Origin of the sequence: Streptomyces sp. NRRL S-646, assembly GCF_000720765.1 — a bacterium.
In the GTDB taxonomy this organism is placed as follows: Bacteria; Actinomycetota; Actinomycetes; order Streptomycetales; family Streptomycetaceae; genus Streptomyces.
This window is the reverse complement of record NZ_JODC01000031.1, coordinates 1-56,040: the sequence shown is the minus strand read 5'-3', so window position 1 is coordinate 56,040 and position 56,040 is coordinate 1. Positions and strand designations below refer to the sequence as shown.

Sequence of the window (56,040 nt, the reverse complement as noted above, 5' to 3'; positions counted from 1 at the left end):
TCGGCATCCTGGCGGGCGACCATCTGAAGGCGGCCAGCGACCTCGGCGTACCCCTGGTCGGCGTGGGACTGCTCTACCGGCACGGCTACTTCCGCCAGTCGCTGTCCCGGGACGGCTGGCAGCAGGAGCACTACCCCGTCCTGGACCCCCACGAGCTGCCCGTGGCCCTCCTCGAGGAACCCGGCGGCACCCCCGCCCAGGTCTCCCTCGCCCTGCCCGGCGGCAGGCAGCTGCACGCCCGCATCTGGCTCGTCCAGGTCGGCCGCGTCCCCCTGCTGATGCTCGACTCGGACGTCGAGGACAACAACTTCGGCGAGCGCGGGGTGACCGACCGGCTCTACGGCGGCGGCAGCGAGCACCGGCTGCTGCAGGAGATGCTGCTCGGCATAGGGGGTGTGCGGGCCGTACGGACCTACTGTCGGCTGACCGGCCATCCCGAGCCGGAGGTCTTCCACACCAACGAGGGCCACGCCGGCTTCCTGGGCCTGGAGCGGATCGCCGAACTCTGCGACGGCGGCCTTGACTTCGACTCCGCCCTGGAAGCGGTCCGCGCGGGGACCGTCTTCACCACCCACACCCCGGTCCCCGCCGGTATCGACCGTTTCGACCGCGAGCTGGTCGCTCACCACTTCGGCCCCGACGCCGAACTCCCGCGCATCGACGTCGAACGCATCCTGCGCCTGGGCATGGAGACCTATCCCGGCGGCGAACCGAACCTCTTCAACATGGCCGTGATGGGCCTGCGCCTGGGCCAGCGCGCCAACGGCGTCTCCCTTCTGCACGGTCACGTCAGCCGCGAGATGTTCTCCGGACTGTGGCCGGGATTCGACCCCGACGAGGTGCCGATCACCTCCGTGACCAACGGCGTGCACGCACCCACCTGGGTCGCCCCCGAGGTCTTCCGGCTCGGCGCCCGGCAGATCGGCGCCCAGCGCACCGAGGACGCGCTGACCGTCGGCGGCTCGGACCGCTGGGACGCCGTCGGGGACATCCCCGACCAGGACATCTGGGAGCTCAGGCGGAATCTGCGCGAGCAGCTGGTGGACGAGGTACGGGTGCGGCTGCGCGCCTCCTGGCGTCAACGCGGCGCGGGAACAGCGGAGTTGGGATGGATCGACGGAGTCCTCGACCCGGACGTCCTCACCATCGGCTTCGCGCGCCGCGTCCCCTCGTACAAGCGCCTGACCCTGATGCTGCGCGACCGCGACCGCCTCATGGACCTGCTCCTGCACCCGGAGCGCCCGATCCAGATCGTGGTCGCGGGCAAGGCCCACCCGGCGGACGACGGCGGAAAGCGCCTGGTCCAGGAGCTGGTCCGGTTCGCCGACGACCCGCGGGTGCGCCACCGCATCGTCTTCCTCCCCGACTACGGCATGGCGATGGCGCAGAAGCTCTACCCGGGCTGCGACATCTGGCTCAACAACCCGCTGCGCCCCCTGGAGGCCTGCGGCACGTCCGGCATGAAGGCCGCGCTGAACGGCTGCCTCAACCTCTCCGTCCTGGACGGCTGGTGGGACGAGTGGTTCCAGCCCGACTTCGGCTGGGCGATCCCCACGGCCGACGGCGCGGGCACCGACCCCGACCACCGCGACGCCATAGAGGCCGACGCGCTCTACGACCTGCTGGAACAGCGAGTCGCCCCGCGTTTCTACGAGCGCGGGCAGCACGGCCTGCCCGACCGGTGGATCGAGATGGTCCGCCAGACCCTGACCCTGCTCGGCCCGAAGGTGCTGGCCGGCCGCATGGTCCGTGAGTACGTCGAGCGCCTCTACGCCCCCGCCGCCCACGCACACCGAGCCATGGACCCCGGCTCCGCCCGCGAACTCGCCGCCTGGAAGGCAAGGGTGCGGGCGGCCTGGCACGGCGTCACCGTCGACCACGTGGAGACGTCCGCCGCCACGGCCACCGCGGAACTCGGCAGCACGCTCGGACTACGGGTGCGCGTGGGCCTCGGCGAGCTCGGCCCCGACGACGTGGAGGTCCAGGTCGTGTCGGGCCGTGTCGACCCCGAGGACCGCATCGCGGACGCGACGACCGTCCCCCTGAAACCGGCGGGCGGCCCCGACGCCGAAGGCAGGTGGTTCTACGAGGGCCCCCTCTCCCTCGACCGCACCGGCCCCTACGGCTACACGGTCCGCATCCTGCCGGCCCATCGACTGCTGGCGTCCGGCGTGGAACTGGGTCTGGTGGCGGTGCCTTCGGAGGAGATGGGGGAGGAGGCGGGTGTGCTGATGCGGTGAGCCGTTTCAGCCCGGGGGGAGCAGCTTCAGTCCCGGCCCGGGGCTTGATCTTTCGGCTTCAGTCCCGGCCCGGGGCTTGATCTTTCAGCTTCAGTCCCGGCCGGGGTTTGATCTTTTCAGCCCGTCCGGCGTTTGAGGACGAGGCCGTTCAGGCCGAAAGCGGGGGCCTGGGGGCGGCAGCCCCCAGACGGCCACCCCGACCCCCGCTCACCCCTCGGAGAGCGGCGCACACAACTGCTGCAAAACCTTGCCGCACCGCCGTGCATACGCATGCTGAAGGCCGCGCGTCGCGGGTCCACCCGCCCGGGCGTACCACTTCGCCGCGCGGCTGAACGCATCCACGGTCAGCCACACCGTGCCGTCACCGGTGCGGTCCACGACGAACGCCTCCTCGCCGCACTCCGGGTGACCGGTCAGCGTGCCGTACGCCCAGCCGGCGCGACGGGGTTCGTCCACCGTGTAGATGATCCGGCACGGCGCCTTGATCATCCCGGCGAGAGTGACCGTGACGTCGACGCCGGGCGCCGCCCGGTCCGCGCTCGCGTCGATGCCGACACCCAACTCCCGGTGCATCTCCCAGGTCAGGATCGCCTCGGCGGCTCGGCGGAAGACCTTTTCGCCCTCGCCGATGCGCGTGCGCACATGCATCGGGCGGAAGCCCGGCGGGCAGAAACCGACGCGGCGGGTGCCGCCGACGTCGTCGTAGGTGAAGTCCTCCAGGCGCATGGGACACAAGAGTAGGGCGGCACCCGGGAATGCCTTCGTCCCGGGTACCGCCCGCCAACCCCCCCTCGGGTCAGCTCACGTTGACCGCGGACCAGGCCGCGGCTACCGCCTTGTACTCGGTGCTGCTGGACCCGTACAGGCTCGCCGCCGCCGCCAGCGTGCCCGTGCGGGCCGCCTTGTAGTTGGTGGTCGAGGTGAACTGCTCGGTCAGCGCCTTGTACCAGATCTGCAGCGCCTTGTCCCGGCCGATGCCGGTGACCGTGGAGCCGTTGGACGTCGGCGAGTTGTAGCTGACGCCGTTGATCGTCTTCGCGCCGCTGCCCTCGGACAGCAGGTAGAAGAAGTGGTTCGCGACACCGGACGAGTAGTGGACGTCCAGGTTGCCGACGGAGGAGGACCAGGAGTCCGCCGAGCCGCCGTCCTTGCTGGGCTTGTCCATGTAGCGCAGCGGGCTGCCGTCGCCGTTGATGTCGATCTTCTCGCCGATGAGGTAGTCGCCCTTGTCGGACGAGTTGTTGGCGTAGAACTCGACACCGGTGCCGAAGATGTCCGAGGTGGCCTCGTTCAGACCGCCGGACTCGCCCGAGTAGTTCAGGCCCGCGGTGTTGGCCGTGACGCCGTGGCTCATCTCGTGGCCGGCCACGTCCAGCGAGGTCAGCGGGTGCGTGTTGCTGTCACCGTCGCCGTACGTCATGCAGAAGCAGTCGTCGTCCCAGAACGCGTTCACGTACGAGCTGCCGTAGTGGACGCGCGAGTAGGCGCCGACACCGTCGTTCTTGATGCCGCTGCGCCCGAAGGTGGACTTGTAGAAGTCCCAGGTCTCCTGCGCGCCGTAGGCGGCGTCGGCGGCCGCCGTCTGGTCGGTGGTGGAGCTGGAGGCGGCGCCGGTGCCCCACACGTTGTCCGTGTCGGTGAACAGGGTGCCGGTGCCGGAACTCGTGGTGTGCTTCAGGTTGTACGTCTTGTGGCCGCCGCGCGAGGCGTCGGTCAGCGTGTACGACGAGCCCGACCCGGACGTGGTGAGGCTGACCGAGCCGGAGTACAGCGTCTTGCCGGTGCCGGTCGCGTTCTCGATGGCCTGGTACTCGTAGAGCTTCTTGCCGGTGGCCGCGTCGGTGATGACGTGCAGCGCGTTCGGGGTGCCGTCGTCCTGGAGGCCGCCGACGACGGTCTCGATGGCGAGGACGGGCTTGCCGGAGCCGGCCCAGATGACCTTGCGGGCCTTGTCCGCGGAGGTCTTGGCGGAGCCCGCGGCCTTCGCGGCGGTCAGCGCCTGCTTCTCGGCCTTGGCCGTGGTGATCTGCGGCTTGAGCGAGGCCACCTTGATGGCCGCCTTCGTCGCCTTGGTGACGCTCTCGGTCTTGCCGGCCTTCGTCGCGACGACCAGGTCGCCGCCGAGGACGGGCAGGCCCGCGTAGGTGCGCTCGTATCTGGTGTGGACCGTGCCGTCGGCGTCCTTGACGACGTCCTTGACGACGTCCTTGACGACCAGCTTCTCCTTGGTGCCGAGGCCTATCTTCTGCGCCGTGTCGGCGACGTCGGCCTGGGCCTGGCTGATGAGGGAGGTGCGGGTCGCGGCCGACAGCGCGGCGGGGGAGCCGGCGGTGCGAGCCGTGGCCGTGGAGTCCGCCGGGGTCTGGGCGGCGGCCGAACCGGTGGTCAGACCGGTGGTGAGCAGGGCTCCGGCGGCAACGGCGGTTGCGATGGCCAGAGTCGAGCGCTTGTGACGCGCGTAGAGGGGGGTCACACAAGCTCCTTGTGGTGGGGGAGTCCGGCACGGCGTGGGGCGCCCGGCCGGGGTTGCAGTGAAGTTGTGCGGCGGTTGTGGAGAAGAGTGACATCAGGGCGCGTACATGTCATGACCCCGAAGTGATGTTGGCTGAAAACCGACTGTCCGGTTAACGTTTCAGGAATGTAAACGGGCGCCGCCCCGGGAGTCGCACTCCGGGACGGCGCCCTGTTTCCGATGCCGCTACGTGCGGTCTACGGGAATGTCACCTTCCAGCTGTTGAGTGTGCCGACGTCCTGCGCAGCCTGGTCCTGAACCTTCAGTTTCCAGGTGCCATTGGCTGTTTCGCTCGACGCGTTGACCGTGTACGTCGCCTGGATGTTGTCGGCCGAGTCCGAGGAACTGAAGTTCTTCAGGCGGTACGCGGTGCCCGACGGGCCGAGCAGATCGATCACCAGGTCGCCCCGCCAGGTGTGGGTGATGTCGACGCTCACCTGGAGGTTGCTTGGCGCGTTTCCGCTCCTGCCGGAGACGGTGATCGACGAGCTGACGGCAGGCCCGTTGTCCGGGATCGACAGCGGGGTCGTGTTCTCGTACGACGTCCCGCCCCCGCCGCCCCCGCCGGAGCGCGAGCCGACCGCGACGGCCGCCCACGCGTCCTGCACGGCCTTGTACTCGGTGGAGGTGGTGCCGTACAGCTCCCCGGCGGCCGCGAGCGTGCCGGTGCGTGCGCTCGCGTAGTTGGTCGTGGACGTCCACTTGGTGGTCAGTGCCCGGTACCAGATCGCCAGGGCCTTGTCCCGGCCGATGCCGGTGACCGGAAGGCCGTCCGAGGTGGGCGAGTTGTAGCTGACGCCGTTGATGACCTTGGCGCCGCTGCCCTCGCTCAGCAGGTAGAAGAAGTGGTTGGCGACGCCCGAGGAGTAGTGCACGTCGAGGTTGCCGACGCCCGAGTACCAGGAGTCGGCGGAGCCGCCGTCCTTGCTGGGCTTGTCCATGTAGCGCAGCGGGGTGCCGTCGCCGTTGATGTCGATCTTCTCGCCGATGAGGTAGTCACCCGGGTCGGACGAGTTGTTGGCGTAGAACTCCACGCCGACGCCGCCGAGGATGTCGGAGGTCGCCTCGTTGAGGCCGCCGGACTCGCCGCTGTAGTTGAGGCCCGCGGTGTTGGAGGTGACGCCGTGGGTCATCTCGTGGCCCGCCACGTCCAGCGAGGTCAGCGGGTCCGCGTTGCCGGAGCCGTCGCCGTACGTCATGCAGAAGCAGCCGTCGTCCCAGAACGCGTTCACGTACGAGTTGCCGTAGTGCACGCGCGAGTAGGCGCCGACGCCGTTGTTCTTGATGCCGCTGCGACCGAAGGTGTTCTTGTAGAAGTCCCAGGTCTCCGCGGCGCCGTAGTGCGCGTCCGCACCCGCGGTCCCGGCGTTCGACGTCGTGCCGTTGCCCCATGTGTTGCTGGTCTGCGAGAACAGCGTGCCGGTGCCGGACGTGCCGTGGTTCAGGTTGTACGTCTTGTGGCCGCCGCGGTCGCCGTCGGTCAGGTTGTAGTTCGAGCCCGACTGGGTCGTCGTCAGCGAGACCGTGCCGCTGTACTGCGTGTTGCCGGTACCGGTCGCGTTGTCGATGCCCTGGTACTCGTAGAGCTTCTTGCCGGTGGTGGCGTCCGTGATGACGTGCAGCTGGTTCGGCGTGCCGTCGTCCTGGAAGCCGCCGATGACCGTCTCGTACGCCAGGACCGGCTTGCCGCTCGCCGCCCAGATCACCTTGCGGGCGCTGTCGGCGGTCGACTTGGTGGAGCCGAGGGCCTTCGCGCGCTTCACGGCCTGCTGTTCGGCGGCCGCCCTGGTGATGTCCGGGGTGACGTCGGAGACCTTGATGGCGGCGTTCGTCGCCTTGATGACGCCCTTGGTGGCGCCCGACTTGGCGGTGTCCACGACCAGGTCGCCGCCAAGGACCGGAAGGCCTTCGTAGGTGCGCTCGTAACGGGTGTGCAGGGTGCCGTCGGCGTCCTTGACGACGTCACGGGCGACGAGCTTCTCCTTCGCGCCCAGGCCTATGTCCTTGGCCGTCTGCGCGCGGGCGCTGTCGGCGTCGCGTATCAGCTCGGCGCGCTGGGAGGGGGAGAGCTTGACGGCCGTGTGCGCCTTGTTCAGGGACGAGGCGTGGGCCGGCGCGGCGGACGCGGCGCCCGACTGGACGGCCGCGGCGAGCAGTGCGGTGACGCCGGCGACGGCGACGATGTGGGAGGTGCGTCTGCGAGAGGAACTGCTTCTCAACACTGACTCCTTCTGCGTGGCCGCGGGTTGCGCGGCCAGGGACATCCGGACGGTGGGTCGACCGTCCGGGCAGAACTGGGGTGGAGCTTGTGGGGTTGCTGTGTTGAAGCTGTGGGAAGGGTGGCAGGAGATTCCGGCCCTGTCAGGAGCGCGTCACAAAGTTGGCCGGAATTGGTTCGTTGTCCGGTTGTTCATGTTCGGTATACGGACTGGATGTTGGATCGTGAGCGGAAAGTGCGTCCTACGACGGCTTGCCGTGCCAGGTGTGCCAGAGCGCTGCGTACGCCCCCTCGGACGCCACGAGTTCTTCGTGTGTGCCCAGTTCGGTGAGCCGGCCGTCCTCCATCACGGCCACGCGGTCCGCGTCGTGGGCGGTGTGAAGGCGGTGGGCGATGGCGATGACCGTGCGGCCCTCGAGTACGGCGGCCAGGGCGCGCTCGGTGTGGCGGGCGGTGGTCGGGTCGAGGAGCGCGGTGGCCTCGTCGAGGATGAGAGTGTGCGGGTCGGCGAGGACCACGCGGGCCAGGGCGAGCTGCTGGGCCTGGGAGCCGTCGGTGCGGGTGCCGCCGTCCCCGAGCGGGGTGTTCAGTCCGTCCGGCAGTTCGCGCACCCAGTCGTCGGCACCCACCGCCGTGAGTGCCGCCCACAACTCCTCGTCCGTGGCGGCCGGTTCGGCGATGAGCAGGTTGTCGCGGACAGAGCCGAGAAAGACGTGGTGCTCCTGCGTCACCAGGACGACCTGGCGGCGCAGCTGCTCGGGGCCGAGGTCGACGACGGGCACCCCGCCGACGGTCACCGTGCCCTCGGTGGGTGCGTCGACGCCTGCCAGCAGCCTGCTCAGTGTGGTCTTTCCGGCGCCCGAGGGGCCCACGACCGCCAGCCGCTCGCCGGGCCGTACGGTCAGGTCGACGCCGTGCAGGACCTCGCCGCCGCGGTCGTAGGCGTACCGCACCCCGGCCACGTCGAACCGGTCGTCCGCCGAGGCGGGCGCTGCGGCCTCCTGCACGCGCGGTGCCCGGGCCAGGCCCTCCACACGGGCGAAGGAGGCGCTGCTGTTCTGCAGCTGCTCGACCCGCATCAGGATCTCGTCCAGGGGGCCGCTCAGCCGCTGCAGATACAGGGCCGCCGTCACGACCGCGCCGAGGCTCAGCGTGCCGCGTGCGTGCAGCACCCCGCCGACCAGCAGGACCGCGGAAACCGGCACCAGGTAGGAGACCTCCACCGCGGGGAAGAACACGCTGCGCAGGAACAGCGTGTACAGCCGGGTGCGCCGGGACGTCTCCAGCGCGTCCCGGCTCGCGGCGATCCGCCGCCGCTCCAGCCGCAGCGCCTCGACCGCGCGGGCGCCGGACGCGGTCGCCGAGAGGATCTCGGCGACGTCGGAGGTGGCGGCGCCCTCGGCGAGGTAGCCCTCGCGGGCCCGCCGCAGATACCAGCGCAGCGCACCCCAGATGCCGACCAGACCGAGCAGGCCGCACCCGCCGAGCAGCGGGTTCAGCCAGAACACCGCGCCGAGCAGGAACAGCGCCTGCACGGTGTTGATGAGCAGCTCGGGCCCGACGTCACGCAGCGTGGTGCCGACCGTGGCCACGTCGGCCGTCCCGCGCGCCGTCAGATCGCCGGTGCCGGCCCGCTCCACGACCGCCGCGGGCAGCGCCAGCGCCCGGTCGACGAACTCCTCGCGCACGCGGGCCAGCGTCCGCTCCCCGAACCGGTGTCCCACATACCGGGCCCAGCGGGCGAGTACCAGTTGCGCCAGCGAACAGAGCAGGATCCACAGCGCCAGCCGGTCGACGGCGCCGACGCCGTGTCCGGCCCGCACCTCGTCGATGATCCGGCCGACCAGCCAGGGTCCCGCGAGTCCGGCCCCGGCCGCCAGCGCGTTGAGTGCGAGTACGGCGACGAAGGCGCGGGCGTCGGCCCGTACGAGGCGCACCATGGCGCGGCGCACGTCCGGCCGCTCGGCCACGGGGAGGTGGCCCGAGGCCGCCGTCATCGGATCGCCTCCTCGGGTGTGGGCTCTTCGGCGTCCCGTGCCACCAGTGCGCGGTAGCCCGGCTCGCTGTTCAGTAGTTCGCGGTGGCCGCCGGTGGCCGCGACCTTGCCGTCCACCAGGTAGTACACGGTGTCCGCGCGGTCCAGTACGAGCGGTGAGGTGGCGGTGACCAGGGTCGTACGGCCCCGGCGTGCGGCGCGCAGGCGCTCGGCCACCCGGGCCTCGGTGTGGGCGTCCAGGGCTGATGTCGGCTCGACGGCCAGCAGGATCTCGGGGTCGGCGGCGAGTGCCCTTGCCAGGCGGATGCGTTGTCTTTGGCCGCCGGAGAGGTTGCGGGCCTGGGGATCGATGGCTGAGTCCAGGCCCTCGGGGAGGCCCTGGACTATGTCGTCTGCGACGGCTGCGTTTATTGCTTTGAGCAGGTGCGCCTCTTCGTCTGCCTCGGCAGGTCGTTTGGCGGGTGCGGTTTCGTTGTGGCTGATCGCGCAGTTCCCCGCGCCCCTGAAGGAACCTGCCGAACCGCCTAGTACGTCGCGCAGTGGGCCTGCGAACAGGTCTGCCTCGTGGTCCGCGACCAGGATGTGCTGTCTGACCTGGGGCAACGCAATTTCGTCCAGCTGTATGTCGCCCCAGGTTGCCCTTGACGGTATGTAGCGCCCCAGTCGGTCCACGATCTCCGCCGCGTCCGCCGGGCGAGCGCCGGCCAGGGCGGTCAGCCGCCCGGGTCGTACCCGTACCCCCGACTCGGGGTCGTGCAGTACCGCCGGTTCCGCGGGTGCGTCCCTCGTGCCCGTGTCGGGCAGTGGCTCCAGTTGCAGGAAGCGGACGACCCGGCGTGCCGACACCAGGCCGCGGCTGATCTGGTAGCCGCACTCCACCCAGAACGCCACCGGGCCGACCAGCACCGCCACATAGCCGTACACCGACACCAACTCGCCGATGGTGATGGCCCCTTGGGCCGCGAGCCGGGCCGCCAGCCAGGTGACCACTGCCAGGAAGAGGGTGGGCAGTCCGATGCCCAGTGCCTGGACCCAGCTGGTGACCGCACCGACCCGGTAGCCCTGGCGGCGCAACCGTTGCGAGTCGTGGTGGAAGGCCTCCGCGAACAGGCCCTTGCCGCCGAGGCCGTTGAGGACGCGCAGGCCGCCCGCGAGGTCGGCGATCCGGGCCGTGAGCACGCCCTGCCGGTTGCGGTACTCGGTCTCCGCGCCTTGCAGACGGGCCAGCAGCGGCCCGACGAGGACGACGATCACGGGGATGCCGAGGAGTACGACCGCGGCGATCAAGGGCGAGACCGAGAGCAGAACAGCCGCGACCACCAGGTAGGCGACCACCGCCCCGACCCCGGGCCCGACCACCGTCAGCGACTGGCTGATCGTCTGCACGTCGCCGACCCCGATGGTGACGACCTCCCCGGCCCCCACCCGGCGCGGCAGCGCGGCGCCCAGCCGGACCGCCTGGCCGACGATCACCTTGACCGTACGGAAGTTGGCATCCATCCGCACCCGCGTCATCGTGCGGTGCCGCATGATGCTCAGCCAGGCGTTGAACACCCCGACCGCGAAGAGCGCCGCGGTCCAGCCGGCCAGCGCCGGGTAGTCACCGGGCTCCAGTCCGTCGTCGATCGCCCGGGAGAGGAGATACGGCGTCGCCGCCAGCAGCACCATCCACACGCTGCCCAGCACCGCCCCGGCGAGCGACCGGCCGGGCTGGCAGCGCACCAGCCACAGCAGATAGCGGGCGCCCCCGCGGCAGTCGGGCTCGCCCGGATCCTCGTACGCGTCGATCATGCTCCCCCGATCCCTGCTGATCCCTGCCGTTCCCTACGCCAGACTGTCCCGCCACGCCCGGTGCAGATCCGCGAACCGCCCGGTGCCCGCGACGAGTTCGGCCGGGCTGCCGTCCTCCACGATCTTCCCGTGCTCCATGACCAGTACCCGGTCCGCGATCTCGACCGTCGACAGCCGGTGCGCGATGACGACCGCCGTACGGCCGCGCAGGACCGTCAGCATCGCCCGCTGCACCGCTCGTTCGCCCGGGATGTCCAGCGAGCTGGTCGCCTCGTCGAGGATCAGCACGGCCGGGTCGGCGAGCAGCGCCCGGGCGAAGGCCACGAGCTGGCGCTGGCCCGCGGAGATACGGCCGCCTCGTTTCCGTACGTCCGTGTCGTACCCGTCGGGCAGTGCGCTGATGAACTCGTGCGCACCGATCGCCTTCGCCGCCTGCTCGATCTGCTCACGGGTCGCGTCCGGGCGGCCGATGGCGATGTTCTCGGCGACCGTGCCGGAGAACAGGAACGCCTCCTGCGTCACCATCACCACCCCGCGCCGCAGTTCGGGCACGGCCAGTTCGCGCAGGTCGACGCCGTCCAGCAGGACCCGGCCCGCGGAAGGGTCGTAGAAGCGGGCGAGCAGCTTGGCGAGCGTCGACTTGCCGGCGCCCGTGGAGCCGACGACCGCGACCGTCTGCCCGGCGGGGATCGTCAGATCGAAGACCGGCAGCACCTCGCCGCCGGTGCGGTAACCGAAGCGGACGCCGTCGAAGACGACCTCGCGGCCCGGGTGCTCGCTCTCAAGTACCGGAAGCTCCACGGGCGTCGACGGCTCCGGCACGGACGGTGTCTGGGCGAGCAGCCCGGCGATCTTCTCCAGGGAGGCCGCCGCCGACTGGTACGAGTTCAGGAACATGCCGAGGCGGTCGATGGGGTCGTACAGGCGGCGGAGGTACAGGACCGCGGCCGCCAGCACGCCCAGCTCCAGCGAGCCGCCGGCCACCCGGTAGGCGCCCCACAGCACGATCACCGCGACGGCCGTGTTGGCGACCAGCCGGGAGCCGACGACATAGCGGGCCATCTCCAGCATGGCGTCGCCGTTGACCCGTTCGTGCCGCCGGTTCAGTGCCAGGAAGTCGGCGTCGTTGGCGGCCTCGCGGCGGAACGCGCGCACCGGCCGGATCCCGTTCATGGTCTCGACGAACTTGACGATGACGGCCGCGATGGCGGTGGACCGCACCCGGTACACCCGTACCGCGCGCCGCTGGTAGACCCGTACCAGCAGGTACAACGGCACGAAGGAGGCCACCGCGACGGCGCCGAGCCCCAGGTCCAGCCAGAGCAGCATCGCCGAGATGTAGACGAAGGACAGGATGACCGTGATGAGTTCCTGAAGCCCCTCGTTGAGCAGTTCCCGCAGCGACTCCACGTCCGCCGTGGACCGGGAGATCAGGCGACCGCTCGTGTATCGCTCGTGGAAGTCGATGCTCAGCGCCTGTGCATGCCGGAAGATACGGCCGCGCAGATCGAGCAGCACGTCCTGGTTGACCCGGGCGGAGGCGATGATGAACGCGTACTGCAGTCCGCCGGAGACCAGCGCGCACAGGAGATAGCCCGCGGCCACCGCGATCAGCGGGCCGTGGTCGTGGTCCCGGAACGCCGGTACGGCCTTGTCGATCGCGTACGCCACCAGCAGCGGGCCGGCCTGCACTGCCGCCTGCTGGAGCAGCAGCAGGAGCGTGGTGACGGCGACGCGGGCCTTCATGGGGGCCAGCAGGGAGCGCAGCAGGCCGGCGGTGGCGCCCGGGGGTGTGGGCAGGACGTCCCGGTCGAAGGCGTCGCCGGCGTCCTTGGGGCGGGGGAGGTCCGGCTCGTCGTCCGCCGTGGGGACGGATGTGGTGGGGGCCGTCATCGCTCGTCCTCCGCTTCTGAGGTCCCGGACATCAGATGGGCGTACTCGGCGTTCGTGCGCAGCAGTTCGTGATGCGTGCCCACGGCGGTGATCCGGCCGCCGGAGAGCAGCGCGACCCGGTCGGCGAGCAGGACCGTGGACGGGCGGTGCGCCACGATGAGCGCCGTGGTGTCCGCGAGGACGTCCCGCAGGGCGGCCTCGACCGCGGCCTCGGTGTGCACGTCGAGGGCGGACAGGGGGTCGTCCAGGACGAGGAACCTGGGTCTGCCCACGACGGCCCGCGCGAGCGCCAGCCGCTGCCGCTGCCCGCCGGAGAGACTGAGCCCCTGCTCGCCGACCTGGGTGTCCGTCCCCTGGGGCAGCGCGTGCGCGAACTCGGCCTGCGCGACGGAGAGCGCACGGTTCAGCTCGGCGGCGCCTGCACTGTCGGCCGCCCCCATCAGCACGTTGTCCCCGACGCTCGCCGAGAAGAGGGTGGGTTCCTCGAAGGCGACGGCGACGAGAGCGCGCAGTTCTTCGCGGGACATGGCGGTGATGTCCTCGCCGTCCAGCGTGATGCGACCGGATGTCACCTCGTGGAGACGGGGTACGAGAGCGGTCAGCGTCGTCTTGCCGCTCCCGGTTGCGCCCACCAGGGCCATGGACTCGCCGGGACGGATGTGGAGGTCGACGCGGTCGAGGACGGGAGGGGAGTCGGGGGGCGCGTCGGGATAGCGGAACCGGACACCGTCGAAGCGAAGTCCCCCCGTAGCTGCGGGCAGTCGTGCCTCCCCCAGTGCCTCAAGGGCCTGGGGGGACCCCCAGGCGGCTCCCGCCCCACTGAGAGCGGCACCTCGTAGCGCCGAGTTGCGCACCCCACCCTCCGGCACCTCATCCATCACCTCGAAGTACCGCTCCGTGGCAGTCGCCGCCTCCTGACTCATCGCAAGCAGAAACCCGATGGAATCCACCGGCCACCGCAACGCCAGTGCTGTCGAGAGAAACGCGACCAAAGTCCCCGCCGACAGACCGCCGGAGGCAACCTGCACAGTGCCGAGCACCAGCGCCGCCCCGATCGCCACCTCCGGCAGCGTCACGATGACGCCCCAGATCGTGGCGAGCAGCCCCGCCTTCCGCAGCTCCGTCCCCCGCAGCGTCCGGGTCAGCTCGCGGAACGCCCGCGCCTGGCTGCGGTGCCGCCCGAACCCCTTGATGATCCGGATGCCGAGCACGCTCTCCTCGACGACGGTCGTCAGATCGCCGACCTGGTCCTGCGCGAGCCGCGCCACATCGGCGTACCGCTTCTCGAAGATCACGCACGTGACCATCACGGGGACGGCCGGCCCCAGGATCACCAGCCCGAGCGTCCAGTCCTGCAGCAGCATGATCACCACGCCGACGAGAATCGTCACCCCGTTGACCAGCAGGAACGTCATCGGAAAGGCGAGGAACATGCGCAGCAGCATCAGATCCGTCGTGCCGCGCGACAGCAACTGGCCCGAGGCCCAGCGGTCGTGGAAGGCGACCGGCAGCCGCTGCAGATGCCGGTACAGATCCGCCCGCATCCCCGCCTCGATGCCGGAGAGCGGCCGTGCCACCAGCCACCGCCGCAGCCCGAACAGCAGCGCCTCCCCGAGCCCGAGGAGCAGCAGGTACAGCGCGCCGAGCCACACCCCGGCCGGGTCCCGGTCGGCAACCGGCCCGTCCACCATCCACTTCAGCACGAGCGGGATCACGAGGCCCGTGCACGAGGCGAGCACGGCGACGAACGCGGCGGTGAACAGCCGCGCCCGCACGGGCCGTACGTACGGCCACAGGCGCAGCAGCGTGCGTACGGCGGATCGGTCGCCGGGTTGCGTGGGGTCCTTGGTGGTTGCACGTGTAGAGGGCATCGTCTGTGAGCCTACGGATCGGCACTGACAACGCCCACCGAGTTTTGGCCGGACCCGAATCGGCCGCTGGTCCTACGACCTGCGCGTTCGAGGGGTCGTACAAGGGATCCGGAGGGGTCGTACCCCCGCATCAACCGATCGGTTGATGCGCCTTCGAGCGCGACGGCCGATGTGGCGGTGGGGCGGTTCCCGCGAACCTGATGCCATGTCCGTCATCGAAGTCACCGAACTGCGCAAGTCCTACGGCGGCCGGGCCGTCGTCGACGGCGTCTCCTTCGCCGTCGAGGAGGGCGAGATCTTCGGGATCCTCGGCCCGAACGGCGCCGGCAAGACCACCACCGTCGAGTGCGTCGAGGGACTGCGCGTCCCCGACGCGGGCCGGGTCCGCGTCACCGGCCTCGACCCCGTCGCCGACCACGCGCGCGTGGCCCGCGTACTGGGCGCCCAGCTGCAGCAGAGCGAGCTGCAGCCCAAACTCACCGTCCGCGAGGCGCTGGAGCTGTACGCCTCCTTCTACCCGGACCCGCTCGACTGGGCGCCGCTCGCCGAACGCCTCGGCCTGACCGCGAAGCTGACCAGCCGGTTCGGCAAGCTCTCCGGCGGCCAGAAGCAGCGCCTGTTCATCGCGCTCGCCCTGATCGGCAACCCGCGGGTGGTCGTCCTGGACGAGCTGACGACCGGTCTGGACCCGCGGGCCCGCCGGGACACCTGGGCGCTGATCGAGGACGTCCGGAACAGCGGAGTGACGGTCCTGCTCGTCACCCACTTCATGGAGGAGGCGCAGCGCCTGTGCGACCGGATCGCCGTGATCGACAAGGGCAGGGTGGCCGCACTGGACACCCCGGCCGGTCTCATCCGGCGCTCGGCGGGGGCCACCGTCATCAGCTTCACTCCGTCCGCCCCGCTCGACGAGCGTGATCTCGCCGCACTCCCCGCGCTCGCGTCCGTCGAGCACAAGGATGGCCGCATCACCCTCTCCGGCACGGACGAGACGGTCAACGCCGTCATCACCCTCCTCGCCCGCCACCGCATCACCGCCCACCAGCTCCGCGTCGTGGACGCCACGCTCGACGACGCGTTCCTCGACCTGACGAAGGCCGACGACGCCGACACCAAGGAGGCAGCGGCATGAGCACCGCCGTACTGAAGACCGAGGTCCGCCTCTTCCGCCGCGAACCCGGCGCCATCTTCTGGATCCTCCTCTTCCCGACCCTGCTGCTGGTGATCCTCGGCTCCATCCCGTCCTTCCGGGACCACCAGGCCGACCTCGGCGGCCTGCGCACCATCGACGTCTACGTCCCGGTCGCCGTGCTGCTCGGCATGATCGTCGGCGGCCTGCAGTCGATGCCGCAGACCCTCACCGGCTACCGGGAGCGCGGCATCCTGCGCCGGATGGCCACCACACCGGTCCGGCCGAGCGCCCTGCTGTCCGCGCAGATGGTGGTGTACGGCGGTGCCGCGCTGGCGTCCGCGCTGCTCGCCCTCGCGGTCGGGCGCCTCGGCTTCGACGTACGACTGCCGAAACAGCCCCTCGGATACGTCCTCGCCCTGCTGCTGGCCGTCCTGGCCGCCCTCGCTCTCGGATCGGTGGTGTCGGCCCTGTCCCGTACGACGAAGATCGCGGGTGCGATCGGTTCGGCCGTCTTCTTCCCGTCGATGTTCTGCGTGGGGGTGTGGCTGCCGACGCAGTCCATGCCGGACCTGATGGCCCGGATCGTCGGGTACACGCCCTTCGGAGCGGCCGCGCAGGCGCTGAACCGGGCGGCGGCCGGGCACTGGCCGGGCTGGGGGCACCTGGGTGTGCTGGCGATGTGGATCCTGCTGCTCACGGGTGCGGCGAGCCGCTGGTTCCGCTGGGAGTAGGAGCGGTGCCGTGCAGACTGGGGACATGACCGCGGTGGACACGCAGATCGAGCGGCGCTGGAACCGGTTCCACACCTGGGGGCCGTACGCGCTCCTCGGCATCGGCCTGGTCCCCGCGCTCGCGACGGCCGACCCCCACGCCTCCCCGGCCAGGTGGCACACCGCCTGGGCTCTGTTCGGCGCCGCGGTGGTGCTCCAGCTGTGGTGGCACAGCACCCGTCCCGGCGGGCCCGACCGCCGCCGGACGCCGTCCCGGGCCGGGGCCGTGTACTACGTCGTCCGCTGGGCCCTCGCCTTCGCCCTCACCTGGATCAACCCGTTCTTCGCGTTCTACGCCGCCGCGGGCTACATGGACGCCGACGAGACGATCCCGGGCAGGCGGTGGCAGCGGCTCGGGCTGCTCGCGAGCGCCGTCACCGTGGCCGGCGCGCAGGCCGGCGGGATGCCGTTCGGGAGCGCGGTGCAGTGGGCCGTCTTCGCCGCGCTCCTGCTCGCCAACTCGGGCCTGCAGATGGTGGTCGCCCATCTCACCGAGCAGGAGACGCTGCGGGCCCGCGAACGCACCGCGACCATCGCCGAACTCGAACGCACCAACGCGGCCCTGCAGCAGGCCCTCGACGAGAACGCCGCCCTTCACGCCCAACTCCTCGTCCAGGCACGGGAAGCCGGGGTCGCGGACGAGCGGCGGCGGCTCGCCGCCGAGATCCACGACACCATCGCCCAGGGCCTGACCGGCATCATCGCCCAGCTCCAGGTCGTCTCCAACACGCCCGGCCCGGAGCCGGCCCGCGAACACCTGGCCCGGGCCATGGACCTGGCCCGGCACAGCCTCGGCGAGGCCCGCCGCTCCGTGCACAACCTGGCCCCGGTGGAGCTGGCGGACGCCGGACTGCCCGAGGCGCTGAAGAAGACCGTCGCCGAATGGGGCGAACGGACGGGCGTACGGGCCGAGTTCACGGTCACCGGCACGGCGGAACAGCTCCACGAGGAGGTCTCGGCCACCCTCCTGCGCATCGCCCAGGAGGCCCTGTCCAACGCGGCCCGCCACGCCCGCGCCTCACGGCTCGGCGTCACCCTCTCCTTCCTGGGCGACGAGGTGATCCTCGACATCCGCGACGACGGCGCCGGCTTCGACCCCCTCGCGCTCCCGGCCCGCACCGGCTCCGGCGGCTTCGGCCTCGACGGCATGCGCGCCCGCGCCGAACGCATCGCGGGCTCGCTGACCGTCGAGACGGAACCGGGCCACGGCACGGCACTGTCGGCTCGCGTACCGTTGGTCCGCCATGAGTGACGAGCCGTTGATCTCCCTGCTGATCGTCGACGACCATCCCGTCGTACGGGACGGTCTGCGCGGCATGTTCGAGTCCGCGCCGGGCTTCCGGGTCCTCGGCGAGGCGGCGAACGGCGTGGAGGCCGTCAGCCGCGCGGAGGCTCTCGACCCGGACGTGATCCTGATGGACCTGCGCATGCCCGGCGGCGGGGGAGTGGACGCCATCCGCGAACTCGCCCGGCGCCGTGTCCGCGCCAAGGTGCTCGTCCTGACGACGTACGACACCGACTCCGACACTCTCCCCGCGATCGAGGCGGGCGCGACCGGCTACCTGCTCAAGGACGCCCCGCGCGACGAGCTCTTCACCGCCGTCCGCGCGGCGGCGGACGGCCGCACGGTGCTGTCCCCGGCGGTCGCCTCCCGCCTGGTCTCGGCGGTCCGCACCCCGGGGTCGGGCGGCAACGAGCCCCTGTCCACCCGCGAACGCGAGGTCCTCGCCCTGGTGGCCAGGGGCACGTCCAACCGTGAGATCGCCCGCGAACTGTTCATCAGCGAGGCCACCGTGAAGACCCATCTCACCCACCTGTACGCCAAGTTGGGTGTCAACGACCGCGCGGCGGCGGTCGCGACGGCGTATCAGCGGGGGATCCTCGGCTGATCAGGCCGTCGGCTCAAGTGATGTGCGGCGCGGCATGTCACCCCACCACCCGCAACAACAGAACGGCCCGCGCCGGTACCGTGATCGCCGCCCCCGCGCGGTGCACCACCCCGGGTGCCTCCTCCTGCGCCTCCCTCGACGTGTCGACGACCACCTCGTACTGCCCGGCCCACGGCGGACCCGGCAGTATGAAGCTCACCGGGCGGTCCCCGGCGTGCAGGACGGCGAGGAAGCTGTCGTCGAGGATCGGGTCGCCGTGCTCGTCGCGGCCCGGTATGTCCCGACCGGACAGATACATGCCGAGCGTGGCGGCGGGCGCGTACCAGTCCCGTTCCGTCATCTCCGTGCCGCGCGCCGTGAACCAGGCGAGGTCCCGCAGACCGTCCACGGAGTGCGCCCGCCCCGAGAAGAAGGCCCGGCGGCGCAGTACGGGGTGCCGGTGCCGCAGCTCGATGAGCCGGGCCGTGAGGTCGAACAGGGCCTTCCAGCCCGGTTCTTCCAGCAGCGACCAGTCCAGCCAGCTGATCTCGTTGTCCTGGCAGTACGCGTTGTTGTTGCCGCGCTGGGTGCGCCCGAGTTCGTCGCCGGCCACCAGCATCGGCACGCCCGTCGACAGCAGCAGTGTGGTCAGCAGGTTCCTCAGCTGCCGACGCCGCAGACCCCGTACCCGCTCGTCGGCCGTCTCCCCCTCCGCCCCGCCGTTCCACGACCGGTTGTCGTTCGAACCGTCCCGGTTGCCCTCACCGTTGGCCTCGTTGTGCTTGCGTTCGTACGACACCAGGTCGCGCAGGGTGAAGCCGTCGTGCGCGGTGATGAAGTTGACCGACGCGTACGGCCGGCGACCGCCCCACGCGTACAGGTCGCTCGACCCCGAAAGCCGGTACCCCAGATCCCGTACGTCCGGCAGCGCGCCCCGCCAGAAGTCCCGTACGGCGTTGCGGTACCGGTCGTTCCACTCCGTCCACAGCGGTGGGAAGGACCCCACCTGATAGCCGCCGGACCCGACGTCCCACGGTTCGGCGATCAGCTTCACCCGCCGCAGCACCGGGTCCTGCGCGATGACCGCGAGGAACGGCGACAGCATGTCCACGTCGTGCATGGACCGGGCGAGGGCGGCGGCCAGGTCGAAGCGGAAGCCGTCGACGCCCATCTCCGTCACCCAGTAGCGCAGGGAGTCGGTGATGAGGCGCAGGACGTGGGGCTGGACGACGTGCAGGGTGTTGCCGCAGCCTGTGTAGTCGGCATACCTGCGGGCGTCGGACTGGAGCCGGTAGTACCCCCGGTTGTCGATCCCCTTCAACGACAGTGTCGGGCCGAGCTCGCCCGCCTCCGCCGTGTGGTTGTAGACCACGTCGAGGATGACCTCGATGCCGGCCGCGTGCAGCGCGCGCACCATGCGTTTGAACTCGCCGACCTGCTGGCCCGTCGTACCGGATGCGGCGTACGCGGCGTGCGGGGCGAAGTAGCCGATGGAGTTGTAGCCCCAGTAGTTCTTCAGGCCGCGGCGCAGCAGATGGTCCTCGTGCGCGAACTGGTGGACGGGGAGCAGTTCGACGGCCGTGACGCCCAGCCCGACGAGGTGTTCGACGGCGGCAGGGTGCGCCAACCCCGCGTAGGTGCCGCGCAGTTCCTCCGGGATCCCCGGATGCAGCCGGGTGAACCCCCGGACATGCAGTTCGTAGATGACCGAGTCCGCCCACGGCGTCTTCGGGCGGCGGTCGTCGGCCCAGTCGTCGTCATCGTGGACCACGACACCCTTGGGGACGTACGGCGCCGAGTCCCGGTCGTCGCGCACGGTGTCCGCGACCTGCTGCTGCGGCCAGTCGCGCACATGCCCGTACACCTCGGGCGGCAGGCTGAAGTCGCCGTCCACCGCGCGCGCGTACGGGTCCAGGAGCAGCTTCGCCGGGTTCCAGCGGCCGCCGGTCCACGGGTCCCAGCGGCCGTGCACCCGGTAGCCGTACCGCTGCCCGGGCATCACACCCGGCACGAAGCCGTGCCAGATCTCGTGCGTCAGCTCGGTCAGCCGGGCGCGGGTCTCCTTGCCGGCCTCGTCGAACAGGCACAGCTCCACCGCCTCCGCCCCGCCCGCCCACAGCGCGAAGTTGGTGCCCGCCACCCCGTCCGGTCCGACCCGGAACCTGGCCCCCAGCGGCATCGGCGCACCCGGCCGCACGGGCACGCCCGGCACCTTGCGGGGCGCGCCGTTGACCACGCCGGCCGGGCGTTCGCCCTCCTCGGCGCGCCCCTCGGCCACCGCCTCCTGCTCGGCTGCGCTGGACACCAGTCCGCCTCCCACGGCTCACGGAACGACATTGAAGCAGCGCACAGCGTCCCGGCCGCGGCTCCCCTTTGCGTCGTCCTCCCCACTGTTCTGCCCAGAGCTTGGCTCGCACTCACGTTTCCCAGGGGTGGGCCCGGTCGTTGGGAAGCTCGTGAGGCATGGACAAGGGCGCGCACGGCGCGCGGGGGCCGCGCTGGCCGCCGTACTGACATGGGCAGGACTGCTGGCCGGAGCCGCCGGCTGCACTTCGGACCCGGCGGACCGCAGCGACATCGGTGAGGCGTTCGGCAAGGCTCCGGCACCCGAGGACGTCATCCGGATCTCCCCGGACGACGGCAGCAAGGGTGTCCGCCCCGGCCGCAGGCTACAGGTGGGGGTGCCGAGCGGCCGTCTGGAGTCCGTGAAGGTCGTCAAGTCACAGGACGCACAGGACTCCGAGGTGCATGGCCGTATCTCCGAGGACGGCCTGCGCTGGGAACCCGACGAGCCCCGGCTCGCGCTGGCCGCCAAGTACACCGTCGACGCGGTGGCCCTGGACGGCCACGGGCGCAGGTCCGCACGGCACACCACGTTCACCACGTTCGTCCCCGACGAGCGCTTCATCGGCTACGTCACCCCGGAGAACCGCTCCACGGTCGGCACCGGAATGATCGTCTCCCTGGAGTTCAACCGGGAGATCGAGCACCGCGCGGCAGTCGAGCGGGCCGTCCACGTCACGGCGCGACCGGCGGTCGAGATCCGCCCGCACTGGTTCGGAAAGGACCGTCTCGACTTCCGCCCCCAGCGGTACTGGAAACGCGGCACCCAGGTCACCGTCTCCCTCCGGCTCCGGGACGTCGAGGGCGCGCCCGGCGTCTACGGGCTGCAGTACAAGACGTTCTCCTTCACCGTCGGCCGCAGCCAGGTCTCCGTGGTCGACGCGGCCGCGCACACCATGCAGGTACGGCGGGACGGGGCGCTGCTCGCCACCGTGCCGATCACGGCCGGGGCGCCCCGGCACACCACCTACAACGGGAAGATGGTGGTGATGGAGATGCTCGAGCTGACCCGGATGAACGGCGCCACGGTCGGCTTCAAGAAGCAGAACGGCAAGGGCGAGTACGACATCCCGGACGTCCCGCACGCCCTGCGCCTCACCGACTCCGGCACCTTCCTGCACGGCAACTACTGGGCGCCGAACGCCCCCGGCCACGTCAATGTCAGCCACGGCTGCGTGGGGCTCATGGACGTCAAGGGCGGCAGCTCCGACACCCCGGCCGGCTGGTTCTTCGACCGCAGCCTCGTCGGGGACGTCGTCCAGGTCGTCCACAGCAATGACAAAAAGGTCGCTCCCGACAACGGCCTCGGAGGATGGAACATGGGCTGGAAGGAGTGGAAAGCGGGCAGTGCGGTCAAGTAACCCGAAGGGAGGCGGGGATGGCGCCAGGTGCATGGTCAATGTTGCGACGGAACGGTGACCTTCAGCTGACACGATCCCCAAAACCTTGCAGTTAATATGCGCCAATGCGTGCGCGGGATGCGCCGGGGTGCGGGCCTGACCAGGGCCGGCGAGGGGAGAGCAACTTGAACGTGCGGCCGATATCGGGGGCGTCGGTTGACGCGCGCGGGCGTTGGGCCAAGGGGCGGCCGGCACTCATATCCGGGGTGCTGCTGCTGGCCGTCACCGCGTGCGGAGGGGGCGGCTCGGGTTCCGGACCCGGTTCCGGCGACGGCAAGGGCAAGGATGCGGACGCGGCGCAGACCAAGCAGTCGGCGGCCGTCGTCACCATCGCGCCCAAGGACGGCGCGAAGTCCGTCGAGACCAGCGGCGTCCTCAAGGTCAGCGCAAGCAAGGGCAAGCTGACCACGGTCGAGGTCAAGGGCCCCAAGGGCAAGGAGATATCCGGGAAGATCACCGCCGACGGTGCCGACTGGACGCCGTCCACCCACCTGGCCGCGTCCACCAAGTACTCGGTGCACGCGGTCGCGAAGGACTCCGAGGGGCGTGAGGCCGCGGAGGACTCCAGCTTCACCACGCTCACTCCGCAGAACACCTTCATCGGCACCTTCACCCCCGAGGACGGTTCCACCGTCGGCGTCGGGATGCCGTTCTCCGTCCGTTTCACCCGGGGCATCACACACCCCGAGGACGTGGAAAAGGCGATCAGCATCAAGACCGAACCGGCCGTCGACGTCGAGGGCCACTGGTTCGGCAACGACCGCCTCGACTTCCGCCCGGAGCACTACTGGAAGTCCGGTACGAAGGTCACGGTGAGCCTGAACCTCGACGGCGTCGAGGGCCGGCCGGGCGTCTACGGCAAGCAGGACAAGACGGTGAAGTTCACCATCGGCCGCAACCAGGTCTCCATCGTCGACGCCAAGACCCACCAGATGAAGGTCACCCAGGACGGCAAGGTCGTCAAGACCATCCCGGTCACCACCGGCAAGCCGGGCTACGACACCTGGAACGGCCAGATGGTCATCAGCGAGAAGCTCCGGGTGACCCGCATGAACAGCGAGACGGTCAACCTCGGCAAGGAGTACGACATCAAGGATGTCCCGGACGCCATGCGGCTGACCGACTCCGGCACCTTCATGCACGGCAACTACTGGGCCGGCGGCGCCTTCGGCAACTACAACGCCAGCCACGGCTGCATCGGCCTGAGGGACGTGCGGGGCGGCTACGACCGCGGGTTGCCGGCCGGCTGGATGTACGACCACTCCATCCTCGGCGACGTGGTGATCGTCAAGCACGCCCATGACGAGATCGTCTCCCCGGACAACGGGCTCAACGGCTGGAACATGTCGTGGGAGAAGTGGAAGGCGTAGCCGTACGGCGGTGATGTGGTTCTACGCCGATGGCGGTCCCCGGTGTGAGGCGGTGTTTTCTGGGGGAAATCCCCCAGACCTCCTGCGCACCGGGGACGCTGTCGTTAGTCCCCGTTAACCTGCCTGCATGACCGTGAATCTCGAAGTCGCCGAAGGCGTCGGCACCATCCGCCTCGACCGTCCGCCCATGAACGCGCTGGACGTCGCCACCCAGGACCGGCTCAAGGAGCTGGCCGAGGAGGCGACCCGTCGTGACGACGTACGGGCCGTGATCGTGTACGGCGGGGAGAAGGTGTTCGCGGCGGGCGCGGACATCAAGGAGATGCAGAACATGGACCACACGGCGATGGTCCTGCGCGCCCGCGCCCTGCAGGACTCGTTCACCGCGGTGGCCCGCATCCCCAAGCCGGTGGTCGCGGCGATCACGGGCTATGCGCTCGGCGGCGGCTGCGAGTTGGCGCTGTGCGCGGACTACCGGATCGCGGCTCAGAACGCCAAGCTGGGCCAGCCCGAGATCCTGCTGGGCCTGATCCCGGGCGCCGGCGGCACCCAGCGGCTGTCCCGGCTGGTCGGCCCGTCGAAGGCCAAGGACCTGATCTTCACCGGCCGGATGGTCAAGGCGGACGAGGCGCTGACGCTGGGTCTGGTGGACCGGGTGGTGCCGGCCGAGGAGGTCTACACTGCCGCGCACGAGTGGGCGGCGAAGCTGGCGCAGGGCCCGGCGATCGCGCTGCGGGCCGCGAAGGAGTCGATCGACACCGGTCTGGAGACGGACATCGAGACGGGCCTGGCCGTCGAACGGAACTGGTTCGCGGGTCTGTTCGCGACGGAGGACCGCGAGCGCGGGATGCGGAGCTTCGTGGAGGAAGGGCCGGGCAAGGCGAAGTTCCTCTGAACCACTTGCAATTGACGCGCTGTCTGATCCGGGGTCCCTCGATGGGGCGGTTTATGGGAGCCTTAAGACAACCTTAAGTCTGCCTTGTCGAGGGAGACCGTCGATTGCCTCCACGAGAGCCTTCAGCGCAGGTCGGGCGGGCTGCGGAAGCCTCTGAACTGCCCGTGGCATATGTCAACCGGCCTATTCGGAACGACGTATTCCGGGGGGCGTATTCCTCAGGAACGGCCCCGGAGGGCGCTCTGGGCGGCCATGATGGGGGCATGGCGGGGCTGGAGGGCATCGAACAGCCGCGGGGACACGGCCGTGCGACGGCGGCGCGCTGGTCGCCCGCGGTAGAGGACGAACGGGCGCTCAAGGCGCTGGAGTTGTTCGGCAACCCGACCGAGGCGGAGGTGCCGCTGCCGTCCCGCCCGGAGTCCGCCGCCACCGCTCGCCGTCTCGCCCAGGTCGTGGTCCTGCGCCAGTGGGGCCTGACTCCCAAGATGACAGAGGACGCCGTCCTTCTCGTCTCCGAACTGGTCGGCAACGCGGTCCGCCACACCGGCGCCCGTGTCTTCGGCCTTCGGATGCGCCGCCGCCGGGGCTGGATCCGCATCGAGGTCCGCGACCCCTCCCGGGGCCTGCCCTGCCTGATGCCGGTCCAGGAGACGGACATCAGCGGCCGGGGCCTGTTCCTGGTCGACAAGCTCTCCGACCGCTGGGGAGTCGACCTCCTGCCGCGCGGCAAGACGACCTGGTTCGAAATGAGGGTGGCGGACCGTTAGCCGGGGGTCGCGGGTCGGCCGAATGGCCTGATTGTTGTCGGTCGCGACCCGAAAAATGTCCCCCGATCGGGTCAATCGGCCGTTTTCTTACCCTTCGCCTCTTAAATGGTGCGGTGACCTCGACCGACCGCCGGACGGCGCTACGCACGGGCGCCGGCCTCCTCGCCGCAGGCGCCCTCACCGCAGGCTGCGCACCGAACGGCGCCGTCGTGCACCCCACTTCACCGGCGCACCCGTCGTCCGTGCCACGCTCCACGCCCGCCGCCGCCCCCGCCCCCCGCCTCCTCCCCGGCCGACCCGCCCAGCTCACCCAAGGCCCCCGCACCCACCCCCGGGTCGCCCTCACCTTCCACGGCCAGGGCGACCCCGCCCTCGCCCACACCCTCCTCACCGAGGCCGAGAAGCACGGCGCCCGCCTCACCGTCCTGGCCGTCGGCAGCTGGCTCGACCAGTACCCGGACATGGCCCGCCGTGTCCTCGACGGCGGCCACGACCTCGGCAACCACACCCAGCGCCATCTGGCCGTCAACGCCATGTCCGAAGCCGACGCCCGCAGCGAGATCACCGCCTGCGCCGACCGCCTCGGGCACCTCACCGGCTCCATCGGCACCTGGTTCCGGCCCTCCCGCGCACCCCTCGCGTCCCCGCTGGTCCTGCGTCTGGCCCGCAGCGCCGGCTATCCGCACGTCCTCTCGTACGACGTCGACTCCCTCGACTACACCCGGCCCGGCGCCGACGCCGTCCGGCGCAAGGTCCTCGACGAGGTCCGGGGCGGCTCCGTGGTGAGCATGCACTTCGGGTATCCGGACACGGTCGCTGCCCTCCCCGTCGTACTGGAAGAACTCGCCCGCCGCGGCCTGGCCGCGGTGACCACCACGGAGCTGTTCAGCTGATGAACCCCACCCGGCTCGCCCGCGCCCTCGTCGCGACCGCCGTCCTCGCCTCGCTCACCACCCTCGCCGCCTGCACCAGCGCCCCGTACCACGAGGACGAGGCCCTCGGCAAGAAGGCCGCCGTGGCCCCGGCGAAGAAGAAGGCCGCCGTCCCGGGCCTGGCCGGCATGCCGCCCGTCCTCGACCCGCACGACGTGTACGCGGCCGACCGCCCGAACCAACTCGCCCCGGCGGTACGGGACTTCCCGTCGCGGGTCTACGTCCCCAACACCAACTCCAACACCGTCTCCGTCATCGACCCGAAGACGTACAAGGTCATCGAGACGATCCCGGTCGGCGCCCAGCCCCAGCACGTCGTCCCCTCCTGGGACATGAAGACGCTGTGGGTCAACAACGACCGCGGCAACACCCTCACCCCCATCGACCCGAGGACGGGGAAGGCCGGCAAGGCCGTCGACGTGCACGACCCCTACAACCTCTACTTCACGCCGAACGGCAAGTACGCGATCGTGATGGCCTCCCTCGACCGCGAACTCGTCTTCCGCGACGCGCACACCATGAAGGTCGAGAAGACCGTCCCGGTCAGCTGCTACGGCGTCAACCACGCCGACTTCTCCCTCGACGGCCGCTACTTCATCGTCTCCTGCGAGTTCAGCGGCGAGCTGCTCAAGGTCGACACGGCGAAGATGAAGGTGACCGGGCAGGAGAAGCTGCCGTTCCAGGGCGCGATGCCGCAGGACGTCAAGATCTCACCCGACGGCAAGAGGTTCTACATCGCCGACATGATGGCCGACGGTGTGTGGATCCTGGACGGCGACAAGTTCACCAGGCCCACCCTCCTGCCCACCGGCAAGGGCGCCCACGGCCTCTACGTCAGCCGCGACTCGCGCGAGATGTACATCTCCAACCGGGGCGAAGGCACCATCTCCCTCTTCGACTTCGCGCAGAACAGGCTCACCAAGAAGTGGCACCTGCCGGACGGCGGCAGCCCCGACATGGGCGGCGTCTCGGCGGACGGCAAGGTCCTGTGGCTGTCGGGGCGCTACAACTCCGAGGTGTACGCCATCGACACCCGCACCGGCACCCAGCTGGCCCGCATCAAGGTCGGCAGCGGCCCGCACGGCCTCGCGGTGTACCCGCAGCCGGGTCGCTACTCGCTCGGCCACACGGGCATCTTCCGCTGAAACACAGCGAGTTGGGGCGGCCCGGGAGATGCCGCCGAACGGGTGACGTTGCGCATTCCGCCGCCGCGGGACGGGGATCGTCCCCACCATGATCACAACTCGCCTGCGGCGGCGGGCCGCTGTCGTCGTCCTGTCCCTCGCTGCCGTCTTCGCGACGACGGCAGCGACCGTTCCCACCGTCACCCCCGCGAAGGCCGCCGCCCCTGCCTGTCCCCAGTTCGACGACCCCATCAAGGCGGCAGTCGACCGCCGGGTCGACGTCGACCGCATCACGCCCGCCCCGGTCTGGCGCAAGACCTGCGGCACGCTCTACCGCAGCGACAGCCGCGGCCCCGCGACCGTCTTCGAGCAGGGCTTCCACCCCAAGGACGTCATCAACGGCCAGTACGACATCGAGCAGTACGTCCTGGTCAACCAGCCCTCCCCGTACGTGTCGACGACGTACGACCACGACCTCTACAAGACCTGGTACAAGTCGGGCTACAACTACTACATCGACGCTCCCGGCGGCGTCGACGTCAACAAGACCATCGGTGACACCCACAAATGGGCCGACCAGGTCGAGGTGGCCTTCCCGGGCGGCATCGCGCGGCAGTACATCATCGGCGTCTGCCCGGTCGACAAGAAGACCAAGACCGAGATCATGAACGACTGTCAGAGCAACCCGTACTACGAGCCCTGGCACTGAGCAGTACCTCTGCCCCCACGGGGCGAAAGCCCGCCGCCTGGAACGTCCGCATGCTGCGGGCGTTCCCCGGCGCGACCTGCGCCCACAGCGGCTCCGTGGCGAGATGGCGGGCCGCCGTCACCAGAGCCCGGCCCAGTCCCCGGTGCCGTACCCCCTCGTCGACCTCGACGGAGACCTCCAGCCGTCCGGCGATCCCGCGGCCCAGCACCAGCACACCGCCGTCCGTCTGCCAGGCACGCACGTCGTCGCGCCGCCGGCGGGCGTACACGATCCGCGGATGGTCGCCGTCCTCGATCTCGTTCAGCGCGAGGGGTGGCCCGCCCGGCAGCGGGGAGCCGACCAGCATGGCGTCGATGGTCTCCGACGTACGGCCCGTCCGCTGGATGAAGGCCGCCAGGAACAGCGGGTTCATCGTCGCGGCGAGCGCGTCGCAGGGCGCGGCGGCGAGGGCGTCGTACACCCAGCGCGGATCCTCGTCCGTGAAGACGACCGAGTGAGCGGTGAAGGAGAACACGCCCGCGTCCCGGTCACAGGCCTGCGGGACCACCGTCGTACGGCCGTCCGAGGGCGGGAAGACACCGCGGGCGGCCGCGTCGAGAATGTCCCGCAGAGTCTCCATCACCGCGCTCCTTGAGCCTCCACCCACTGGAAGGCCCAGACTCACACACATGCTGCGCTATCCGGGGGGAGACCCCCCAGACCCCCCGTACGACGGCACCGGACTTTTCACCATCGGCGAGCTGGCGCGGTCCACCGGCCTGACCGTGCGCACCATCCGTTACTGGTCCGACGAGGGCGTCCTGACTCCCGTGACCCGCTCCACCGGCGGCTACCGGCTCTACGACGCCGAGTCCGCCGCCCGTCTGGAACTGATCCGCACGCTGCGTGAGCTGGGCCTCGGTCTGGCGGACGTGCGCAAGGTGCTGGACGGGGAGCGGACGGTCGCGGAGGTCGCGGCGGCACACGTGGTGGCGCTGGACGCGCAGATCCGCTCCCTGAAGGTGACCCGTGCGGTGCTGTCGACCGTGGCGCGACGCGGCTCGACCGCAGAGGAGATGACCCTGATGAACAGACTGGCGCGGCTGTCGGCCGCCGAGCGGGCCCGTATCGTCGAGGACTTCACGACGGAGATCTTCGACGGGCTCGACACGGCCGACCCCGACATCCGCAAGCGGCTGCGGTTCGCCCCGGCGGACCTGCCGGACGAGCCGACCCCCGAGCAGGTGGACGCCTGGGTGGAGCTCGCCGAGATGATGCAGGACCCGGAGTTCCGGGCCCTGATGCGCAGGATGATCGAGTTCAACGCGGCGGACCGCGGCCCGGACGTGCCCGCGGGCACCTCGCTGTGGTTCATGAGCCGCCTGGTGCAGCTCGCGGGGGAGGCCCTGGAGCGGGGCGTCGCCCCGGAGGCGCCCGAGGCCGAGGAGCTCCTGCGCGGGCTGCTCGGCGACGCGGACCCTGCCGAGGTGCTGAAGCGGCTGGAGGCGGGCACCAACGTCCGCGTGGCCCGGTATCGCCAGTTGTGGGCGGTCGTGGCGGGGCTCGGGCCGCAGGCGGCGTACGAGCCGGAGTTCGCGTGGGTGGTCGCCGCACTGAGGGCACGCGTGGCCAGCTAATCTGACCTGCGTCAGTACGACAGCAAGACATGCGGTTTACGGAGAAAAGGGGCGGATCGGTGGCCGACATCGAAGCAGCACGCAAGGAGTTCCAGCGGATCGACACCGACGGCGACGGGTTCATCACCGCCGCGGAGTTCAAGACCGCCCTCGCCCAGGAGGGCGACTGGAACGTCACCGAGTCGGTCGCCGCGGTGATCATCAAGACCCGTGACCTGAACGGCGACAAGGTGCTGTCGTTCGACGAGTTCTGGGCGTACCTGAACAAGTGACCTGAGCGGCAAGGGGGCGCCCGATGGGGCGCCCCCTTCCTTCATGCCCGCTGTCTCCGGTACTGCCCCGGCGCCACCCCGAACTCCCGCTTGAAGGCCTTGGCGAAGGCGAATTCCGAGGTGTAGCCGGTCTGTTGGGCGATCCGGCGCAGGGGAAGGTCCTCCTCGCGCAGGAGGCGGCCCGCGGTCGTCATGCGCCACCAGGTGAGGTAGGCGAGCGGCGGTTCGCCGACCAGCGTGGTGAAGCGGCGGGCGAAGGCGGCGCGGGACAGTCCGCTCTCGGCGCCGAGCTCCTCGACCGTCCAGGGGCGGGCCGGGTCGCCGTGGATGGCGCGGAGGGCCGCCGCCACGGCCGGGTCGTCGAGCGCGGCCGACCAGCCGGTGATCTTGCGGTCGTGCTGCCACCAGGCGCGCAGGATGTACAGCAGCAGGGTGTCCAGCAGCGAGGTGACGATGGCGTCCGAACCGGGCTGCGGCTCCTCCAGCTCCATGCCGAGCAACTCCACCGCCGCCCGCAGCGAGCGGTGGGCGCCGACCTGGGCGGGCAGGTGCACCACGTCCGGCAGCTCGGAGACCAGCCGGTGGGTGCGGCTGCGGTCCATCTCGTAGGAGCCGCAGAGCAGGACCGCGTCCGGCGTCCCCTCCCTCGGCGTGGGCGGGGGCGCGGGCCACCGGTTGTCCGACCCCGGCCGTACATGCTCCAGCGGCACGTCGAGCCCGCTGGCCAGCGCATGCCCCCGCCCGTGCGCCAGGAACACCACGTCCCCGGGCCCGACCGCCACCGGCTCCCCCTCCGCCGGGATCAGCCACGCCGACCCGCGCAGCACCACATGGAACCCGGCCCCGGGGGATGCCTCGAAGCGCATGCCCCAGGGCGCGTACTTGTCCCGGCGCGAGGAGTGCGGCCGCCCGGTGCGCATCGCGCTCACGGCGTCACTGAGTACGTCCATGTCCGAACGGTAGCCGGGGGTCGTACCGGAGAGACGATCGGACAGGAAAGGGAGAGCGGTGGACATGGATCGTCTCGCACACCGCCACCTAGCGTGTTCCGCATGCCAACAACCGCACGCACAGTGCTTTTTCATGAAATCGGCGGACCCGAGGTGCTCACCATCGAGGACGTGACCGTCCCCGACCCCGCCCCCGGCCAAGTGGTCGTACGGGTCGAGGCGTTGGGCCTCAACCGTGCCGAAGCCCTGTTCAGGTCCGGCGGTTACTACTACCAGCCCGCCCTCCCCGCCTCCCGGCTCGGCTACGAGGCCGCCGGCATCGTCGAGGCGGTCGGCGAGGGCGTGACCGAACTGGCCGTCGGCGACCCGGTGATGACCGGCCCCGGCATCGAGATGAGCGCGCAGGGCGTGTACGCCGAGCAGGTCGTCCTGCCCGAGACCGCGGTCCTGCGCCGCCCCGACTCCGTCGACGCCGTCACCGGCGCCGCGGCCTGGCTGACGTACACGACCGCGTACGGCGCCCTGCTGGAGACCGCCGGCCTCAGGCCCGGCGACCATGTGCTGATCACCGGCGCGTCCAGCGGCGTCGGCACCGCGGCGATCCAGGTCGCCCGCCGCGTCGGCGCGATCCCGCTCGCCACCACCCGGACCGAGGCGAAACGGGACCGGCTGCTGGAGCTCGGCGCGGCCGAGGTGATCGTCACCGGGGAGTCGGCGCCCGAGGCCGTGGCCAAGGAGGTCAAGCGGATCACCGGGGGCAATGGCGCCGAAGTGATCTTCGACGCGATCGGCGGCCCCGGCTTCGGAGCGCTGGGCGAGGCCCTGGCCCCGGGCGGCTCCCTGGTCGTCTACGGCTGGCTGGACACCCGCCCGGCCGAGATTCCCCGGAACTGGCCCTTCACCCTCCACACCTACGCCAACCTGATCCTCACCAACACGCCCGCCGGCCGCCGCCGCTCGACCTCCTTCCTCAACGCGGGCCTCGCCGACGGCGGGTTCCGCCCGGTCGTCGGCGAGGTCCTCGACGGCCTCGACCGCATCCAGGACGCCCACCGCCTGATGGAGTCCAACCGGCACACGGGCAAGATCGTCGTACGGGTCTGAGGGCTCCCACCCGCTTGGCGCAGCCCGCGGAATAGGCCGCCGCTCTCCGAGGTTGATCCGACCCAGACCTATGCACGTGCATCATCCAGGGAAGGGCCTGTCATGAAGATCGGCATCATCGGCGCGGGCAACATCGGCGGCAACCTCACCCGGCGGCTCACCGCCCTCGGACACGACGTCCTGGTCGCCAACTCCCGCGGCCCCCAGACGCTCAACGAGCTGGCCGAGGAGACCGGCGCGACCCCGGTACCCGTGGAGGAGGCGGCGCGCGGCGCGGAGGTCGTGGTGATCACGATCCCCGTCAAGGCGATCCCGAACCTGCCGGCAGGCGTCCTGGACGGCGCGGCCGAGAACGTCGCCGTGATCGACACCGGCAACTACTACCCCCGGCAGCGGGACGGCAGGATCGCGGCGATCGAGGACGAGGGCCTCACGGAGAGCGCCTGGACGGCGCGGCAGCTCGGTCACACCGTCGTCAAGGCGTTCAACGGCACCTTCGCCCAGGACATCCTGGAGCGGCCGCGCCCGGCGGGCGACCCCGACCGGCAGGCGGTCCCGGTCGCGGGCGACGACGAGGCCGCGAAGCGCGTGGTCAGGAACCTGATCGACGAACTCGGCTTCGACACGGTCGACACGGGCACCCTCGCCGACTCCTGGCGCCAGCAGCCGGGCACCCCCGTCTACGGACTGCGGGCGGGCGTGGACGAGGTGACCAAGGCGCTGGCGGAGGCACCCCGGGAACGCCCGGCGGACTTCCGGGCGTAACGGCGGCGCGTGGCCGTCACGCGCTCGTGGCCCACTCCTTCAGCGCGGCCTTGTCGGCGAAGTCCGCGACATCCTTGTCGTGCGGCTCGCTGGTGTACTGGTGGAAGCGCCACTTGGCCTTGATACGGGGCTTGCCCGCCGTGACGTAGTCGGCGATCCAGAGGCCGTCACCGGCGTACGAGGTCGTGTCTACGTTGAGCCAGAAGTCGCGATTGGTGTAGAGCACGACCTGGTTGTTCGGCCGCAGTTCCTTCACCTTGCGGATGAACAGGTCCTTCTCCGCGTTGCTCGCGTGCGTCCCGGCGCTGGTCCGCTCCCAGTCCACGGCGAGGATGTCGCCCGCCTTCTCCGGGGCGTGCCGGACGAAGTAGTCGGCCTGGGCCTGGAGATGGCCCGGCCACAGGAAGTGGTAGAAGCCGACGACGAGGCCCGCGTCGCGACCGTGTTTTGTCTGGGCGCCGAGTCTCGGATTGACGTACGAGCGGCCCTCCGTCGCCTTGATGAAGACGAAGGAGAGGCCGTCCGTGCCGTACGAGGAGGACTGGTAGGCGCTCACATCGATACCGCGCAGCATGGATGGACTCCCTGAAGTGCCGGTGGGGGGACAGCGGTTGATTCATCCCCACCTTTGCACGGGTGATCCGTTCCGGATGTGGAAACGACGTGGAAACGTCAGCCCCGGGCCGCCGCGGAGGCCAGCACCGACGCGGACTTCGCCGACCAGTCGGAAGTGATCACACTCGCGTGATCCGCCGCCAGCAGGGCCAGCCGTGCGGCGACTTCCGCGTCCGTGGGGTTGGTCGACGAGATCGCCGGAGACACGTTGTAGGCGTCCGTCATGATCAGGATGTAGTGGTTGGCGGAGTAGAAGGACGTGTCGTAGCCGTTGTTCACGTACGTCGCCGCGTCCCCGTCGAAGAAGACGAACCAGGGGCGGATCGAGGAGTCGTAGCGGCTGGTGCGCGGGTCGCCGTTCGCCGCGTCCAGCACCGCCGGGAAGGCCTGTGCCGCCGAGATGTTCCCCGCCGCGTACAGGTCGCGCAGATGGTCGCCGTACTCCTCGTCGGTCCAGTAGTGGTCGAAGGGGTTCGACTTCTCCACCGTCCCGGGGATCAGTTCGAAGACGAACTTGCCCTTGAGGGCGTCGCGGGACGGCCAGGCGTTCGCCTTCGCGGCTGCGTCGAGGGTGGAGTACGAGGACCCCAGCAGGTCCGACGGCTTGTAGACGCTGCTGCCGAGCTTCTGCGACACCAGCGTGTCGAACTCGTCGGGTCCGAGGCCGACGTTGTTGTTGAAGCCGACCTTCATCTCGACCTTGACGATGACCGGCGCGTGATTCGGATGCAGTTGCTCCCAGGCCGCCATGTTATCCAGGCAGCTGCCGAGGTCCTGGTTGCGGTCCTTGCTGTACAGCTCGCTCGGCTCGTCCGCGTACTCGCAGTTGTTGTCGTTGCCGAGCGGGTTGCTGTGGCTGACCCGCCACCGCCTGTTCAGGCTGTCCGCGTAGACGTCGAGCTCGAGCAGCGAGGCCCCCGAGTCCAACGCCTGTGCCCAGTACGTGTACTTGTCCTTCTCGTAGGCGTTGTGCGTCCCGATCGTCGTCGTCTCGGAGAACTTCGGTGCCGCCGCGTGGGCGTTGCCGGGTACCGCCATCAGCATCGCGACCGCGCCCATGAGCGCCGCCGGCCGTCTCGCAACCCTCATGGGTCAAGTCCCCTTCACTGTCGCCGAGTTGGCGGCAGCGTAGGGGAAAGCCGTTACCGGCCGGTAGACCTAAGGGGAACGCCGACCTCCGTCGGGCAAAGGGGAGTTCAGTACTCGATGATGTTCATCTTGGGCTTCTTCCGCTGGGCCTTCTGCTTGGTCCTGGCCTGGAGATTCGCCTTGTCCTTCGGGTTGCCCGTACTCGCGACACGAGGGCGCCCGGACTCGATCGGTCGGCTCAGGGCCGGCCCGCCGGCGAGCCCGGGCGCGGCACCGCCGGCACGCCGAGGGCAGGCGGCTGGACGCCAAGGAGACCCGGCTCAGGGACCTGGCCGTACCGTGCCCGGACGCACCGGACTGACCCGGTCCCATTCGCTCCACGGGTCAGCCCGTGGCCTCCGCGTCGGCGAGCGCCAGGGCTTCTTCCCGTGTGGCGAGCGGGGTGAACCGGTCCATGAGGTTTCCCGCGTGCAGGATCCTCAGGATCATCGGATGCGGGCAGACGAGTAACAGCCAACCGTGCCGCTCCCTGACCCGCCGCTCGGCGTGGCACAGCAGTCGTAGTCCGTAGCAGTCGAAGAACTCGACCGGAGTCAGATCGATCACCACGGTTCGACCTCGAGCGGCTGTCGCGGTGTCCAGGTCCGGCATGATTTGTTGGGCGGCGGCGATGTCGACCTCGCCGTGGAACTCGATGACGGTGCATCCGCTGACCTGTTGGCTGCGGATGTGCCCATAGGGCCATGCCTTGTTGCCCTGTTGCACGGCGTCTCCCCCGGTGAGCCCAGCTGCCCGAGATCTCGGGAGCAAGGACGCTTTCGCCACCAGGGGCTGGGGCGGCAACAGGCGGCCAGCGTATGACCCATTCCCGCCTCTTGCGCGACAAAACGATTCTCTGTACGAGGAGTTCGCTCGATGGGGCGTTTTTCAACATATCTGCTTGACATGGCTCGCCTCGGCTCTCCGTGGCTCGCAGACGTCAAGGAGAGCCGAGGCTTTCCTGCCTGTCGTGTTCTGTGACACGTCGGGTGGAGAGTCCGGACCGGATGATCCTTTCGCTTTCTCGCCGTGTTCACACGACCGCGGTGTACGACGGTCACACGGTCTCGGGCACGCCGTTCGACGTGGGTCCGGGGATCGTCTTGGTCAGGTCGCTGGGCGGTGCCGAGGAGGTGGCCGCTGCCGTCTCCCGGGCGAGGAAGGCGCCGAGTTCGCCGATGGTGCTCATGAGGGGTGCGGGGAAGACGACCGTGCTGTTCTTGTCCACGGCGATCTCCACCAGGCTCTGCAGGTTGCGCAGTTGCAGGGCCAGGGGGTGGGCCATCATCGTGTCGGAGGCGTCACCGAGGGCGGCGGCCAGGGACTCGCCCTCCGCGTTGATGATCTTCGCTCGCTTCTCCCGCTCGGCCTCGGCCTGGCGGGCCATGGCGCGCTTCATGGTGTCGGGCAGCTGGATGTCCTTGAGCTCGACCAGGGTGACCTGGACGCCCCATTCCGCTGTGGTGACGTCGAGGATCTCGCGGATGTCCAGGTTGATGCGGTCGGTCTCGGAGAGGGTCTCGTCGAGGGTGTGTTGGCCGACGACCTTTCGCAGGGTGGTCTGGGCGATCTGGTTGATCGCGGCGTGGACGTTCTCGACGGCGATGACCGACTTCACCGCGTCGGTCACCCGGAAGTAGGCGACCGCCGACACGTCCACGCTCACGTTGTCCCGCGTGATGATCCCCTGGGACTGGATGGGCATGGTGACGATCCGCAGTGACACCCGGTGCAGCACATCCACGAACGGGATGATGATCCGCAGCCCCGGATCCCGGGTTCCCACCAGGCGACCGAAGCGGAACAGCACTCCCTGCTCGTACTGCTTGACGATTTTCAAGGCCATCGCGAGTGCCAGGACGGCAAGAGCCGCGACGACGACCAGTAGGAAGATCAGGACTCCCATGAGCTGCTCCTCAGGTTGAGGGCCGCGTCGTTGTCGCGCGCGGTCCCGGGGACGGGTGATCGGGTGGTGGCGCGTGAGTCACGGGGGCACCGGCACGTTTCCCGGGTGCTCGGGCCTCTGTGAGAACCGCGCCTTGTCACCTGAGCGGGCGCGGTGCGGGCCGCGGGCCCGCCAAGTGTCCAGCATCCCTTGCTGCTCGCGTCTGCCGCTTGGGCTGAACGGTCCCCGGAGCGCCGGGGTTTGCGAGGAGAGACTCAGCCGTTGTCGGCGGGGAGTGGGACGGTCCACTCCAGGACGGTGCCGGTGGGACGACGGGGAGTGAGAGTGAGGGTGCCGCCGGGCTCCACGGCTCGGGCGTGGAGATTGGCCAGTCCGCCGCAGCGGGTGCGGGCGGGGTCGATGCTGCGGCCGTTGTCGGCGACCCGCAGCGGCGGGCGGGTGGCGGTGGCCTCGGCGTCGACAGCGGTGGCGTGGGCGTGCCGGGCGGTGTTGGTGAGGGCTTCGCGCAGTACGGCGGGCAGCTGGTCGGCGATGTCGTCGGCGACCAAGGTGTCCAGCAGTCGGTCATCCGCATGGCGGGCTGAAGCCCGGGACGGCGGAGGCCAGGCCGGTCTCGGTGACCAGCCGGGTCCGCAGGCCGGTGTCGTTTCGTTGGCTTTCCGACCGTGGGCGGACGGGGCGCCCTCGGTGCAGACGAGAGCGGCCGCGGTCCTCCTGTCCGCGCTTCTGTCCGACCTCACCCGTACCCGACCCGGCGAGTCCTGACCGTGGTTGGCCGTAGGCGCACTGTCGGCCGACCTGGAAGCGGCACTAGGCTGACCGACGAGGCCCGAGCCCCCGGCAGCAGCTCAGTCGCTCTGCTCCAGGGAGGCGCGCCGTGCACGCAGGTCTCGGCACCAGCGATGCGCGCGCCTCGGTTCGGCGTCGGGGCGTCGGACGCACCGTAACGAGATCCTTCTGTCGGCCGGTCGGTGGCCTGCGATGAACGCCACCATGCGTCCGCCGACGACCACCCGGGCCCCGGCTTGTGGACCTGTTCCCTCCTGCAGGTCGCGTACGCGACCCGAGTACCGGCGAAATTCACGCCCAGCCACGCAAGGAGTCCCCTGTGACCGCAACCGCTCCCGAGCCTCCCGAGGTCACCCTCGGCGACGAGTTCGGCAAGGAACTCGACCGCATACGTGCCGAGATCATCGCCACGCGCGGCGCCGACGACGCGCGCTACATCCGTACGGTGATCGCCGTGCATCGCGGCCTGGAGGCGGGAGGCCGGGTCGCCCTCGCCGTCTCGCTGTTCCCGCCCGCCTGGGTGGCGGGCACCGCCCTGCTCTCCCTCGCCAAGATCCTGGAGAACATGGAGCTGGGCCACAACATCCTGCACGGTCAGTGGGACTGGATGTGCGACCCGGCGATCCACTCGACGACCTGGGAGTGGGACTTCCTCGCCCCCGCCGAGGCCTGGAAGCACACCCACAACCACCTCCACCACACCTGGACCAACGTCGTGGACCGCGACCGCGACCTCGGGTACGTCGCCTTCCGGATGAGCGCCGACCAGGCCTGGCATCCGCGCCATCTCGCCCAGCCGTTCTACAACTTCCTGCTCGCGCCCCTCTTCGAGTGGGGCATCGCGCTGTACGACCTGGAACCGGATGCCGTCGTCGCCGGCCGCAAGCCATGGCGCTCCTTCCTCAGCGACGCGCGCGGGTTTCTCGCCAAGGCGACCCGCCAACTCGCCAAGGACTACGTGTTCTTCCCGCTGCTGGCCGGGCCCTCCGCACTGCCGTGTCTGCTCGGGAACCTCACCGCCAACACGGTGCGCAACCTGTGGACCCACACCATCATCTTCTGCGGGCATTTCCCCGGTGACGTCCAGACGTTCACCGAGGAGCACATCGAGGACGAGACCCGCGGTGAGTGGTACCTGCGTCAGGTCCAGGGCTCCGCCAACATCGAAGGCGGCCCGCTCTTCCACGTCCTCAGCGGCAATCTCGGCCATCAGATCGAGCACCATGCCTTCCCGGATCTGCCCAGCAACCGCTACGCCGAGATCGCCCCGCACATGCGTGCACTCTGCGAGAAGCACAACATCCCGTACATCACCGGACCGTTGTGGCGGCAGTACGGCTCCACCTGGGGACGCATCCTGCGCTTCGCCGTACCGACCGGATGAACTGCGCGGACGGAACCGTATGTCGTCGCGGCCGTCGTGCCGAACCCCGTTGCCGACCGTGACCGCGACGCGGGCGACCGTTCGGATTCCCCTGATCGCAGGAGACGGCCGTCGCAGTCCGACCGGTGTGAGGTACGCACCGTTCTCCTGCGGCGGCCGTCCTTCTTGCGGGGAGGACGCTGTCACTGACCGGCAGGCACCGACATGTGCAGCAGCCGTTGGGTGATCTCCCGGTACTGCCTCAGGGCGAGCCGTAGTTCCTCGGTCTGCACGTCGGCGTCCGGGTCCTGCCAGCCTGTGCGCAGGACGCGCCGTCGTTCCGCGAGGGTGTCGGCGAACCGGGTGGTGACCTCGTCGAGGACGGCGTCGGCCTCTTCCACCGCTTGGCGCGGCCCGTCGACGAAGGTGGCCAGGGCCTGCTGGAGACGCAGGGCCAGCTTGCCCCGGTCGCCCTGCGGGATCAGGTCCGGGCCGGGCGTGCGATCGGGGCCGTCGGCGCCGGTGCCGGGCTCACGCGGTGCGTGAGCGGAATCGGTGCGGGCCGCCTGCGGGGCGAGCCGGGTCGGATCCGGGCTCCCAGGCTGGGGCTGCGGTGCGGGTTCGGCGTCGTGGGACATCAGGTGCTGCTTCCCTTCGCGTGGCGTCGGGTCAGTGGCCACGGCGCTTTGCCTTGGCCGTCGGGGGCAAAGGGCCGGGGCGGGGTGGCAGGCTGTCCGGTGACCAGTGCTTCGAAGAGGCTTCGGGATTCGACCATCGCCTCCCGCATGTCCTCGGTACCGCTCGGCCCGTGGGCCGCCGTGTGCATGCTGCGGTAGCCCTGGACGTGGTGGGCGTGGTGGACGGAGAGGGCGGCGATCTGGTCCTCGTACCGCTCGCCGTCGGGGAAGCCGCGGTCCCTTGCCAGGCGCGCCAGCAGTGTGTCCGCCTCGGTGACGGCCTGCTGCGGTGATTCGACGAACTGCTCCTGGATGGCGGCCCATCGCGTCCTGTAGCGCTCGCGGGCCGCGGGCGTCAGCGCCTGCTGCGTGAGGGAGCCGTGCTCCTGCACACGCTTGCCGAGTTCCTGTTCGGCGGCCTTGGTGTCGCCGTCGTGGTCGGCGACTGCGCGGGCGTACTCGGGTCCGAAGCGGCGCTTCAGTCCCTGCCCGCCACCGCCTCGGGTTCGTCCACGTCCCGTGTAGAGGAGGATGGCCAGGCCGATGACGGCCACGGCCATGATCACGACGATGATCATGGCTGCCTTCTCCGGCTCTCGGTGCGCACGCTGGTCTGCTTCATTGCCGTCGATTCCTGTCGGCTGGTCGAGTGTTCGGGCTGCCGGGTGGTGTCCGCCCGACGCGGGCACCCCCGGGGCGTTGGTGGTCAGGGCCTGAAGGCGTCCTTGGCCTTGTCGCCGGACTGCTTCAGGTTTCCGGAGACCCGGTCGGTCCTGCCTTCGCGTTGCAGTCGCCTGTTGCGGGTGGTCCGGCCGATGCGTTCGGTGACCCGGCCCTTGAACGCCTGTGTCTTGTGCTTGATGGTCTGTCCGACATTCATGGCCGGCCTCCTGCTTGTCTGGTGAGTGGGGTCCCGCGTGTGATCGCCGTACAGACCGTTGTCCCCGCGGGCAGGGGCGGGCTCCGGAACGGACTACCGGCGGCGGCCACTGCCGCGCCCGCGCATCGCGAAGCCGACGATCCAGACGACGAGCAGGACGGCGGCGACCCACCACAGGATCTGCATCGTGAAGCCGAACCCGAAGACCACCAGGATCAGCAGAAGGAGAAGAATCCAGATCATCGCCGGGCCTCCAGATCGCGGGAATTTCCTTGATTCCGCGGGGTCCGGGCGAAGCGGGAAGGTGGAATGCCGCGCCCCGATGTTCCGGAGTGGCATGGCCCTACGCCGTGTTGTCAGTCAACGCCCGGCAACCTCCTCTGTCAACGCGGCGTCGACACGGGCGAGTTCTGGGAGCTGCGCCGGGGCCGCCGGGATGAGCGGAGCCTCGGCGGGGGATTCGGCCGGCTCGGTCGACGGCGGGAGGATGTGGTCCTCCCACCACGAAAGGGCCATCACCCCGATGAGCAGGACGAAGGGGGTCGAAGCGGGAACGATCAGCGCGTACATGTGTACCGCCTGGTAGGGGATGCGTGCGACGCGGCGGGCGGCAGATCGTTGCCCGCTTGAAGCGCATCGGGGCTTCGCCGGGTTCTCGTGACGACGGGCGTGTGCGGGAACGGCCGGGCTCGTGACGCGGCGGGTTCCGGCACCGATGCGCAGGGTGCGCCCTCTGGGGAGCGCGTTGGCGGTGCGACGCTGCCGGGGGCCGGGGCGGCATGTCGCACGCTAGCCCTCGCCGCGGTTTCCCGACAGGTGGCAAGCAGCCATCAGTACCGGACGGGACGCGCTGACGTCGGACGGTACCCGCACGCGTCGGGCAGGACTACGCTGAGGGGTAAGGCCCCAGTCCCCGGTATCGATGCCGTGTTCTGCTCCCGGGGAGGCCCACCGTGTTCGTCCTGCTCCTCATCCTCATCGCCGTTCTCTTCGGCTTCGGCTTCCTTCACCCCGTCTGGTGGGTGGCGGCGGCGGTGCTGGTCTACGGCGCGACCCGCCACGGCCGCGATCGTGGCGGAGGCCGAAGCCGTGGCGGTTCCGATCTCGGGGACCATCGGCAGCCCCGGGACTACCGGGGCTATCAGGAGCGCCGGGATCGCCAGGACCGCTGGGACCGCCGCTACAGCCGCCAGAACCGGGCGCGCTGGCGGCGTGAGGACCGTCGGGACCATGACCACCACAGGTGACCCGTGGAGCGGGCGGGCAGCCACGGTCCGGGACGGCTCCGGCCAGACCGGAGACGTCGAACTCGTGAAGAGGTACATGCCATGCAACGCACAACCGTGCTCCAAGAGGACTGGTGGAAACTGCGGGCCGAGGCCACGTGGGGGAACGCATCGGCGGGGCAGGACCTCGTCGCACTGCGCGCCGAGAACGATCAGCTGCGGCGGGCGCTGACCGGCCGTGCGGTCATCGACCAGGCCTGCGGAATGGTGATGGTCCTGACCCCCTGCAGCCGCGGGGCGGCCAGGAACCTGCTGGTCGACGTCTCGCGGCAGTGCGGCACCAGACTTCCGGAGGTGGCCGCGGCCGTGGTCGCCGCCTGGGAGGGCAAGCCGCTCCCGGAGCGGATGCAGCGTGCGCTGCGTCGTGCACTGCGGCGGTTTCACGCGGAGGACCGAGGGTGCGGCTCGTCATCGGCCGATGAGTCGTCCAGATAGGGAGAGACCATGATCCACGCAGCCGACGTCCGGGAATGGCGCAACCGCGATGTCGTCGACCCCGAGTCGCACAAGATCGGTGTCCTGGAGGCGGTCTATGTGGACACCACCACCGACGAGCCGGCCATGGCCACGGTACGGACCGGACTGCCCACCCGGCACCGTCTGGTCTTCGTCCCACTTGAGGACGCGATCGTCGGCCCGGGCTATCTGAAGGTCGGCTATGTCAGAACGCTGGTGAAGCAGGCTCCTTCGATCGGTACCGACGACGTGCTTCCCGCCGAGCAGGAGGAAGCGGTCTTCAAGCACTACGGACTGCCCTACCAGCCCGGTGCGGCCGGGGAACGGCAACTTGCGCGCCGCTGACCGCCCTCGGACGGGAGGGCTGCCGTGTTCGCCTGGCCCGGCATCTTCGATGGCTGCCGTCCGTTTCGACCCGGACGGGACCAGAGGCGTGGTCGCGACGCTCCGCGGCTTCCCGCAGACACCCCCGCGCCGGCCCCCTCCGCCGACGCGCAACCGCGCAGGGCACCGGTGCGGGACGGGCCGCCCGTGGTCCGCCCCTTCGGTGCCCACGTACCGGAACCTGTGCGCGGCGTTGACTGTCCGTGACATGCCGACGGCGCTGAACCGCCGCCCACAGCCCCCAGCTCCGTCCTGCTGAGCCGACCGCGTCCGTTCGACGTGTCCCGGGCCCGACGACTCGGGTCGCCGGTGATCGACCGTCCGAGAGCATCCGGAGACTGCCCCGGGCAGCCGCGCCCGCGTCTGCCCGGGCATGGCCTCAATGCACCCGGTCCTCGGGGGTCTCCTGCGTGTCCTCGTCCGGCAGGTGCACGTCGTTGACCGCGATGTTCACCTCGACGACCTCCAGGCCCGTCATCCGTTCCACCGCCGCGATCACGTTCTCACGGACCTCTGCGGCGAGGTCGGTGATGCTCACTCCGTATGCGACGACGACCTGGAGATCGATGGCGGTCTGCTTCTCGCCGACCTCGACCTTGACGCCACGCCCCGCGCTCGGATGTCCGCCCGGGACCCGGTCGCGCATCGCGCCCATGGTGCGGGTGAATCCGCCGCCCAGCGCGTGGATTCCCGGGACCTCCCGTGCGGCGATGCCGGCGATCTTCTCCACCACCCCGTCGGCGATGGTCGTCCGGCCGCGGGTCCCAGGCTGTTCCCGGAGCCGGGGGCGTGCGGATTGCAGTGTCGTGCCCAGGTCGGTGCGGGGTTCCCCCGGGCCGGGCTCGGGCAGGGTGGAACCGTTCGGCTCCGTCATGCGAAGCCACCTCCTCGGGTGGTGCACTGACTGACGTGCCCGGCGGCCGTCGGCCGCCGCGTTTCGCGCCGCTTGCCCAGTACCGCGCTACGCGTCGGACATGCCCGCGTACGGCGTCACATCGCGGCCGCGGTCCAGGCGCTGGGACCAGGCGGGTCAGCGGACCCCACCGGACCGCGCCGGGGACTATGCTGCTGTACGGACGTCCCAGACCCCGGCGGCTTGTCGTTGCTCGACACATAGAGCGCGGGGAGCGGACTCGTAGTCCGTCACCCGGCGCATTCCAGGAGGGAACCGGGTGCTCCTCTGTCCTGTCGCACGGGCGGTCGGACCTGCCTTCGCTCCGACTCCGCCGAACGTACGCCCCCATCTGGAGGGCGTCAGGTGGTGCCGGATATCCGGCACGGCCGGGCCCGCTGCCGGATGGTCTTCCGAACCGAGGCGTCATGCCCCTTCCACAGCTCACCGTGTATCGCCGTGACCGAAGGAAACGGGCGCTGATCACCCTGGCCGGTGAGATCGACTTCGAATCCGCGCCGTTGGTGCGCGCATCCCTGGAGCAGTGCTTGCGGGACGGCATCCGCGCCATCGACGTCGACCTCACTCCTGTCAGTTTCTGTGACTGCAGCGGACTCAACGCCTTCCTGCACGCCGCGCGGCAGACCACCGTGGCGGGCGGGACCCTGCGACTGCACCACCCACCGCCGATGCTCGTCCTTGTAGTCGGCCTCACCGGGTGCGGGTTCCTGCTCCTCGGTCCTCCGTACGACCTGCCACCTCCTTCCCGCGACGCGCGGGCTGTGCCGGCTCCAGCCCTGCCGCACGGGTCTGTCCCGCCTGCGCCTGTTCTCCCGGGCGATGTGCGATGACGGCCGGACCCGGGCGGGGACAGCCACGGAAGCCGGGGAACGGCGAGGCCTGCGCCGTGGCGCCGGTGCGACTGCGCCGGCTGAACCGTCGGCTGGTGGAGGACCTGCGCGAGGATCTGGCGGGGTTGTATGTGGAGTCCCGCGTGCCGGACACGGGTGATGCGTACCGCCGTCCCGGCCGCCAGGACTTCCTGAACCGTCTCACCGCGGACATGGGCCGACCGGGATTCGCCATGGTGATCGCCGAGTCGGACGGCCTGATGGGATGCGCCTTCGGATTCCCGGTGCGCGGTGACGGCTCGTGGTGGCTCGGCTTCGACGGAGTCCTGCCGCGCGGCGTCGGGCAACTCACGGTGTCCGGCAGGGCCTTCGCGTTCGGTGACATCCTGATCCGCCCGCACCCGCAGGACCGGGAACTCGCCCGGCGTGTGCAGGAGCGGCTGCTGACCGACCACCAGGCCTCGCTCGGCGCCACCTTGGTGGACGGGGCCGATCACCCGACTCTCTCCGCGCTCCGCTCCTGGGGATGGCTGGATGTCGGAGAGCTTCGCAGGCCACTGGGCGTCACCACGTTCCGCGCGCTGGTGTTTCCCCTGGCGGAACGCGCCACGGTGACGGGGGTGGGCCTTGTCGCGATGCCGGGAGGCGGTGGCCCGGGTGGGCGCTGAGAGCAGGTCGGCCCGCATCCAGCTACTGGTGGCCGAGCAGGCGGCCCGGCGCGGTGCCCGGGTCGACGTGGTGGACGTGTGTACCGCGGCCGTCGCCGCGCTGCCGGTCGGCGGGGCCGGGCTGTCGGCGATGTCCAGGGCCGCGCCGAGCCACCCGCTGTGCAGCACCGACACTGTCAGCGAGCAACTGGAAGAGCTCCAGCTCACGCTGGGCGAGGGGCCCTGTGTGGACGCCTTCCTGCACGGCTCGGCCGTCCTGACACCCGATCTGCTCACCCGTGGCCTGCAGGATCGCTGGATGGTGTTCGCCGATGCGGCCCTGGAAGCCGGGGCCCGCGCGGTCTTCGCGCTTCCTCTGCAGATGGGCGCGATCAGCCCGGGAGTTCTGGACCTGTACGCCCACGTTCCGGTCCGGTTGGACGCGGAGGAACTGGCGGACGCGCTGGCGTTCGCCGACCTCGCGACTCTGGTGCTGCTCGACGCGCGCATCGACGAGACGGGCGGGCCGCGTGATGGCCCCGTCGAGGACCTGGGCGCCTACCGGGCGGAGATCGACCAGGCCAGCGGGATGCTCACGGTTCAGCTCGGCGTCGGCATCGAGGAAGCCTTCGTCCGGCTCCGCGCCTACGCCTATGCACAGGGACGCCGGCTCGCCGACGTGGCTGCGGACGTGGTGGCCCGTCGGCTTCGTTTCTCCCCGGACGCGGAGCCGGACCAGGCCGGGGAGGAAACCTGACGCATCGGTGTCGGCCGAGGAACATGCCGTACTTCCCGCCCCTTCCCGGCGGGACCAGTCTTAATCGAGGGTGTCCACGATGGATCAACAACTCCTGGCCAAGACCTTCGTCGAGTTGGCCGACAACCTGGTCGCCGACTTCGACCTCATGGACTTCCTGCGCCTGCTGACCGACCGCTGCGTCGGCATGCTCGACGCGAGCGCCGCCGGGGTCCTGCTCGCAGACCGGGACGGCAAACTCCGCGTCATGGCCGCCTCCGACGAACAGGTGCGTGTGCTGGAGCTCTTCCAGCTCCAGAACGACCAAGGCCCCTGCCTCACGTGCTTCCGCACCGGCGCGCCGGTGATCATCCCCGACCTGACCCGGGAGGTCGACCGCTGGCCGCGCTTCGTCACGGCGGCCCACCGCAGCGGATTCGGGGCCGTCCAGGCCCTGCCCATGCGCCTGCGGGAGGAGACAGTGGGCGCCCTGAACCTCTTCCGTGCCGCGCCCGGCCCCTTCGACCCGGCCGCCACCCTCGTCGCCCAGGCGCTGGCCGACGTCGCCACCATCAGCCTGCTGCAACAACGCACCGCGCAGCGCAGCACGGTGCTCAACGAGCAGCTGCAGACGGCGCTGAACAGCCGGGTACTGATCGAACAGGCCAAGGGGAAGCTCGCCGAACGCCAGGGCATAGACATGGAGCAGGCGTTCAGCGCGCTGCGCGGTTATGCCCGCTCCCACAACCGGCGCCTGGCCGACGTGGCCCGCGCCTTCATCGACGGCTCGGAACCCCTTGCCGGGCTGGGGTCCTGACCCACTCCGCGCCGCAGCCGACGCGCACCGGCACGCCGCTCCTGCGCCGGGAACCGTGGGCCGGACAGCCGCCGCCGCACGACGGCGGCGGCCGTCCGGAGCGCAAGGAACGGGAGGCCCCCCTCCGCCGTGTCCTCGCGCGTTGCCCTCTGCGGCGGCGGGACTGATGGGAACACCCCGTCTGGAAATTGCCGAGAGGACTTGGGCTGGAGCCGCGCTGTCCGGCGATACGGCTCCAGCCGGGCCTGGTTTCCGACTCGGGGGCTGGGAGCCTGGGTGGGGAGACTTGCTGGTACCTGAAACGGTCGCAGTCCCACCTTCCCTGCGTGCAGCCTAGAGCAGATTCAGGAGCGGCGGAACAGGGCCTGACGTAAGTGTGCTCGTCTCGTGTGAACGCCGGATGTGCGCGGTGTCGCGTCGAGCACCGGGCCGATGCCGGCCGCCACAGGCGAGCGGCAGCCACGGCGGGAGGACCGGTTCCTTGGCCGTGGCTGCGGGAACTCTTCGGCACAGGCTCGTACAGCCGAAGCCGATGGTCGGCACCCGCCGCACGTCTGGCCGAAGGGATCGCCCCATGACCTGAACGACCTGGCGGTCGGCCGACCCGCCGCCCGGGCCACAGTGGCCCCGTGCCCCCAACTGGCCCCGGAGCGGCGCCGATCCGGGGCTATGCTGGCGAACAGACGTCCCGGACCCCGGCGCCGCACCACACATCGGCCACGATGGCACTCCCGCCCATCTGCCGGTCTCCTGAACCGAGGCGCCCCATGCGCACTCCGCGGCAACCCCACGAACCCGAAGGCCCGGAGCCGTCCGCCATGGACACGGTGCGGCTGCGCCGGCTGAACCGCTGGCAGGCCGAGGGCATGCGAGAGGACCTGGCGGATCTGTACGTGGAGTCCACCACCACCCCGCCGGGCGAGGAGTTCCGCGGCCGGCAGGAGTTCCTGCGCCGTCTGGCGGACGGCGTGAAACTGCCGGGATTCGACATGCTGGTCGCCGAGGCCCGGTCCCTGACCGGGTGTGTCTTCGGAATCCCCGTGCCACGTGACGGCTCCTGGTGGCAGGGGTTCGACGGGCCGCTGCCCCAGAACCTGGAGCAACTGACCGCGTCCGGACACGTCTTCGCGATCCTCGAAACCGTCGTCCATCCGCACCAGTACGCCCGCGGGCTCGCTCGCCGGCTCCAGGAGCGCCTGCTCGCCGACCACCAGGCTTCGCTCGGCGTCACCTTGCTGGACCAGTCCGACCGCCCGGCCCGTGCTGCCTTGGAGGCGTGGGGCTGGCAGGAGGTGGGCCAGGTCCACCGCGCCCCGACCGTCCTGTGCGTACTGCTTCTGTCCCTCGGAGAGCGCACGACGCAGCATCCGGACGGCCTCGCGCACAACGACCGGACCCAACGGCCCGGATAGCCGCCTGCGCCGGCCGGGTGCGACGCGTGCGAAGCCGGAGACGCGCGACGTGGACGTGCGAAGACGTGGAGGCGTCGAGAAGCCATGGAGGAGCAGGTTGAGCTGTCTGCGGAGCAGGAGGCGCGGCGGATCGCCGCGGTGCGTCGTTACGACATCCTGGACACCCCGCCGGACGGTGCCTTCGACCGGATCGCCGCGCTGGCGGCCCGCCTGTTCGACGCTCCGTCCGCAACGGTGACGATCGTGGACACCGACCGGGTCTGGTTCAAGGCCGCGTACGGTCTGGCGGGGGTCACGCAGATCGGCCGGGACCCGGGGCTGTGCACCTCGGTGATCACCACGGGCAGTCCTCTGGTCGTCCCCGACACCCTCGACGACCCGGTCGCCCGCGCCCACTCCCTGGTGACCGGTCCCGCTCGGGCGCGCTTCTACGCCGCTGCCCCGATCACCACCGGCGACGGTCACCGCCTGGGCACCGTGGACGTCCTGGACACCAGGCCGCGCCGCATCACAGCGGATCAGGCCACCGCCCTGACCGACCTGGCCGCGCTCGTGATGGACGAACTCGAACTGCGGCTGGCCGCCCTGCGCATGCTCCGCGTGGAACGGGAACTGGTTGAGGTGGAACACGCGGCACGTGAGCGCGCCGAGCGGGACCGGTCGGAGATCGTCGCGTACGCCTCCACACTGCAGCGCTCCCTGCTGCCCCCGGCACTGCCGGAAGTGCCGGGCCTGGAGGCCGCCTGCCACTACACCACCGCCTCGGTCCACGACGTCGGCGGCGACTTCTACGACGTCTTCCCGCTCGGCGCCGGGCGGTGGGCGTTCTTCCTCGGCGACGTCAGCGGCCGGGGCGCGCCCGCCGCCGCGCTCACCTCGCTGATCCGCTACACCCTGCGTACCACCGCTCTGTTGGAACCGGATCCGTGTGCCGTACTGCGGGTGCTCAACACCGCCCTGCTGTCGGCATCGTCCGACGGCAGCGGCTTCTGCACCCTCGTCTTCGGCACCCTCGCTCCCGACCCCGCGGGCGGCTTCGCCCTCACCCTCGCCGGAGGCGGCCATCTCCCGGCCCACCACCTGCGGCCCGCCCGCCGCGACGGGCCCGCCCGGGCAGCAGCCGGGACCGAGCAGGTGAACCTGGCGGGAGGGATGCTTGTCGGCGCCCTGCCGCAGGCGGACTTCGTCTCCCGGGCCGTTCAACTCCTGCCCGGCGAGGCGCTCTTCCTCTACAGCAACGGACTCACCGAGGCCCGTACTTCCCGCGGCGCCCGGTTCGGCGAGAGCGGCCTGTCCTCCCACCTCACCCACCACGCCGCCACCAACCGAGCCCTCGGCGCCACCGCGATCATCAGCGACCTCACCGCGCTGCTGAACACCTTCCCCGCAGGACCCGCGGACGACGTCGCGCTCCTCGCCCTCAGCGCCACCTCCACGACGCCCGCCACCACACCCTCCGGCGCTTCGGGCACCGCGCACACCAGCGTGCCCCTCCGGCCCCCCGACAGCACGTGACCGGGCCGCACGGGCGATGAGCAGACAGGCCGACCGCCGGGCGCGCCCGCCGTCATCTCCGGTCCGCCGAATGGAGGCGCCGCAGCGCCTGGCGCAGCTCCTGTCGCACCGGTGCCGGGAGCGCCTCGTCCTTCGTCGTGGCGACCAGGGCCGCGGCCACGTCCCGGAGCTTGATGTTGCAGCGCTGCGACACGCCCACCAGCAGGTCCCAGGCCCTCTCACTGGTGCAGGGCGCCAGGGCCATCACCATGCCGCACGCCTGGTCGATCACCGCACGGCTCGCCAGCGCCCGCTCCAACTGCTCGTTGGCGGCCCGCAGTTCGCCGACCTCGGCCAGCAGTGCCGCATCCCGAGCCGTCGACAGCGGCGGCTCTTCACGGGGCGTGGTGTCGGTCACCCGCGGTGCTCGCGGTCCCGAAGGGCCTCGCGCCTCCAGCGCTCCCGATGCCGAGGGCGGTACCGGCGCTTCCGGTGGTCCTGGTGCTCCCGGAGATCGGAACTGCCGCCACGGTCCCAGCCCCCGCCTTCACCACGGCGCCCGTATTGGATGGCGCCGAACACCAGCACGACTGAGGTCGCGACCACCCACCAGAAGGGGCTGAGGAAGCAGAAGCCGGACAGGACCACGACGAGGATGAGGAGCAGGGCGAACACGGTGGGCCTCCCCGGAGCGGCGCTTCACTGCCGGGGGCCTGGGCCTGTTCGAACAGCGTAGCCCTGTCCTGAGGCAGCTGGTGACGCCCCGTGTAACGGTCTCGCACCCGGAGCTGATGGTCCCTTGCCGGCCGTTCAGGGAGCGCGGCGAGAGCCGACGTGTGCGGTGCGGTCCGAGCCCCCGGCCGCCTCGATCACCCTCGCGCTCCGCGGACGCACCTCGCGTATCGGCGCGGGAACCTGCCGCGTCACGAGCGAGGCCGCTCCCGCAGTCGCCGTCGCCATGGCATCCCGGCGAAGCCACATCTGCCGTCGCCGCCCTGCACGTCCTGTGGTGGGTCGCAGCCGTCCTGCTGGTCGCCTGGATCCGTCGGCTCCGCGATGCGCGGGCGCGGCGGTGTCAGGCGCCGGTAGTCCACCAGGAGAGGATGCCCTGCCGCCGCGGATGCCGAGGGTGACGGCGGGCAGCGGCATCGTCCCGGTGGCGGGGATGCCGCGCACCCCGCCCGCCACGAGGCCCGGCAGGAACCGGGACGGGAGACCACGCAACGGCTGCTGCGCGTGTGAGCGGGTCTTGGATCCACCGCACCGGCGTATCCATCAAGAGCGCGAGCCGCGGCGGCCGCAGTAACATGGATTGTGGGTTGGCTCACTCTCACGTGCAGCCGCCCGGAAGGGCGACTCCGGCGTGGTTGCGCCGGAGTCGTTGTCACAGCCGCTCTTCCGGTTCCGGCCTGGCCGCGATCTTCCAGGGGAGGCGGCCCGCCTCGACCGGTGTCCCGCTCAGGAGGGACAGCGCATGATCCAGGCAGTCGACATCCGCGAGTGGCGCACCCATGACGTCGTCGACCCGAAGGGTCACAGGATCGGCGTGCTCGAAGCGGTCTACGTGGACACCACCACCGACGAACCGGCCGTGGCCACCGTACGGACCGGGCTGCCGACTCGTCGGCGCCTGGTCTTCGTGCCCGTTGACGACGCACTCCTGGGGCCGGGCTACGTGAAGATCGCCCACGCCAGGAGCCTGGTCAGGAAGGCTCCTTCGATCGGCACGGACGACGTCCTGCCCGCCGAGCAGGAGGAAGCGATCTTCCAGCACTACGGGATGACGTACCAGCCGGGCGTGAACGGCGAACGAAAGCTCGCACGCCGCTGAGCGACGGCACGGTCCAAGGGAGGTGTCCAAGCCATGGCGTACTTTCTCCTGTTCCTCCTTGTTGCCGTCGTCCTGGGAATCATCGGCGTGACGGCCGCAGGTCTGGGCTATCTGCTGATCGTCGGCATCGTGGTTCTCGTGGCCGACGTGACCGTGGTCGCCGTGCGGCTGTCCCGGCGCGCCCGGCGGCGTCCTCTCCGCTGACGGCGACGGGTGGCAGCGGATCACGCACGTCACCGCTGGAACATGCCGGGTCGAGGCGGCGGCGACCACCCCGGCCGGAATGCACGGTCACGCGCGCTTCTCGGCCGACTTCGGAACGCTGGGGAAGTGGGCGGGAGGTTCACGTCCGCTCTGGGAGCTGCTTCAGCGGCTGCCCCCGCCGGGGAAGCGGTCGGCGTTGCCCCGAGCACCGTTGTCGTGCTGATCACGGGCGAGGTGCCGGTGCCGAGCGGGTCAGGGCGATGCGAAGCCTTCGCAGAGCTGCGGTGACCGAGTGGCCTCGTATCCCGCCGGTCTCCTCCCGAGAGGGAGCTGGGGGATCGGGTCGGTCGGATGAGCAGGTCGGCGTGGGAGGCCGCCAGATGGTCCGTCAGCTTCTGAAGCGTGTCGGACAACGCGGTCTCGGCCGTGTTCGCGCCCATGGCGCGCTCCTCACTGCCGCAGACGGCCGACCTCGGCAGCCGATCGGTACCCGCATGCTCGGCGTCGGTCCGTCCACTTCCCACACTTGTACGGATCGCGTCCGTGGAACGGCCCGCCGAAGGAGTAAGCTGATGTTACCGAGGGTATTTCGCGCACCGGCCTCCATGCTTGTGTCGTTTTCGGCGATTGATTTCACCGGGCCGGTCCGACCGGCCCGGAGCAGGGTTCGCATCATGACAGCGACCGTTTCGTACGCGCCGGCAATCGAACATCGGCCCTCTTCTCCGTCTCTCCGCATGCCGTCGGCTCTCACCGGTTCGGTTCCGGCTCTGCAGGAGGGCGCCTGGTGGTACCACTCCTGTTATCCGGGGGCGGAACTTCCCCGGGCGACAGCCCTGCTCGACCCGCAGACGACTCGCGTCTCGGCCTCGTGGCTGATGGACGCCGTGAGCGACCCGCTGCGCACGTCGACCGCGGGACCGCTGATGGAGGAGGCGGCGCGTCTGCGCACCGTGACGGCGGCCGAACGGGCCGTGGAGGTCGTCTGGGATGCCGAAGGAGGCCGTGAGGCTCCCGGTCCGGCCTCACGTCCACGGATCCCGGCAGTCACTGCTCCGGTACTCACCATTCCGGCAGGCGCCCTGCCGACACCGCATCCGGCGAAGGGCATGTGAGGGTCATGGAGACCTTCGTGGCCTTGATGGCGCTCCTGGCGATGGTCGCTGTCGGTGTGCTCCTGATCCACCTGCTCAACAACCAGCACGACGAGCGCATCGCCGATTTCCACTACGGCCGCTCCCGGTCGGCTGTCCGGGGGTCGGCACCATCGGCCCCGCAGAAGCTTCGCGGTCGTGCCGGAACGAATGGCGCCGGCGATCGCCGCGACCACCGCGACGGGGGACGCGGACGGCTCCGGCCACGGCGCCGGACCCGGACCCGGACGGCGGGGAAGTGAGTCGCCATGCTCCCCGCCATGCAGTCCGTGAAGCTTCTGGCAGACACCGGCGGTGAGCCGGTGCTTCCCGGCACCGCGGTCCTGCGGATGGAGACCACAGCGAGGCGCACGGGGACGTTCGACGGCGCCTGGTGGCCGCGGACCCGCGACCTCAAGAGCCAGCTGTCGGCTCTCCTCACCGCGCTGACGGCCCGCCTGGGCCCCATTGCCCGCGTGGGCCTCGACGCGAGCGACTGGGACGGGGCTCCGGGCCATCTGTTCGTCGACGGGCACATGGTGCGTATCGACTGGTCCGCCGTGGGCGACCACACCATGATCGTCACCCGTGGCGACCAGGACCACTTCCTGTTCCTGGTGATCCCGCCGGGGGCCGGTATCGGCCCCGCGCACGACGCGATGGTCATGGCCGTACAGGACGACAACGACGTCTCAGCCGAGCGGATTCTGGCCGCCACCGGCATCACCGGGGCCGGCCCGAGCGACGTACCGCAGAGTTCTCCCGGCCGAGCCGGGCCGACGTAGCAGAGCCTCAACAGCAGCCCGGGACCCCGGCCGCACCCACGGGCACAGGCCGGGGTCCTCCCGTGCCGGGTGCTTCCCGGACCGCTCGGTCCGGGACCGTCATCGACGTAAGGAATGTGAGAACCATGGGTGTTCTGATCACTGTGCTGGTGGTGTTCGCCGTGGCCGGGCTGGTCCTGCTCGGCCTGAGCCTGCGCAACGTCCAGCAGTACGAGAAGGGCGTGGTGTTCCGCTTCGGGCGGCTGCTGCCGGACATCCGCGGGCCCGGCCTGCGTGTCATCCGGCCGATCGGGGACCGGATGCGGAAGGTGTCCGTCCAGACCGAGGTGCTGGGCATCCCGCCGCAGGGGTCCATCACCGCCGACAACGTGACGCTCACCGTAGACGCGGTCGTCTACTTCCGGGTCATCGACCCGGTCAAGGCCCTGGTGAACGTCCGCAATTACCCCAGCGCCGTCTCCCAGATCGCCCAGACCTCGCTGCGCGCGGTCATCGGCAGGGCGGATCTGGACACACTCCTCTCCGACCGCGACCACATCAACGCGGAGCTCAAGAAGGTGATGGACGCCCCCACCGAGGAACCGTGGGGACTGCGCATCGAGCGGGTGGAGATCAAGGACATCGCCCTTCCGCAGTCGATGATGCGCTCCATGTCCAAGCAGGCCGAGGCCGAGCGTGAACGCCGTGCCCGGGTCATCGCCGCCGACGGTGAGTTCCAGGCGTCCCAGCGTCTGAGTGACGCCGCGGCGACCATGGCCGACACTCCGGGCGCGCTCCAACTGCGCCTCCTGCAGACCGTGGTGGACGTCTCGGCGGAGAAGAACAGCACCCTGGTCATGCCGTTCCCGGTGGAGATGCTCCGCTTCTTCGAGCACCAGAGCCGGGAGACCGACGGCGAATCCATCCACCGGAGCATCCCGCGCCCCGCGCTCCCGGAGCGCCCGGAGCGCCCGGAACCCCATGAACTCTCCGAACTGATCACCTCTGTCCAACCGACTGCGCCCGCCTTCCCTCTGAGCGGAGAACGGGTCGGCTCCCAGGGAGAACGGATCGGCAGTCGCACGGCAGTGGCGCGGGAACGGCGGGACAACTGGCCGACCCACGCGGATTCCGACTCCGACGCGTCACATGCCGGTGGGTGATCCCCGCCCGGTCCCGGGCAGCCGGCGGATGAGCGCCGAGCTCCAGGGCGGCGAGTCGTCCACCATGGTCGCGGTGCGGTTGCGTCGGGTGAACCGTTGGCTGGCGCCGGACCGGGACGAGGTCATGGTCGAGTACGTCCCCGAGCGGTTCCTCCACCGCTTGGCCGCATCACCCCTTGGCCGGGAACACTTCGTCCTCAGGGCGAGGGTCTCGCCGATGCGGCTGCGGTAGGCGCATCGCGTTGACGACGCAGCGGGCGGCGTTGTAAGCGGGGACGGTCTCTCCTGGGGCTGCTTCGAATCGTTCGACGCCGAGAGCGAAGGCCGTCGGGGCGTGCTGTGCCACTACGGTCGGCGGGTAGGAGATCGCCCACCGTTCACGACGGTGCAGGCACGTCTGGCCCTGCTCTCCTCCCGTGAGCGCCTGCCCGTTCGGGGACCTCCAAGCCTGTCCCAGGAACTTCCGGGGATTTTCCGCCGAGCAACGAGGGAAGGCCACGACGGCGCTGAAAGATAAGAACGCGCCGGTCAGAGCCTACTTGTCAGCACTCGATGATGTTCACCGCGAGCCCACCGCGCGCCGTCTCCTTGTACTTCACGGACATGTCCGCGCCGGTGTCCTTCATCGTCTTGATGACCTTGTCCAGGGACACCTTGTGCGAGCCGTCGCCGCGCATCGCCATCCGGGCGGCCGTGACCGCCTTCACCGCGGCCATGCCGTTGCGCTCGATGCAGGGGATCTGGACCAGGCCGCCTACGGGGTCGCAGGTCAGGCCGAGGTTGTGTTCCATGCCGATCTCCGCGGCGTTCTCCACCTGTTCGGGAGAGCCGCCGAGCACCTCGGCCAGTGCGCCCGCCGCCATCGAGCAGGCCGAGCCGACCTCGCCCTGGCAGCCGACCTCGGCGCCGGAGATCGAGGCGTTCTCCTTGAAGAGCATGCCGATCGCGCCCGCGGCCAGCAGGAAGCGGACGACTCCGTCCTCGTCGGCGCCCGGCACGAAGTTGATGTAGTAGTGCAGAACGGCCGGGATGATGCCCGCCGCGCCGTTCGTGGGGGCGGTGACGACCCGGCCGCCCGCCGCGTTCTCCTCGTTCACCGCCATCGCGTAGAGCGTGATCCACTCCATGGCGTGCGCCAACGGGTCGCCCTCGGCGCGGAGTTGGCGGGCGGAGACCGCGGCCCGGCGCCGCACCTTCAGACCGCCGGGCAGGATGCCCTCGCGGGACATGCCGCGGGACACGCACGCCTGCATGACCCGCCAGATGTCCAGGAGCCCCGAGCGGATCTCGTCCTCGGTGCGCCAGGCCCGCTCGTTCTCCAGCATCAGGGCGGAGATGGACAGGCCCGTCTCGTTCGTCAGGCGCAGCAGCTCGTCGCCCGTGCGGAAGGGGTACTTCAGCACCGTGTCGTCCAGCTTGATGCGGTCCTGGCCGACCGCGTCCTCGTCGACGACGAAGCCGCCGCCCACCGAGTAGTACGTCTTCGACAGCAGCTCCGTACCCGAGGCGTCGAACGCCCACACGGTCATGCCGTTCGCGTGGTACGGGAGGGTCTTGCGGCGGTGCAGTTTCAGGTCGTCGTCGAAGGAGAACGGGATCTCGTGCTCGCCGAGGAGCCGGATCCGGCCGGACGACTTGATCGCCTCCACCCGCTCGTCCGCCCCCTCCACGTCCACCGTCCGTGGCGAGGCGCCCTCCAGGCCGAGCAGCACCGCCTTGGGGGTGCCGTGGCCGTGGCCGGTCGCCCCCAGGGAGCCGTACAGCTCGGCGCGGACGGACGCGACGGAGCCCAGCAGCTCCTCGTTGCGCAGGCGGCGGGCGAACATGCGGGCCGCACGCATCGGTCCCACCGTGTGGGAGCTCGACGGGCCTATGCCGATCGAGAACAGGTCGAAGACCGAGATGGCCACGGGAACTCCTCCGAAAAGGGTGGGGGCACACGTCGTCGGGTGCCCCCACCGGGGAACTACTTGTTCAGACCGGGGTAGAGCGGGTGCTTGTCGGCGAGGGCCTTGACCCGGGTCTTGAGTGCCTCGGCCTCGTAGGACGGCTTGAGTGCCTCGGCGATGACGTC

56 protein-coding genes and 1 pseudogene (1 of these 57 only partly in view) are annotated in these 56,040 nt (G+C 70.4%); 33 read left to right on the top strand and 24 right to left on the bottom strand.

The window, feature by feature from the left end; all coding sequences use genetic code 11:
- A protein-coding gene (locus IH68_RS0145160) for a glycosyltransferase family 1 protein (protein ID WP_030948575.1) crosses the window boundary here: on the top strand, positions 1-2,240 show its 3' portion. The gene continues 379 nt to the left of window position 1, outside the view; only the last 2,240 of its 2,619 coding nucleotides appear in the window; its start codon lies beyond the left edge, outside the window; the stop codon is at positions 2,238-2,240.
- A gap of 207 nt (positions 2,241-2,447) precedes the next feature.
- Here the strand turns inward: IH68_RS0145160 and IH68_RS0145155 are convergent, their stop codons facing one another.
- The 7 genes from IH68_RS0145155 to IH68_RS0145125 all read right to left on the bottom strand — a co-directional run bounded on the left by IH68_RS0145155 (position 2,448) and on the right by IH68_RS0145125 (position 14,521).
- Positions 2,448-2,966 (bottom strand): DUF1990 domain-containing protein, encoded by a 519-nt coding sequence (locus IH68_RS0145155; protein WP_030948572.1) that lies wholly within the window; start codon positions 2,964-2,966, stop codon positions 2,448-2,450.
- A 70-nt stretch (positions 2,967-3,036) separates the two neighbouring features.
- Positions 3,037-4,713 carry a M4 family metallopeptidase gene (locus tag IH68_RS0145150; RefSeq protein ID WP_030948569.1) on the bottom strand — a complete coding sequence of 559 codons (1,677 nt, stop codon included), beginning with the start codon at positions 4,711-4,713 and terminating at the stop codon, positions 3,037-3,039.
- Positions 4,714-4,949: 236 nt separating this feature from the next.
- Positions 4,950-6,971, bottom strand: a complete 2,022-nt coding sequence (locus IH68_RS0145145; RefSeq protein WP_030948567.1) for a M4 family metallopeptidase — start codon at positions 6,969-6,971, stop codon at positions 4,950-4,952.
- 241 nt (positions 6,972-7,212) lie between these two features.
- The gene (locus IH68_RS0145140) at positions 7,213-8,967 is read right to left on the bottom strand and encodes an ABC transporter ATP-binding protein (protein ID WP_030948565.1); all 1,755 of its coding nucleotides are present in this window, start codon (positions 8,965-8,967) and stop codon (positions 7,213-7,215) included.
- Positions 8,964-10,757 (bottom strand): ABC transporter transmembrane domain-containing protein, encoded by a 1,794-nt coding sequence (locus IH68_RS0145135; RefSeq protein WP_030948563.1) that lies wholly within the window; start codon positions 10,755-10,757, stop codon positions 8,964-8,966. The genes IH68_RS0145140 and IH68_RS0145135 overlap by 4 nt, the downstream gene beginning before the upstream one ends.
- Before the next feature lie 33 nt (positions 10,758-10,790).
- Positions 10,791-12,650, bottom strand: a complete 1,860-nt coding sequence (locus tag IH68_RS0145130; protein ID WP_030948561.1) for an ABC transporter ATP-binding protein — start codon at positions 12,648-12,650, stop codon at positions 10,791-10,793.
- A complete protein-coding gene (locus tag IH68_RS0145125; RefSeq protein ID WP_030948559.1) occupies positions 12,647-14,521 on the bottom strand; it encodes an ABC transporter ATP-binding protein in 1,875 nt (624 codons plus the stop codon). Before IH68_RS0145125 ends, IH68_RS0145130 begins: the two co-directional genes overlap by 4 nt.
- A gap of 205 nt (positions 14,522-14,726) precedes the next feature.
- Here IH68_RS0145125 and IH68_RS0145120 point away from each other — a divergent pair, with 205 nt between their 5' ends.
- The 4 genes from IH68_RS0145120 to IH68_RS0145105 are packed head-to-tail and all read left to right on the top strand — an operon-like array spanning position 14,727 to position 18,312.
- Positions 14,727-15,653, top strand: coding sequence for an ABC transporter ATP-binding protein (locus IH68_RS0145120; RefSeq protein ID WP_030948557.1), 927 nt, complete (start codon positions 14,727-14,729; stop codon positions 15,651-15,653).
- Positions 15,650-16,384, top strand: a complete 735-nt coding sequence (locus IH68_RS0145115) for an ABC transporter permease (RefSeq protein WP_030948548.1) — start codon at positions 15,650-15,652, stop codon at positions 16,382-16,384. The genes IH68_RS0145120 and IH68_RS0145115 overlap by 4 nt, the downstream gene beginning before the upstream one ends.
- Positions 16,385-16,409: 25 nt before the next feature.
- Entirely contained in the window at positions 16,410-17,675 is a 1,266-nt protein-coding gene (locus tag IH68_RS0145110; RefSeq protein WP_030948547.1) for a sensor histidine kinase, read from the top strand.
- Complete coding sequence (locus tag IH68_RS0145105) at positions 17,668-18,312, top strand: response regulator (RefSeq protein ID WP_030948545.1); 645 nt, start codon at positions 17,668-17,670, stop codon at positions 18,310-18,312. Before IH68_RS0145110 ends, IH68_RS0145105 begins: the two co-directional genes overlap by 8 nt.
- 37 nt (positions 18,313-18,349) lie before the next feature.
- Here the strand turns inward: IH68_RS0145105 and glgX are convergent, their stop codons facing one another.
- Complete coding sequence (gene glgX / locus IH68_RS0145100) at positions 18,350-20,596, bottom strand: glycogen debranching protein GlgX (RefSeq protein ID WP_030948543.1); 2,247 nt, start codon at positions 20,594-20,596, stop codon at positions 18,350-18,352.
- 151 nt (positions 20,597-20,747) lie between these two features.
- Between glgX and IH68_RS0145095 the strand changes: the two genes are divergently transcribed.
- The 7 genes from IH68_RS0145095 to IH68_RS0145065 all read left to right on the top strand — a co-directional run bounded on the left by IH68_RS0145095 (position 20,748) and on the right by IH68_RS0145065 (position 27,831).
- Positions 20,748-21,995, top strand: a complete 1,248-nt coding sequence (locus IH68_RS0145095) for a L,D-transpeptidase (protein ID WP_030948540.1) — start codon at positions 20,748-20,750, stop codon at positions 21,993-21,995.
- Between the two features lie 164 nt (positions 21,996-22,159).
- The gene (locus IH68_RS0145090; RefSeq protein ID WP_030948537.1) at positions 22,160-23,404 is read left to right on the top strand and encodes a L,D-transpeptidase; all 1,245 of its coding nucleotides are present in this window, start codon (positions 22,160-22,162) and stop codon (positions 23,402-23,404) included.
- Positions 23,405-23,531: 127 nt separating this feature from the next.
- On the top strand, positions 23,532-24,299 hold the full coding sequence (locus tag IH68_RS0145085; RefSeq protein ID WP_030948535.1) for an enoyl-CoA hydratase/isomerase family protein: 768 nt from the start codon (positions 23,532-23,534) through the stop codon (positions 24,297-24,299).
- A 263-nt stretch (positions 24,300-24,562) separates the two neighbouring features.
- Positions 24,563-25,066, top strand: a complete 504-nt coding sequence (locus IH68_RS0145080; RefSeq protein WP_030948532.1) for an ATP-binding protein — start codon at positions 24,563-24,565, stop codon at positions 25,064-25,066.
- Between the two features lie 113 nt (positions 25,067-25,179).
- Positions 25,180-25,959 (top strand): polysaccharide deacetylase family protein, encoded by a 780-nt coding sequence (locus tag IH68_RS0145075; RefSeq protein WP_030948529.1) that lies wholly within the window; start codon positions 25,180-25,182, stop codon positions 25,957-25,959.
- A complete protein-coding gene (locus IH68_RS0145070) occupies positions 25,959-27,143 on the top strand; it encodes a YncE family protein (RefSeq protein WP_030948526.1) in 1,185 nt (394 codons plus the stop codon). Before IH68_RS0145075 ends, IH68_RS0145070 begins: the two co-directional genes overlap by 1 nt.
- 88 nt (positions 27,144-27,231) lie before the next feature.
- Entirely contained in the window at positions 27,232-27,831 is a 600-nt protein-coding gene (locus tag IH68_RS0145065) for an ADP-ribosyltransferase (RefSeq protein ID WP_030948523.1), read from the top strand.
- Here IH68_RS0145065 and IH68_RS0145060 read toward each other — a convergent pair.
- The gene (locus IH68_RS0145060; RefSeq protein WP_030948519.1) at positions 27,785-28,450 is read right to left on the bottom strand and encodes a GNAT family N-acetyltransferase; all 666 of its coding nucleotides are present in this window, start codon (positions 28,448-28,450) and stop codon (positions 27,785-27,787) included. The two genes, IH68_RS0145065 and IH68_RS0145060, sit on opposite strands and share 47 nt — an antisense overlap.
- Before the next feature lie 49 nt (positions 28,451-28,499).
- Between IH68_RS0145060 and IH68_RS0145055 the strand changes: the two genes are divergently transcribed.
- On the top strand, positions 28,500-29,447 hold the full coding sequence (locus tag IH68_RS0145055; RefSeq protein ID WP_051834053.1) for a MerR family transcriptional regulator: 948 nt from the start codon (positions 28,500-28,502) through the stop codon (positions 29,445-29,447).
- 59 nt (positions 29,448-29,506) lie between these two features.
- Positions 29,507-29,719 carry an EF-hand domain-containing protein gene (locus IH68_RS0145050; RefSeq protein ID WP_030948513.1) on the top strand — a complete coding sequence of 71 codons (213 nt, stop codon included), beginning with the start codon at positions 29,507-29,509 and terminating at the stop codon, positions 29,717-29,719.
- A gap of 41 nt (positions 29,720-29,760) precedes the next feature.
- On the opposite strand, the gene IH68_RS0145045 is transcribed toward IH68_RS0145050, so the two are convergent.
- Positions 29,761-30,669, bottom strand: coding sequence for an AraC family transcriptional regulator (locus tag IH68_RS0145045; RefSeq protein ID WP_030948512.1), 909 nt, complete (start codon positions 30,667-30,669; stop codon positions 29,761-29,763).
- A gap of 102 nt (positions 30,670-30,771) precedes the next feature.
- On the opposite strand from IH68_RS0145045, the gene IH68_RS0145040 reads away from it, so the two are divergent.
- Together IH68_RS0145040 and IH68_RS0145035 are read left to right on the top strand one after the other, a co-directional pair.
- On the top strand, positions 30,772-31,773 hold the full coding sequence (locus IH68_RS0145040) for a zinc-dependent alcohol dehydrogenase family protein (protein ID WP_030948510.1): 1,002 nt from the start codon (positions 30,772-30,774) through the stop codon (positions 31,771-31,773).
- A gap of 99 nt (positions 31,774-31,872) precedes the next feature.
- Positions 31,873-32,538 (top strand): annotated as a pseudogene (locus IH68_RS0145035) (NADPH-dependent F420 reductase); the annotation flags it as partial.
- A gap of 16 nt (positions 32,539-32,554) precedes the next feature.
- Here IH68_RS0145035 and IH68_RS0145030 read toward each other — a convergent pair.
- From IH68_RS0145030 to IH68_RS50915, 5 genes are all read right to left on the bottom strand, one after another.
- The gene (locus tag IH68_RS0145030; RefSeq protein WP_030948504.1) at positions 32,555-33,112 is read right to left on the bottom strand and encodes a glycoside hydrolase family 25 protein; all 558 of its coding nucleotides are present in this window, start codon (positions 33,110-33,112) and stop codon (positions 32,555-32,557) included.
- A gap of 98 nt (positions 33,113-33,210) precedes the next feature.
- Positions 33,211-34,242 carry a phosphatidylinositol-specific phospholipase C domain-containing protein gene (locus IH68_RS0145025; protein WP_199932001.1) on the bottom strand — a complete coding sequence of 344 codons (1,032 nt, stop codon included), beginning with the start codon at positions 34,240-34,242 and terminating at the stop codon, positions 33,211-33,213.
- 384 nt (positions 34,243-34,626) lie between these two features.
- A complete protein-coding gene (locus IH68_RS0145020; protein ID WP_030948499.1) occupies positions 34,627-35,007 on the bottom strand; it encodes an STAS domain-containing protein in 381 nt (126 codons plus the stop codon).
- 331 nt (positions 35,008-35,338) lie between these two features.
- Positions 35,339-36,187 carry a slipin family protein gene (locus IH68_RS0145015; RefSeq protein WP_030948496.1) on the bottom strand — a complete coding sequence of 283 codons (849 nt, stop codon included), beginning with the start codon at positions 36,185-36,187 and terminating at the stop codon, positions 35,339-35,341.
- A gap of 254 nt (positions 36,188-36,441) precedes the next feature.
- Entirely contained in the window at positions 36,442-36,735 is a 294-nt protein-coding gene (locus tag IH68_RS50915) for an ATP-binding protein (protein ID WP_051834052.1), read from the bottom strand.
- A 560-nt stretch (positions 36,736-37,295) separates the two neighbouring features.
- Here IH68_RS50915 and IH68_RS0145005 point away from each other — a divergent pair.
- Positions 37,296-38,360, top strand: coding sequence for a fatty acid desaturase family protein (locus IH68_RS0145005; RefSeq protein WP_030948483.1), 1,065 nt, complete (start codon positions 37,296-37,298; stop codon positions 38,358-38,360).
- Positions 38,361-38,542: 182 nt separating this feature from the next.
- Here IH68_RS0145005 and IH68_RS50910 read toward each other — a convergent pair whose 3' ends face one another.
- The 5 genes from IH68_RS50910 to IH68_RS0144980 all read right to left on the bottom strand — a co-directional run bounded on the left by IH68_RS50910 (position 38,543) and on the right by IH68_RS0144980 (position 40,466).
- Positions 38,543-38,977 (bottom strand): hypothetical protein, encoded by a 435-nt coding sequence (locus IH68_RS50910; protein WP_199932000.1) that lies wholly within the window; start codon positions 38,975-38,977, stop codon positions 38,543-38,545.
- Positions 38,977-39,594, bottom strand: coding sequence for a hypothetical protein (locus IH68_RS0144995; protein WP_030948479.1), 618 nt, complete (start codon positions 39,592-39,594; stop codon positions 38,977-38,979). The genes IH68_RS50910 and IH68_RS0144995 overlap by 1 nt, the downstream gene beginning before the upstream one ends.
- A gap of 128 nt (positions 39,595-39,722) precedes the next feature.
- On the bottom strand, positions 39,723-39,896 hold the full coding sequence (locus IH68_RS54500) for a CsbD family protein (RefSeq protein ID WP_078912903.1): 174 nt from the start codon (positions 39,894-39,896) through the stop codon (positions 39,723-39,725).
- A 93-nt stretch (positions 39,897-39,989) separates the two neighbouring features.
- Entirely contained in the window at positions 39,990-40,139 is a 150-nt protein-coding gene (locus tag IH68_RS0144985) for a hypothetical protein (RefSeq protein ID WP_030948476.1), read from the bottom strand.
- Positions 40,140-40,256: 117 nt separating this feature from the next.
- Positions 40,257-40,466, bottom strand: a complete 210-nt coding sequence (locus IH68_RS0144980; protein WP_030948473.1) for a hypothetical protein — start codon at positions 40,464-40,466, stop codon at positions 40,257-40,259.
- 383 nt (positions 40,467-40,849) lie between these two features.
- On the opposite strand from IH68_RS0144980, the gene IH68_RS0144975 reads away from it, so the two are divergent.
- The 3 genes from IH68_RS0144975 to IH68_RS0144965 all read left to right on the top strand — a co-directional run bounded on the left by IH68_RS0144975 (position 40,850) and on the right by IH68_RS0144965 (position 41,983).
- Positions 40,850-41,143 carry a hypothetical protein gene (locus IH68_RS0144975; RefSeq protein WP_030948471.1) on the top strand — a complete coding sequence of 98 codons (294 nt, stop codon included), beginning with the start codon at positions 40,850-40,852 and terminating at the stop codon, positions 41,141-41,143.
- Positions 41,144-41,224: 81 nt separating this feature from the next.
- Entirely contained in the window at positions 41,225-41,617 is a 393-nt protein-coding gene (locus tag IH68_RS0144970) for an ANTAR domain-containing protein (RefSeq protein ID WP_037886333.1), read from the top strand.
- 9 nt (positions 41,618-41,626) lie between these two features.
- A complete protein-coding gene (locus tag IH68_RS0144965) occupies positions 41,627-41,983 on the top strand; it encodes a PRC-barrel domain-containing protein (protein WP_030948467.1) in 357 nt (118 codons plus the stop codon).
- 418 nt (positions 41,984-42,401) lie between these two features.
- Here the strand turns inward: IH68_RS0144965 and IH68_RS0144960 are convergent, their stop codons facing one another.
- Complete coding sequence (locus tag IH68_RS0144960; RefSeq protein ID WP_030948464.1) at positions 42,402-42,896, bottom strand: Asp23/Gls24 family envelope stress response protein; 495 nt, start codon at positions 42,894-42,896, stop codon at positions 42,402-42,404.
- Positions 42,897-43,342: 446 nt separating this feature from the next.
- Here IH68_RS0144960 and IH68_RS0144955 point away from each other — a divergent pair, with 446 nt between their 5' ends.
- From IH68_RS0144955 to IH68_RS0144930, 6 genes are all read left to right on the top strand, one after another.
- A complete protein-coding gene (locus IH68_RS0144955) occupies positions 43,343-43,765 on the top strand; it encodes an STAS domain-containing protein (protein WP_030948460.1) in 423 nt (140 codons plus the stop codon).
- A complete protein-coding gene (locus IH68_RS0144950; protein WP_234341801.1) occupies positions 43,762-44,433 on the top strand; it encodes a hypothetical protein in 672 nt (223 codons plus the stop codon). Before IH68_RS0144955 ends, IH68_RS0144950 begins: the two co-directional genes overlap by 4 nt.
- Positions 44,423-45,169, top strand: a complete 747-nt coding sequence (locus IH68_RS0144945; protein ID WP_030948453.1) for an ANTAR domain-containing protein — start codon at positions 44,423-44,425, stop codon at positions 45,167-45,169. Before IH68_RS0144950 ends, IH68_RS0144945 begins: the two co-directional genes overlap by 11 nt.
- 79 nt (positions 45,170-45,248) lie before the next feature.
- Positions 45,249-45,965 (top strand): GAF and ANTAR domain-containing protein, encoded by a 717-nt coding sequence (locus IH68_RS0144940; RefSeq protein ID WP_030948449.1) that lies wholly within the window; start codon positions 45,249-45,251, stop codon positions 45,963-45,965.
- A gap of 767 nt (positions 45,966-46,732) precedes the next feature.
- The gene (locus IH68_RS0144935; protein ID WP_234341800.1) at positions 46,733-47,377 is read left to right on the top strand and encodes a hypothetical protein; all 645 of its coding nucleotides are present in this window, start codon (positions 46,733-46,735) and stop codon (positions 47,375-47,377) included.
- Positions 47,378-47,461: 84 nt separating this feature from the next.
- Entirely contained in the window at positions 47,462-48,892 is a 1,431-nt protein-coding gene (locus IH68_RS0144930; RefSeq protein ID WP_051834051.1) for a PP2C family protein-serine/threonine phosphatase, read from the top strand.
- A 52-nt stretch (positions 48,893-48,944) separates the two neighbouring features.
- Here the strand turns inward: IH68_RS0144930 and IH68_RS0144925 are convergent, their stop codons facing one another.
- Together IH68_RS0144925 and IH68_RS0144920 are read right to left on the bottom strand one after the other, a co-directional pair.
- Positions 48,945-49,289: an ANTAR domain-containing protein gene (locus IH68_RS0144925; RefSeq protein ID WP_037886330.1), complete on the bottom strand. Its 345-nt coding sequence runs from the start codon at positions 49,287-49,289 to the stop codon at positions 48,945-48,947.
- Positions 49,286-49,546: a hypothetical protein gene (locus IH68_RS0144920; protein ID WP_030948438.1), complete on the bottom strand. Its 261-nt coding sequence runs from the start codon at positions 49,544-49,546 to the stop codon at positions 49,286-49,288. The genes IH68_RS0144925 and IH68_RS0144920 overlap by 4 nt, the downstream gene beginning before the upstream one ends.
- 799 nt (positions 49,547-50,345) lie before the next feature.
- Here IH68_RS0144920 and IH68_RS0144915 point away from each other — a divergent pair.
- From IH68_RS0144915 to IH68_RS56815, 7 genes are all read left to right on the top strand, one after another.
- Positions 50,346-50,702 (top strand): PRC-barrel domain-containing protein, encoded by a 357-nt coding sequence (locus IH68_RS0144915; protein WP_030948435.1) that lies wholly within the window; start codon positions 50,346-50,348, stop codon positions 50,700-50,702.
- Between the two features lie 33 nt (positions 50,703-50,735).
- Positions 50,736-50,906, top strand: coding sequence for a hypothetical protein (locus tag IH68_RS57490; RefSeq protein WP_180292269.1), 171 nt, complete (start codon positions 50,736-50,738; stop codon positions 50,904-50,906).
- A 737-nt stretch (positions 50,907-51,643) separates the two neighbouring features.
- Entirely contained in the window at positions 51,644-52,021 is a 378-nt protein-coding gene (locus IH68_RS52170; RefSeq protein ID WP_051834050.1) for a hypothetical protein, read from the top strand.
- Positions 52,022-52,026: 5 nt separating this feature from the next.
- Positions 52,027-52,302: a hypothetical protein gene (locus tag IH68_RS0144900; protein ID WP_030948429.1), complete on the top strand. Its 276-nt coding sequence runs from the start codon at positions 52,027-52,029 to the stop codon at positions 52,300-52,302.
- Between the two features lie 18 nt (positions 52,303-52,320).
- A complete protein-coding gene (locus IH68_RS0144895) occupies positions 52,321-52,824 on the top strand; it encodes a DUF5994 family protein (RefSeq protein WP_030948425.1) in 504 nt (167 codons plus the stop codon).
- A 125-nt stretch (positions 52,825-52,949) separates the two neighbouring features.
- A complete protein-coding gene (locus IH68_RS0144890; protein WP_078912902.1) occupies positions 52,950-53,966 on the top strand; it encodes a slipin family protein in 1,017 nt (338 codons plus the stop codon).
- A 28-nt stretch (positions 53,967-53,994) separates the two neighbouring features.
- Positions 53,995-54,198: a hypothetical protein gene (locus IH68_RS56815; protein WP_030948418.1), complete on the top strand. Its 204-nt coding sequence runs from the start codon at positions 53,995-53,997 to the stop codon at positions 54,196-54,198.
- A 310-nt stretch (positions 54,199-54,508) separates the two neighbouring features.
- Here IH68_RS56815 and IH68_RS0144875 read toward each other — a convergent pair whose 3' ends face one another.
- The gene (locus IH68_RS0144875; protein WP_030948415.1) at positions 54,509-55,876 is read right to left on the bottom strand and encodes an L-serine ammonia-lyase; all 1,368 of its coding nucleotides are present in this window, start codon (positions 55,874-55,876) and stop codon (positions 54,509-54,511) included.
- Positions 55,877-56,040 lie beyond the last annotated feature (164 nt).

Bases quoted from the DNA above. Each gene is read 5' to 3' on its own strand.
- IH68_RS0144935 (WP_234341800.1), top strand. From the start codon at position 46,733: ATGCGCACTCCGCGGCAACCCCACGAACCCGAAGGCCCGGAGCCGTCC.
- IH68_RS0144900 (WP_030948429.1), top strand. From the start codon at position 52,027: ATGGAGACCTTCGTGGCCTTGATGGCGCTCCTGGCGATGGTCGCTGTC.
- IH68_RS0145030 (WP_030948504.1), bottom strand. From the start codon at position 33,112: ATGCTGCGCGGTATCGATGTGAGCGCCTACCAGTCCTCCTCGTACGGC.
- IH68_RS0145085 (WP_030948535.1), top strand. From the start codon at position 23,532: ATGACCGTGAATCTCGAAGTCGCCGAAGGCGTCGGCACCATCCGCCTC.
- IH68_RS0145140 (WP_030948565.1), bottom strand. From the start codon at position 8,967: ATGACGGCGGCCTCGGGCCACCTCCCCGTGGCCGAGCGGCCGGACGTG.
- IH68_RS0145070 (WP_030948526.1), top strand. From the start codon at position 25,959: ATGAACCCCACCCGGCTCGCCCGCGCCCTCGTCGCGACCGCCGTCCTC.
- IH68_RS0145045 (WP_030948512.1), bottom strand. From the start codon at position 30,669: ATGGACGTACTCAGTGACGCCGTGAGCGCGATGCGCACCGGGCGGCCG.
- IH68_RS0145065 (WP_030948523.1), top strand. From the start codon at position 27,232: ATGATCACAACTCGCCTGCGGCGGCGGGCCGCTGTCGTCGTCCTGTCC.
- IH68_RS0145060 (WP_030948519.1), bottom strand. From the start codon at position 28,450: ATGGAGACTCTGCGGGACATTCTCGACGCGGCCGCCCGCGGTGTCTTC.
- IH68_RS0145080 (WP_030948532.1), top strand. From the start codon at position 24,563: ATGGCGGGGCTGGAGGGCATCGAACAGCCGCGGGGACACGGCCGTGCG.
- IH68_RS57490 (WP_180292269.1), top strand. From the start codon at position 50,736: ATGGCGTACTTTCTCCTGTTCCTCCTTGTTGCCGTCGTCCTGGGAATC.
- IH68_RS0145015 (WP_030948496.1), bottom strand. From the start codon at position 36,187: ATGGGAGTCCTGATCTTCCTACTGGTCGTCGTCGCGGCTCTTGCCGTC.
- IH68_RS0144995 (WP_030948479.1), bottom strand. From the start codon at position 39,594: ATGATCATCGTCGTGATCATGGCCGTGGCCGTCATCGGCCTGGCCATC.
- IH68_RS0144930 (WP_051834051.1), top strand. From the start codon at position 47,462: ATGGAGGAGCAGGTTGAGCTGTCTGCGGAGCAGGAGGCGCGGCGGATC.
- IH68_RS0144940 (WP_030948449.1), top strand. From the start codon at position 45,249: ATGGATCAACAACTCCTGGCCAAGACCTTCGTCGAGTTGGCCGACAAC.
- IH68_RS54500 (WP_078912903.1), bottom strand. From the start codon at position 39,896: ATGAATGTCGGACAGACCATCAAGCACAAGACACAGGCGTTCAAGGGC.
- IH68_RS0145105 (WP_030948545.1), top strand. From the start codon at position 17,668: ATGAGTGACGAGCCGTTGATCTCCCTGCTGATCGTCGACGACCATCCC.
- IH68_RS0145155 (WP_030948572.1), bottom strand. From the start codon at position 2,966: ATGCGCCTGGAGGACTTCACCTACGACGACGTCGGCGGCACCCGCCGC.
- IH68_RS0145055 (WP_051834053.1), top strand. From the start codon at position 28,500: ATGCTGCGCTATCCGGGGGGAGACCCCCCAGACCCCCCGTACGACGGC.
- IH68_RS0144970 (WP_037886333.1), top strand. From the start codon at position 41,225: ATGCAACGCACAACCGTGCTCCAAGAGGACTGGTGGAAACTGCGGGCC.
- IH68_RS0145110 (WP_030948547.1), top strand. From the start codon at position 16,410: ATGACCGCGGTGGACACGCAGATCGAGCGGCGCTGGAACCGGTTCCAC.
- IH68_RS0144955 (WP_030948460.1), top strand. From the start codon at position 43,343: ATGCCCCTTCCACAGCTCACCGTGTATCGCCGTGACCGAAGGAAACGG.
- IH68_RS0145120 (WP_030948557.1), top strand. From the start codon at position 14,727: ATGTCCGTCATCGAAGTCACCGAACTGCGCAAGTCCTACGGCGGCCGG.
- IH68_RS50910 (WP_199932000.1), bottom strand. From the start codon at position 38,977: ATGTCCCACGACGCCGAACCCGCACCGCAGCCCCAGCCTGGGAGCCCG.
- IH68_RS0144980 (WP_030948473.1), bottom strand. From the start codon at position 40,466: ATGTACGCGCTGATCGTTCCCGCTTCGACCCCCTTCGTCCTGCTCATC.
- IH68_RS0145115 (WP_030948548.1), top strand. From the start codon at position 15,650: ATGAGCACCGCCGTACTGAAGACCGAGGTCCGCCTCTTCCGCCGCGAA.
- IH68_RS0144950 (WP_234341801.1), top strand. From the start codon at position 43,762: ATGACGGCCGGACCCGGGCGGGGACAGCCACGGAAGCCGGGGAACGGC.
- IH68_RS0144895 (WP_030948425.1), top strand. From the start codon at position 52,321: ATGCAGTCCGTGAAGCTTCTGGCAGACACCGGCGGTGAGCCGGTGCTT.
- IH68_RS0145135 (WP_030948563.1), bottom strand. From the start codon at position 10,757: ATGATCGACGCGTACGAGGATCCGGGCGAGCCCGACTGCCGCGGGGGC.
- IH68_RS0145125 (WP_030948559.1), bottom strand. From the start codon at position 14,521: ATGCCCTCTACACGTGCAACCACCAAGGACCCCACGCAACCCGGCGAC.
- IH68_RS0145130 (WP_030948561.1), bottom strand. From the start codon at position 12,650: ATGACGGCCCCCACCACATCCGTCCCCACGGCGGACGACGAGCCGGAC.
- IH68_RS56815 (WP_030948418.1), top strand. From the start codon at position 53,995: ATGAGCGCCGAGCTCCAGGGCGGCGAGTCGTCCACCATGGTCGCGGTG.
- IH68_RS0145040 (WP_030948510.1), top strand. From the start codon at position 30,772: ATGCCAACAACCGCACGCACAGTGCTTTTTCATGAAATCGGCGGACCC.
- IH68_RS0144965 (WP_030948467.1), top strand. From the start codon at position 41,627: ATGATCCACGCAGCCGACGTCCGGGAATGGCGCAACCGCGATGTCGTC.
- IH68_RS0144960 (WP_030948464.1), bottom strand. From the start codon at position 42,896: ATGACGGAGCCGAACGGTTCCACCCTGCCCGAGCCCGGCCCGGGGGAA.
- IH68_RS0144915 (WP_030948435.1), top strand. From the start codon at position 50,346: ATGATCCAGGCAGTCGACATCCGCGAGTGGCGCACCCATGACGTCGTC.
- IH68_RS0144890 (WP_078912902.1), top strand. From the start codon at position 52,950: ATGGGTGTTCTGATCACTGTGCTGGTGGTGTTCGCCGTGGCCGGGCTG.
- IH68_RS0144985 (WP_030948476.1), bottom strand. From the start codon at position 40,139: ATGATCTGGATTCTTCTCCTTCTGCTGATCCTGGTGGTCTTCGGGTTC.
- IH68_RS0145025 (WP_199932001.1), bottom strand. From the start codon at position 34,242: ATGAGGGTTGCGAGACGGCCGGCGGCGCTCATGGGCGCGGTCGCGATG.
- IH68_RS52170 (WP_051834050.1), top strand. From the start codon at position 51,644: ATGCCGTCGGCTCTCACCGGTTCGGTTCCGGCTCTGCAGGAGGGCGCC.